The following is a 55,904-nucleotide window of genomic DNA, read 5'->3' on the forward strand; positions in this document are numbered from 1 at the left end:
GACGACGAGTTCGACCTCTCTGAGGAGGCACACGCCTTCACCGCCGGCATCCTCGAGCACGCGCCGGCGATCACGGCTATCGCGAACCCCACCGTCAACAGCTATAAGCGCCTCGTCCCCGGCTACGAGGCCCCCGTCTACGTCGCCTGGTCCGACCGCAACCGCTCGGCACTGATCCGCAAACCCGCCGCTCGCGTCCCCGCGGCGTCGCGTGTCGAACTGCGCTCGCCGGACCCCTCCTGTAACCCGTATCTCGCACTCGCCGTGATGATCCACGCGGGCCTCGAGGGAATCGAGAACGACCTCGAGTGCCCGGACCCGGTCCGCGAGAACATCTACGAGTTCGACGAGCAGAAACGCGAAGAGTACGGCATCGAGACGCTGCCGTCGAACCTCGGCGAGGCCGTCGACGCCCTCGAGGAGGACGACGTCGTCTACGACGCACTCGGCGAGCACATCGGCGAGAAGTTCGTCGAAGCCAAACGCGAGGAGTTCGAGGAGTACCTGATCGACGTCTCCCAGTGGGAACTCGACCGCTACCTCGAGACGTTCTAACCGCCGCTGCCAGTACGACGTCTCCGGTCGCCTCTGGACCGCTTTCCCTCTCGGAGTGCCGCCGTCTCCTCGTGCGGTAGCCGGACTCTCGTTTCCGCTCCGTCGAGAGCACAGACACAACTCGAGTGACAGCGTTTTAGCCGCGTCACGCCAACGTTCCGACCGAATGGACGATTCCGATCGACCAGCGCCGCCGAACGATCTCGATCCGGAGCTTCGTGCGGTTCTCGAGGCTCTCGGCGAAGAGGATGCCGAGACCCTCCAGACCGTCGCGAGCTACGTCGACGATCTCGCGACGTGGGCCGAATCCAGCGCCGATCACGAGTCAGCGTCGTCGGCCGACGACGAGCCGTCGTTCCCCGCCGACGTCCCGGATCGGGCCAGCGTTACGATCACGGAGATCGGCGGCACGGAGTACTACTATTACCAGTGGCGCGACGGTGACGAGATCAGGTCGAAAACCAAGCGGCGGTAATGCGACCGGTCACGGACTTCAGTCGAGGTTCCACTCCTCGTCGTCGATCCGGACGGCCGTCAACTCGTCGCGGTCGCCGAGCAGTCGAACCGTGAAGCCGCCGTCGTCGCGCTGTATCTGCAGATCGACCGTCATGACGTCAGCGGTGATTTCTTCACTCTTCGAGGGTGGCTCCTCCCGTCCGTCCGGAACCTCGAAGTCGAAGTCGTCGTAGGAGACGTGCGTCGATTCCTCGATCAGATCGTCCCCGCCGTAGACATCCGCGTCGATTCCGGATGCGTCCGTTTCCCGTACCTCGAGTCGGTACGTTTCCATCGTCATATTCCGGTGTTTTCTCGGCTGGTGAATGGTGATTCGGCTTTCGTGCGCTGGCCTCCTCGGAACGGTCACTCCGGCGGCGCGAGCCGCTCGTAGGTCTCCGGATCATCGTCCGGCGCGAGCGTTTTCGCTTCGATGTGTGCGACGCCCTTTACGGTCCGCGGACCTGTCGCTCCGGTCGCGACGAACCGCGTCTCGTAGTCGCCGATCGTCGAAAGCGGGTCGTCGTCGCGGGCGACCGCGAGAAGCCCCTCGAGCGCCGTTTCGACATCGATACAGACCCGGTGTCCGTCGCGGGAGTCGACGAGGAGGTGCGTCGTCTCCGGCGAAGGGTCCATCAGGTCGAGCAGTTCCGGTATCGGAATCCCTTGCCAGCGCTCGGTGTACCGGTCGCCGGTAGCGCAAACGATCTCGATCTCGCGGCTCCGCAGCGGAAGTTCGACGAGATCGGCTTCGGTGACGGTCACCTGCCGGTCCCCGACGAGATGGATCGGTCTGTCGAGCGAGGGGAGCAACGGATCACGCATAGCTACGTAGTGGATGCTCCGAGAACGAGCGTCCTAACGGTTCGGCTGGTTCCCAATCCGTGGGGACGACGGCGCTCAAGCGGATCAGATAGACCGGTAGGGGCCGAGCCGAGTCCCGTCGAGCAGGTATGCTTCGCCGTCCGCGAGCCCCTCGGGCAGGAACGGCGAGAGAAACGACTGACCCGGAACGTTCACCCACGTCCCGCCGACGAGTCCGTTGAACGCCGGCACCACGACCAGCCGCGGCGGCGTCTCGTCGCTCTCGAGCCACGAGACGTCCGCGTACTCGGGACGCTCGCGAAACGGTCCGGGATCGAGCCGCCCCCGAAGCCAGACCCGCTCGACCCGGCTGCCGCCGACCTCGTCTTCGAGACGGACGCAGGGGTGTTCGTGGCCGAGACAGAGCACCTCGCTCTCGAGCGCCGCGGGCGACGGCCAGGTGTGGCCGTGACAGACGCCTATGGAGCCGAGCGCGGTGCCGGCGCCGGGGAGAAACGTCGCATCCTCGAGCCAGTCTTCGATGCCGCCGTCGTGATTTCCCTTGACGACGGTGAGGTCGAGCGTCGGTGGCGCCGACTCGAACAGCACCTCGAGTTCGCCGCGTTCGGCGCCGCCAGGGTCGCCGATCGAGTGCATGAGGTCGCCGAGGACGACCAGCCGATCGGGGTCGGTGCGCTCGAGCAGCGCGAGCAGTCGGTCGCGGCGGTCGGGTGCGTGGCTGGGGACGTCGACGCCGCGTTCGTACCGCAGTCCGGCCTCGTAGCCAGCGTGGTAGTCCGCGATCAACAGCGCGCGCTCGTCCCCGGTGGTCGCGACCGCGGCCGGTTCGCCGGGGACGGGTTCGACGGCCAGCGAACGATGCGCGTCGGATCCCATTCTCGTCCGTTCAGATCGCCTTCAGCGTCTCGTCGTCCGGTTCGTAACACTGGCCGCCCATCAGCGCCTCTTCGATGGCGGCTTCGACGTCCGCCTCCGCGACGCCGGTGTCGGCAGCGACGGTCTCGACGAGCGTCGATCGGTCGGCACCGTCGCCGTCGTCGAGTTCCTCCATCGTCTCGACGGCGTACGCCTGCAGGTCGACGTCGTCTGCGGGCTCGTCCTCATCGGTATCGTCGGCCTCGTCGGCCGTCTCCTCGGCCTCGGATTCTGCCGGAGCGGATTCCGACGGTGCGTCTTCGCCCTCCGACTCGGGTTCGGATTCGACCTCGGTCGTCGTTTCGTCGTCGCGCTCCTCGGCCGAGTCCGCGTCGACGGTCGACGTCGGCGGCTCGCCGAGGTCGTCCTCGACGGCGTCGGTTTCTGGTTCGGATTCGGTTTCGAGATCGTCTTCGGGCTCTCCGCTCGGCACGTCGATGTCGCTCTCGCCGGGGTCGTCGACCTCGGTTCCCGTGGCGAACTCGGCGCCGAACTCCTCCTCGAGCTGTTCGCGCTCGTCGTCGTCCATCTCGTACATACCGCCGCCGTCGAAGTCACCGAGGTCGTCGTCCGTCTCGTCCGACGCGCCCGACGCGTCGGGCTGGTCGTCCTCGTCGAACTCGACGGTCTCCGCGGCTGCATCCGCCGCAGCATCGTCCGTCGTCTCGTCGGCGTCGGTCGTCGTCCCTTCAGCGTCGACGTCGATCGTCGTGTCGCTCGTGTCGGCCTCCTCGGTCTCCGTCTCCGCGTCGGTCTCGTCGCCGGCCTCGAACGAGGGATCGTCGCCGGCGGTATCGGTCGGGACGTCGTCCGCCGCGGAAAACTCGTCCGCCGTGGCCGCGGACATCGATTCCGGCTCGCTCCCGCCGGCCGTCGCCGCGACGGGGTCGGGCTGTGCGTCGGTCTCAGCGGGACCCGAATCGACGTCGACGCCGGCGAGCGAGGCCAGCGAGCCGAACGTCGTCTCGTACTCCGGACTCGATCCGCCGGGCTGGATCGTGAGGCCGCTCACCTGATCGCGATCGCCCGCGACGACTTCGACGGCCTCGAGGGCGCAGTCGCGCAGGGCGGCGAGATACGCCGGCGTCGTTCCGTAGTGGTCCTGGGCGAGCGGGATCCCGTCCGCGAGGCCGGACTCGACGCCGTCTTCGCGTAGCGCATCCGCGAGAGCCTCACCGTCGGCTTCCAGGTCGGCAGCCACAGCGTAGGTGCCGATCCGGTCGAGCGTCTGCTCGGCCGCGCTGACCACCCAGCGGTCGCGCGTATCGGCGTCGACGGTCGCGATCGACTCCGGCCGGATCGACGTGTAGACCCGGTCGGAATCATCCGGCTGGAAGGTGCGCGCCTTGCCGGTGACGGCGACGAACGCGGGCGGTTCGAGTTGCTCGAGCGTCGCCAGTTCGTCCGGCTGGTACTGGCCGGCGTAGACGACGAACGCGCCCGTCGGGTCGACGACGCGGGCGCGGACCATCTCGTCGTTGACCGACGTCACCTCCGTGAGCGTACCGACGGCGAACAGTCGGTTGAGTCGTGCGCCGGTCGGCGTGATCACGTAGTTGGGCGCTCGCTCCTCGTCGCTCTCGGCGTACGAGAGCGAGGCGTCGTCGTACTCGGCGGCGAAGACGCGGTAGGCGATCTCGCGGCCCGGAATCTCCTCCTCGCCGTCGTCGTTGCCGTTGGTGCTCATGCGTCCACCTCCTCGAGGAAGGCCGATGCACGGGCGACCGGATCGTCGTCGCTCTCCTCGAAGGTTTCGGCGTCGAGGTTAGCGCCGTACTCGTCGACCGAAAGGTGACCGCGAACGCGGTACTCGCGGCCGACGATATGCTCGCGGATCGTGTCCGCGACGACCTCCTGGTCCATCGCCTCGCGGGCCTGGTCCAGGGCGTCATCTAAGGTGCCGCCGTAGACGTCCTCGGTCAGTTCGTCGTCGAGGACGACGGTGACCGTCCCGGTGCCGTCGTCGAGGATCGCCTTCACGCGAAGGTCGTCGATCCCGTCGACGTCGCCGTGAGTCCGGCACTGCCCCTTCTGGACGACCCGGTAACACTCGGGGCAGCGCTGGATCAGCCCGGAGCCGTCCCGGACCGCGATCACGTTGCCGACGAGTTCGACGTCGTAGACGCCGCCCGTTCGGACGGCTTCGCCGACGTCCATCGTCGTCGCGTCAGCGCCGACGTCGATCTCGCGCTCGAGGCGGCTGACCGTCGAAAATTCGGAGACGTTCACCTCGGGGACACCCCGGAACTCCTGGACGTAGGCGTTCTCGATGCGAACCGAGCCGCCCTCCTCGATCTCCGGGGCCGGATCCCAGTTCGTAAAGGGGAGGCGCCCGCTCTCGTCGCCGAAGACGCCGCTCAGGATCTCGGTCTCGCCGTCGCGGCCGTCGATCGTCCGGCGCTCGCAGTCGACGACCGTGACCTCGATGGTGACCGCGCGGTCGCCCGTCTGGAGGTCGGCGAGCTGTGCCTCGCCGCCGATCTCGTACGGTATCTCGGGCGTCTCGTCCTGGAAGGAGAGCGCGGTGCTCTCGCCGAGGTTGAGTTCGGGTTCGCCGTCCCACTCCCGGACGCCCGCATTGCCCGCGGTGATCGTGTCGCCCGGCGAGAGGCCGAAGTCTTCCCAGGCCGTGTAATCGATCGCGCCGGTTTCGTCCGCCAGGCGCCCCTCCACGATGACGTGTTCGGAGCCCTGGTAGCGGATCGATCGTTTCCCCGCCGTGAGGACGACGCCGGTCACCGTGACGTTGCCGTCGTCGGGCGTAATGTCGGCGACGTTCTTCGCCGACGGCGTACCGCCGCCGCCGCTGCTCCCGTCGCCGTACTTCCGGCGGAGGCTCTGTTTGGCCTCGTCGACCGGGACGCTGTACTCCACCAGGTTCTGCAGGTCGGATTTGACCTCCTCTTTGTCGACACCGAGGTCGGAGGCGAGATCCTCGGCATGATCGTCGAGTTCCATCATCGGCTTTTCGAGTGGCGGGTTCAAAAGCGTTCCCGCAACGCAGTGAAAGTGAAAACGCGCGGAGATGGCCTCGAGCCGCCGACGAGGCAGTACGTTCATCCCGTTACCGATCGAACGGCGAATATGGAACGCGTTGGGGCGGCGCTTGGTGGACTGGCGTTCGTCGTGTTGATCTTCGGTGGACTCGTGGCTGTTCGGATCCTCACGCGGGCGCTGTACGCCGCGATCTGGTTCGCCGAAACCGTCGCGACGTTCGGCTTCGCGCTTCTGGTCGGCTACATCGTCTATCGGATCCTGCTCGGCTCGAGCGACGATCCGCGCCGGAGCCGGTGACGAACAATTATCAGACCGAGCACCGAACGTGAGCGCATGCACGTCGTCGTCAATGCCGCCATGAGTGCGGACGGGAAGCTCTCTTCGAGACGCCGCGAACAGATCGCGATCAGCGGCGACGAGGACTTCGCCCGCGTCGATCAGCTTCGGGCCGACAGCGATGCCATCGTCGTCGGCGTCGGAACCGTCCTCGCGGACGATCCGCACCTGACCGTCAAGGACGAGTCGCTGATCGCGGAACGCCGCGAGGCCGGCGAGGCCGACCACCCTGCGCGCGTCGTCGTCGACTCGAAGGCACGCACGCCGATCGACGCGGCGATCCTCGACGATGCGGCGACGACCTACGTCTGCGTGAGCGAGGTTGCCCCGATCGATAACCGGATGGATCTCGCTGGACGAGCCGAGTTGGTCACGGCCGGTGACGACCGCGTCGATCTCCTGCGGGCGTTCGCGACGCTCCAGCAACAGGGTCTCGAGCGGATCATGGTCGAGGGCGGGGGCGAACTCATCTTCTCCCTGTTCGAGGCTGGTCTCGTCGACGAACTGCGAGTGTTCGTCGGCCCCAAGGTGATCGGCGGCCGGGACGCGCCGACGCTGGCCGACGGCGAGGGGTTCGCTGCCGAGTTCCCGACGCTGGAACTCACCAACCTCGAACGACTCGGTGACGGCGCGCTGCTGACGTGGCGAACGGCTGGAGGATAGCGCGGACTACGCCAGTAGACCCCGCCGTCTCGCCTTCTGGACGAGGCCCGCACCGAGTACGAACCCGAGCAACAGGAACGCCCCGAGAACGAGGTGGACCGGGCTGTCGAACGGACCGGCGGTCGCCTCGAGCGACACGCCCGGTCGCAGCCGCTTCCCACTGTCTCCACTCTCCAGCGGCGTTACTCGCCGTCCCGTCACACCTTTCATCGCGTAGCACCTACGAGCGGACATGGAACGAGCGACGTTTGGCGGTGGTTGTTTCTGGTGTGTCGAGGCAGCCTTCGAGGCGCTCGAGGGCGTCGAATCGGTGACCTCCGGCTACGCGGGCGGCCACACCGAGAATCCGACCTACGAGGCGGTCTGTGCCGGCAAGACCGGCCACGCCGAGGTCGTTCAGCTCGAGTACGATCCCGAGGCCGTGAGCTACGAGGACTTACTCGAGGTCTTCTTTACGATTCACGACCCGACCCAGCGCAACCGGCAGGGGCCGGACGTCGGCACACAGTACCGATCGGCGATCTACGCCCACGACGACGACCAGCTCGAGACGGCCGAGGCGTTCGCCGAGGAACTCGAGAACGAGGGGCTCTACGAGGGGATCGTCACCGAGATCGAGCCACTCGACACGTTCTACGAGGCAGAGGAGTACCACCAGAACTACTTCGAAAAGAACCCCAACGACGCCTACTGCACGATGCACGCGGCGCCCAAAGTCGAGAAGGTCAGGGAGAAATTCGCGCCGGAGGCCAGCGGCGACGACTGAAGTCGCCGCCCGATCACTGCAGACGGATGCCCGTTTTAGTTCGACGTTCGGTGCGGACAGTTCTTCGTTCGGTGCGGAGGCGATCGTCGCGAAAACCGGTGTTCCCACGCTGAATAGCGGACCTCGAATCGGTCGCCCTCCGAGTTCGCGCTCGCCCGAGCGAGAGTCGGTGTTCGGCGGCAAAACGGCGCGTTTTCATCATGGGAGTCGACGCAAAATCGGATAGCTGATTTCCAGTAGCTAACGGCGGGCCGACGCCGCTGTCTCGCTCTGCTCGACCCGTTACTCGGAGATCGTCAGCACGCCGTTTTTGACCGTGACGTCACTCGCCCCGGCGGGGAGGTCGAACTCGAACTGGCGATCGCTCGTGACGACGATCACCGTATCGTCGATGATGTCGATCGACATGTCGGCGGCGTCGGGACCGAAGTCGACCGTGATGGCGCTGGCACCATCGTCTTCGATCTGGCGAACGACAGCGTCGTCAGTGTGGCCATCGCGGAGTTGTTTTGGGACTCTCATACATACGGTAGGTCGCCACCACGTGTAAGCACCACGCACGCAGCATCCGGCCGGCCGCCCGATCTGGTAGTTCCAGGGTGAGAGACGGTCCAGGCGGGGAGATATCGGCGGTCGACGTCCCCTCTTTCCGAACTGCGCTCAATAGAAAGCCCCACGTTAACCAACGATCCAGCACTTTGGTGAAACGACTATGCCTGTAGGTAATCTCGGACCGGAAGAAGTCGTAACGGCACAGCGAGACGACGACCTCGAGACCGTGACCGAGTTATTCGCCGAGGAGAACGTCGGTGCAGTCGTCGTCACCGAAGACGAGGAACCGGTCGGCATCATCACCGACCGCGACGCGGCGCTCGCGATCCACGGGAACGACGACGATGTCGGATCGGTCCCGGTCGAGGACGCGATGACCGCGGATCCCGCGACGATCCAGGCGGACGAGGAGGCGATCGAGATCTCGCGTGCGATCGAAGAGTACAACGTCCGTCGCTTCCCGGTCGTCGACGACGACGGCACGCTGACGGGGATCGTCACGCTCGACGACCTCGTCGCGACGATCGGCGAGCAACTCGACAACGTCGCCGACACGGTCGAGGCCCAGTCGCCGGACTACAGTCCGTAACGCTCCGCCGATTCGTTTCGCCGTAGTAGCACTGGCTTCGACAACGGCCGTTCGTCACCGGCCGTAGGCGGTTTCTGCGAATCGTTGCACCGATGAGAATCATCGGTACGAGAACGTTTCGGCCCGGCGGCTCGCCGTCTTTTCCGGCTCGAGCTGTCGATTTCACCGCCTGGGCCGCGACTTTCGCCAACCGAGAACTGTCTCGATAGGACAACTGTCCGTCGGTGAATCACGTCCGTTTGCGGCTGATCGATCCGTCAGTAGCCCGACGGTAAATCGTTTCCTGACGGAAATAAGCGTCTCTGAAACAATGAGTGGTGGAGACGTTCGTCGGTGTGAGACACTCCAGTGACGATACTCAACCGGGCAGTTCGGAAGACGGTTTCGTCAGCATCAGAGGCACCCGGCGAGCGCGCGTCGACGACCGTTCGGCTCACCGATGTGACCCACGAGTACGGAACCGGCGGTGGGTTTCGGTCTCGGCGCGAGCGGACGGTGACCGCACTGCGCGACGTCTCGATCGAGGTCGACCCGGGCGAGATCGTCGGTCTCGAGGGGCCGAGCGGTAGCGGCAAGTCGACCATCCTGCACGCGGTCACCGGGCTCCTGGTACCGACGGCGGGAACGGTCGAACTCCACGGGACCGACCTGACGACGCTCTCCGACCGGGAACGGACGCGGATCCGTCGTCGCCACGTCGGCATCGTCTTTCAGCGCTTTCACCTCCTCTCGTCGCTGTCGGCGCGGGCGAACGTCGCGCTCCCGCTCGTTCAGGCCGGGGTCCCGAAGTCGGCACGCCGGGAACGGGCGACGGCACTCCTCGAGGAGGTCGGACTCGGCGACCGGATCACTCACCTGCCGAGCGAGTTGAGCGGCGGTGAACAGCAGCGCGTCGCGATCGCGCGGGCGCTCGCGACCGACCCGGACGTGATCGTCGCCGACGAACCGACGGGTGAACTGGACACGGCGACCGGGGAGACGGTCCTGGATCTCCTGACCGATCTCGGTCGAGACCGGGCGATCCTGGTCGCCTCGCACGACGATACCACACTCTCCGTCGCCGATCGACTGATCACGCTTCGTGACGGGACGGTGGTCTCGGATGGCGGATGACCGCGAGCGCCGACACACGCGCTGGCTGGGGATCGCCGGCCTCTCGGCGACGCGGCTCTGGAAGCGAACGGTACGAACGAGGTCTGGACGACTCGTGGCGACGATCTTCGCCGTCGCGCTGACCATCGCACTCCTCTTGCTCGTCACCGGAATCGCGCTGGGACTCGCCGAGGGTGGGATCGCGACCCAGGACGACGCCGACGTGCGCATCACGCCCGAAGACGAGCGGACGCTGTCGGCCGTCGACGGCGTCGAGGAGCCGAACCTCGGCGCGACGAACGAACGGGCCGAGACGATCAGCTTCCAGGACGGCGTCGAACACGCCTCGCCCGTGCTCGCCGAACCGGTTCGCCTCGAGACGGCCGACGGCGAATCCGAGACCGTACTGCTCGTGGGGATCGTTCCCGACGACGAGCCGCGGACCGTCGCGGGTCTCTCCACGGCGGCTCTCGAGCCCGGGGATCCCCACTACGCCGACGGCTCGTACGACGGGCCGCGAGAGGGTGAGGTCGTCCTCTCCCGGACGGCTGCCGAGCGACTCGACGCGACGGCCGACGACGATCTGACGCTCTCGAGCGCGCGAACCGACGGGGAGTCGCCGACGGTCTCCGTGGCGGCCGTCGACGAACCCGCGGGTGGCGACGCCGAGACGCCGGTCGCGCTCGTCCACCTGAGCGAACTCCAGTCGACGTCCGGCGCGGCCGACGGCGAACTCGCCGATCGAATCCTGGTGTGGGGCGACTCGGAGTCGGCGACCGCGGCCGCCACCGACGCGTATCCGGACGCCGGGATCGAATCGACGGGCGACACTAACCCCTCCTCGCTGTTCGACGACGGACTGGCGTTCGCGACGAGCGTCCTCGCGCTGATCGTGGGGATGGCGATCTGTGCGTCGTTCGTCGCGACGACGATGGGGATGACGGTCAACGAGGATCGCGCAACGCTCGCGATCCTCGCGGCGGTCGGGTTCCCGACGCACACCCGGCTCGGCATCGTGGCGTTCTCGACGGCGCTGACGACGATCTGTGGCGCGCTCCTGGGGATTGCACTCGGCGTCGTGGGAATTCACGTCGTCAATGCCGTCGCCGGAGCGACCGTCGCTTCGGGGGCCGTCGCGGCGATGCATCCCCTGTTCGTCCCGTACGCGATCGGGGTCGCACTCGTCTCGGGGCTGATCGCCGTCCCCTATCCGCTCGCGGTCGCCGCCCGGACGACGATCCTCGCGGAGGTGGAACGATGAGCGGTCGCGAAGTGTTCGGCAGAATCCGCGCCGTCTTCGGACTCGCACTCGCACAGTTGCGACGGTCTCCCGGACGCGCGACGCTGACCGTGATCGCGGTGGCGCTCGCGGTGCTGTCGGTGACACTGCTCGCGAGTCTCGGCGTCGGCGTCGTCGACAAGGGCGAGGAGGGACTCGAGTCGGCCGATCGCGACATCTGGATCTCGAGCGATCCGGTCGATCCGACCGCTAGCGGGACGCAGAATCCGATCGTCGGCGCGCACGGAATCGCAGCCGAGATCCACGAGCGAGACGACGTTCGGAGCGCCACGCCGATCGCGGTCAACGACGTGTATATCGGCTCGGAGCCCGACGAACTGCAGCGCCACTCGGCGGTCGGCGTGGAATCGACTCACAGCGGTTACGACTTCGTGGAGGGCGAGGGGTTCTCGATGGACGACGACCCGCACGAGCGACCGCCCGCCGACGAGCCCCAGACGGCCGAGATCGTGCTCGATCCACGGATCGCCGACGAACTCGACATCGAACCCGGCGAGACGGTCTACGTCGGGACCAGCAGGGAGACGGCGGCGGCTACCGAGTTCACCGTCGTCGGGACCTCCAGACACCACTCCCAGTACCTGGGCAGCCCGGCAGCGACGGTGCCGTTCGCGGACCTGCAGGCGATCGCGGGAACTTCGGGAACCGACCGGGCGACGTTCCTCACGGTCGACGTCGCCGACGACGCCGACCGCGAGGCCGTCGCGGACGATCTCGCCGCGGAGTACCCCGCCTACGACGTCAGGACGAGCGATCAGCAGGTCCAGGCGATGCTCGAGGAGCGCCCGCTCGTGCTCGCCAGCGGCGCGACGCTGGTCGGACTCGCCGTCCTCGGCGGGGTCGTCCTGACGGTCAACCTCTTCGCGCTCGTCGCCTACCAGCAGCGGGAGGAACTCGCCGCGCTCCGGGCGATCGGACTCTCGCGGTGGGTTCTCGCGGGAACGATCGGCGCACAGGGGCTCGTTATCGGTTTGCTTGGCGGTCTGCTCGGCGTCGCCGCCACGCCACTGGTCACGCGCGGACTGAACTACCTCGCCGCCGACGTCATCGGCTTCGAACGGCTTCTCCGAACACCGCTCGAGGTGTACGTCGTGGGCCTCGTTCTCGCGGTCTGCGTGGGGACGGTCGTCGCGATCGCAACCGGCTGGCGAACCGGCCGATACGCGACGCTCGAGCATCTCGACGGCTAACGGAAGGCGCGGTTTCGAAGTATCGAAGACGAGTCGGCAGAACGGTCAAAGATCCGTCTTCCAGAGCGCCAGCGAGTCGTCGTTCGAGCGGTCCACGTCGACGCAGAGATTCCGAGCGTCGTCGAGGTCGATCGCGATCCGATCGAAGTCGGTGACGTAGCGGGACTTCTGTTCGCGACCCGGACGGGCGCCAGTCTTTTTGACGAGTCCGGAGTCGGTCAGCCGATCGAGTTTGCGGTAGGTCGTCGAGAGCGGGCGCTCGATCTCGTCGGCGACCTCGGGGACGGTCAGCGGCTCCTCGAGGACCGCGATGATCTCCCGACAGGCGTCGTCGGTCAGCACGCCGAGGACGTGCTCCCGCGCTGGGGCGTCGTCCGACGAGGAGAACTCGAGTGGCATACGAGTACCACCGGATTGGGAACGAAGCCTAAAGACACGTTTGGTCGGACCGCCGGAAGGCGATGTGGCATCTACATGTAGGAGGCGAGCGAGGCTCACCGTATGAGCGACGACCAGTCGTCCGACTCCGTCGTCGAGAGCACGCCGGGGCAGGGACGAACGCCCGAACCCGAACGCATCGAACCCGCCGCACCCCAGGAGTTCGGCCTCGTGCAGGTCTGGTGGGGCGACGGCAAGGGGAAGACGACCGCCACGCTCGGAATGGGCATGCGAGCGGCGGGACACGGCTACCGCGTCCACATGCTCCAGTTCATGAAGGGCGGTGCCTCGAGCGTCGACGCCGTCCGCGGCGAGTACAACGCCATCGCCGCCCTGCCGGGATTCAGCTACGAGAACCTCGGTCACTACGGCTGGCACGGGATGGCCGACGGCAGCGAGGAGGCGGACCACGAGGCCGAAGCTCAGGCGGGTCTCGAGCGCGCCCACGAACTGCTCGAGGCGGCCGCGGACACCGATCTCTCGGCACCGATCGACCTCGACGCCGAGCCCGAAGACGGGGTGCACATGCTCGTCCTCGACGAGGTGCTGTACGCGGCGGACCGGGGCCTGATCGGCGAGGGCGACGTCCACGACCTGATCGACGCCAAACCCGACGACCTCGAACTGGTGCTCTCCGGGAGCCACGAGGAGCCGACCTACCTCGAGGATCGCGCGGACCTGATCACCAACGTCCGGAAGGTGAAACACCCGATCGAGGACGGCCAGCGCGCGCGACGCGGTACCGAGTTCTGAGCGGCCACGATCCCGTCACGCCGGACGCGTTCGAAGCACGTTGATTCTACGGCTGTCGGCACAGTTATTATCGGCTATCGTGAAAGTCTCTCCATCAGATGGGTGTCATCCAGGTAGACGGACTCGAAAAGTCCTACGACGCCGTCCGCGCGGTCGACGGCATGGAATTTCGCGTCGAGCGCGGCGAACTGTTCGGCTTTCTCGGCCCGAACGGGGCCGGGAAGACGACGACGATCCGGGCGCTGACCGGGCAGATCGAACCCGACGAGGGAACCGTCCGCGTGCTCGAGACCGACCCGGTCGAAGAGCCGATCGAGACGCGACGCCGGGTCGGGATCCTGCCCGAACAGGAGTCGCCGCCGAGCTTTCTCACGCCCCGCGAGTTCCTCGCGTTCGTCGGCCGGGTTCGCGACCTCGAGCCCGCGACCGTCGAGGAACGGACCGCGATCTGGGCGGAGCGACTCGGCTTCGAGAGCAAACTCGAGACGCTCCACACCGATCTCTCCCGGGGGCAACAGCAGAAGGTGATGTTCGCCCAGGCGTTCCTCCACGACCCCGACGTCGTCTTCATCGACGAGCCGCTGGCGAACCTCGATCCGCTCGTCCAGGAGCAGGTCAAGCGGTTTCTCGTCGACTACGCCGCGGACGACAATGCGGTGTTCGTCTCGACGCACAACATCGAGGTCGCCGAGGAAATCTGTACTCGGGTCGGGATCGTCGCCGACGGCCGGATCGTGACCGAGCGCTCGGTCGGGACGACCGACGAGCCGTTGCTCGAGGTCTTTCTCGAGCACGTCGAGGGTGAGGCCGTTCGCGACACGCCGGCGGTGGCGCAGGCCCAACGATGACGACGGGTCGCAATCGCGTCGGCTGGACGATCTTCTTCGCGCTCGCTCGCGAGGAGTGGCGACTCCACACCCGACTGTTCGGCGGCTGGCGGTTCGTCTGCTTCCCGTTCCTGATCGCGGCCCTCTCGCTGGGCGCGTCGGTTGCGCTCGTCGAGACTGGCACCGCGGCGCGGACGATCGTCGACGGCCTCCACCTCCTCGTCTTCGGCTTCGGGCTCTACTGCGGCACGGCCGGCTTCGCAGGGTCGGACATGCTCGAGAACGTCTTCGGCCGGCTCTCGCTCGTGCTCTCGACGGCGACCGCGCTGCCGCTGTCGCGCCGGCGGATGCTCGGCGTCTTCCTCCTGAAGGACGGGCTGTTCTACGGCCTCGTCTTCGTGCTGCCGATGGCGGTCGCCGTCGTCCCGCTGGTCGGCCTCTCGGCCGACCTCCCCGTCGCCGTCGGGGCGCTCTGGCTCTCCCTCTCGCTGACCTTTGCCGCCGGGATGGTCCTGACCGTCGCGATGATCGCCGCCCGGACCCGCGGCGTTCCGACGTGGGGGATCGCCCTGGCTGCGCTGACCGTGATCGTCGGCGTGGGGGTGACCGGTCACACCGCGAGCGCTCGAGACGCGCTCGTTCCGCTCCACGGGTCGTGGCCCGCCGTTGCTGGCCTCGCGCTCACCACCGTCTTTGTCGGTATCGTCTCGCTCGTCGCGTACGATCCTGCCTACAGCCGTCCCTCGCGAACCGCGAGCGATCGCTTCGCGCGGATCAGCGACGCCCTGCCGGTCGGCCAGGACGCCCTCGTCGCGAAGGCGCTGCTCGACCTCGCGCGCTCCTCCGGCGGCGTCTGGAAGCCGTTCGTCTCGGTGAGCATCCTGTTCGCCCTCGTGGCTGCGATGGTCGGCCTCGTCCGCGAGATTACGGGCATCGAGCCCGCGCCGGGGATCTTCTTCGGTGGCGTGCTCGGTCTCTCGGCGTTTACGACGTACAACTGGCTCACCCAGTTCGACTCGCTCGAGGCCTACCTCGCCTACCCCGTCTCGATCGCCGCGGTCTTCCGGGCGAAGCGAACCGCGTTTGTCGCCGTCGGCGCGCCGACCGCAGCGCTACCGTACCTCGTCGCCGTCGTCTGGTTCGAGGCGACGCTCTTCGACGCCGTCGCCGGCGCGGCGATCCTCGCGGGCTACGCGCTGTACTACTACGGGCTCACCGTCTACGTCGCCGGCTTCGACCCTAACGAGTTCCTCTTCGACGCCGTCCGCTTCGCGCTGTTCACCGTCGGCGTCGCCGTCGCGCTCGTCCCGACGCTGGTCGCGGGCTTCGTCGTCGTCCCGCCCTCGACGGAACTCGCCGCGGCGCTCGTCTGCACCGGAGTCGGGTTCGGCGTCGTCGGCTACGTCCTCTCGAGTCGCGCGGGGCCGCGCTGGGAGGAGCGCTATCGGGCCGGAACGCAGTAACGATCCACGCCGTACGGTTTCGTTGTCAGCAGAACGATCAGAGAACGGAACGAACGTTTTTCCACTGTATCGTTGAGGTGACAGTATGCGCCTCGTGGAGATCCTCATCCCGAAGGAGAAACGCGACGCCGTCGAGGGGGTGCTCGAGGACGAGGAGATCGACTACACCCTCGTCGAGGAGGAGAGCCGAAGCGAGCCCTCGGTCGTCATCACGTTCCCGCTGCCGGCGCCCGCGGTCGAATCCGTCCTCGACGAGATCCGAGAGACGGGGATCGACGAGGATTCCTACACCGTGATCGTCGAGGCTGAGACCGTCATCTCCGACCAGTTCGACGACCTCGAGCAGCGCTACGCCCAGAACACGCCGCGCATCTCTCGCGAAGAGATGCAGGCTCGAGCGAAGGATCTCACCCCGCGGTTCAGCACGTATCTCGTCATGACGATCATGAGCGTGGTCGTCGCGACCGCCGGCCTGCTGCTCGACTCGCCGGCGGTCGTCGTCGGCTCGATGGTGATCGCGCCGTTGATCGGCCCTGCGCTCGGTGCGAGCGTCGGGACGGTCATCAACGATCAAGCGCTGTTCCGCCGCGGGATCAAACTGCAGGCGATCGGACTCGGCGTCGGCGTGATCACCGCCGCCATCTTCGCGGTCGTCGTCCGGACGACCGGGCTCGTCCCGCCGATGATCGATCTCTTCGCGATCTCGGAGATCGAGGGCCGGGTCCGTCCCGACCTGCTCTCGCTCGTGATCGCGGTCGGGGCGGGCGTCGCGGGTGCGTGGACGCTCACGGCGGGCACGTCGGCCGCGCTCGTCGGCGTCATGATCGCCGCCGCACTCGTGCCGCCCCTCGGCGTCGTCGGCATCGGTATCGCGTGGGCCCGCCCGGAAGTCGCCCTCGCCGCGGGCGTCCTCGTCCTCGTCAACATCCTCGCGATCAACGTCACCAGCCTCGGCGTCCTCTGGTACAAGGGGTATCGCCCGGAGAACTGGTTCGGCGCGGACGAAGCGCGCGTCGCCACGAGACGGCGGGCCGTCGCGCTCGCCGTCTCGATCGTCGTCCTCTCGAGTTTCCTCGGCGTCGTCTCCTACGATACCTACCGAACCGGGACGTACGAGGAGGAGGTCAACGCCGAGGTCGCCGCCGTCCTCGAGTCGCCCGAGTACACCGAACTCGAGGTCATCGACGTAGAGGTCGAGTACACCGACCCGGTTCCGCTCAGACAACCCGACCGCGTCGTCGTCACGGTCGGCCATCCGGTCGGTACCGACCCGCCGTTGGTCGGCGACGAACTCCAGCAGCGAGAGGGTGTCCACGCGGAATCGGCGATCCACCTGCCGACCGGGCCGCTCATCGACTCCCAGCGCGCCGAGGTCGTGGTTCACTACACCGAGATCGAGGAGTAGCGAGCGCAGCGGGTTCGGAATCGCGCGCTCGGGTCGGGAGTGGATCTCCTGGGCCCCCGTCTGGCCGAGACACGTCGGTGATGCTGAAAGTAGCTTTCACCTGCAGGGTCGGTCGAAAACCGCCGAGGCGTGAATAGACAGTCCATGAAGGTCGTCTACAAACCCGGAAACGCTTACGAGGAGATCCACTGCTTCGACTTCCGCGAGTACGAACACGGCGTCGTTCTCCACAACGAGGAGGGGTACAACATCGGCTACGTCCCCCACGAGATTCTGAGTCACATCGAGCCCCATCCCGAGGAGGAGGTCGGCTTCGAGGGCGGGGTGCTCGAGGACGACGCCGACGACGCCGAGGAGTAGCCCGGCGCGGCCCGAACCGACAGGACGATACGCCACCCCGCGGGAGTAGCGCGTGAATGAGCCGGACCCTTCTCGTCGCCGGGACCGCGAGCCACGTCGGCAAGTCGACCGTCGTCGCCGGACTCTGCCGGCACCTGTCGGATCGAGGCGTCTCGGTCGCACCGTTCAAGGGCCAGAACATGAGCAACAACGCCCGCGTCGTCGTCCGCGCGGACGCGAGCAACGAGAGTCGGGATCGAGCGGCCGACGCGGCGATCGAGGCGGGCGACCGGTGGGGCGAAATCGGCGTCTCCCAGTTCGTCCAGGCTCGAGCCGCCCGCGTGACGCCGACGACCGACTGCAACCCGGTGTTGCTGAAACCGCGCGGCGACGGCGAGAGCCAGCTCGTGATCCAGGGGCGGGCCCACGAACACGTCCCCGCCGGCGACTACTACGAGGAGTACTGGCACGAGGCGCGCGAGGCGGCCGAGGAGTCCTTCCAGCGGCTGGCGGCCGACCACGAGGTGATCGTCGCCGAGGGCGCGGGCAGCATCGCCGAGATCAACCTCCACGACCGCGACCTCGCGAACCTCGAGACGGCGCGCTTCGCCGACGCCGATATCCTCCTGCTGGTCGATATCGAACGCGGCGGGGCGTTCGCGAGCCTCTACGGGACGATCGAGCTGCTTCCAGACGACATTCGGCAGCGGATCGTCGGCGCGGTCATCACCAAGTTCCGCGGCGATCCGTCGCTGCTCGAGCCCGGTATCGACGAGATCGAGTCCCGGACCGGCGTTCCGGTCCTCGGCGTCCTGCCGTACGACGACCCCGGACTCCCCGAGGAGGACAGCGTCGGCCTCCCGGGGCCCGAAGAGCGCGGCGTGATCGGCGACGACGACGGTGTTCCCGACAAGCACCGTCTGACGATCGCCGTGCCGCGGCTGCCGCGCATCTCCAACGCGACGGACCTCGAGGCGCTCGCGGCCGAACCGGGCGTCGCGGTCGAGTATGTCCCGCTCGAGGGGAGCGACCGCGACGACCCGCTCGCGAACGCGGACGCGGTCGTCATCCCGGGGACGAAGAACACTGTCGACGACCTGCGCGCGCTCCGCGAGGCACCGATCGGGACGGCTCTCGAGACGTTCTCGGGCCCGGTGGTCGGCGTCTGCGGCGGTTACCAGCTGCTCGGCGAGCGGATCACCAACGCCTCGCTCGAGGGAACTGGCGAGGACGACGTCGTCGAGGGACTCGGCCTCCTCCCGGTCGAGACGCGCTTCGAACCGGACAAGCGCCTCGAGCGAGTCGCCGTCCCGGTCGACGGAACGGCGTCGCCCCTGCTCGCGGCGGCCGACGGTGCCACCGCCAGCGGCTACGAGATCCACGCCGGGCGGACGCGGGCGCTCGAGTCCCTCGATCGGCCGCTCGGCGACGCGAGCGCGGCCCGCGGGCAGGTCCTCGGCACCTATCTTCACGGGCTGTTCGACAACGAGGCCGTCCGGACGGCGTTTCTCGAGCGCGTCGCGGCGTCGGCAGGGCTCGACCGCGTTGCGTCCGCCAGCGCGACCGACTCCGATGGGGACACAGATTCGAAACCAGCCGCAGAACCGCCGTCGGACCGCGCCGCGCGGCTGGTTCGCGAACACGTCTCGCTCGAGGCGCTCGGCGACCCGTTCCGGTGAGTCGGCCAGCCGTTTCGATACCGCGCAGCGAGAATCGTCGACAGAGAGCGGCGGTGCTACGCGGAGCCTTCTCGGTAGGTACCCAGCAGTTCCTCGAGGATGATACACTCCTGATCCGTCGGATCGTAGTGGGTGTCGATGAACCGTTCGGCCGCCTCGTAGTTGCCTCGAAGCCCCTGTTTTCGGACGGTGATCACGGCGTCGAGGAAAAACGTTCCACCGTCAGTACCCAGCGCCTGCGCATGGGTTTCCTCGGGGATGTCGAGTTCGGACTTGATCTCGTCGAAGTTGAAGGTCTTCACGTCGTGATCCGAGTCGACCAGCGTGAGGACGTACTCCGCAGAGAACCTGTAGAATTCGGACTTACTCTCGAACATACCGTCGTCGACGAGTGCATCGATCTTTTCGACGACCTCGTCAGGGTACCTGACGGTATCTTTCGCCATACTCGAACCCTTCATACTGCTGAATCATTACTGTTTCGGGACTACGAGCGTGGACGGTCACGCGCAACGAGTGTCGCGGCCTAACTACGAAGATGCGCTCGCGGTCGGCGTCGCAACTACCTACAAATTTATTATTTATTATCCACAAACGGAAGACGCAATGGCAGACGAAACCGAACTCCGCAACCAGATGGTCGAAGCGTTCGAGGGCGCCGATTATCCGATCTCGAGTCCGATGGATCTCGTTCCGGCACTGCCGAACGGTCCCGGAACGAAGTTCGAGTCGGGCGATTTCTCCATGACCGCCATGGAACTCAACACCAAAACGTCTGGTGGGGACTTCCCCTACGATGACCCCGAGACGTTCGTCGACGACATCATCGAGGACCTGAAAGAACAGGGCGAAATCTAACGTTTTACAGGGGGTAACCGGCCGAATACCCCCGTGAGGGAGTCGTCGCCGAGCTCCCGGTCTCTCGATCCGAGGCCGACGCCGGGGTACGGCTAGAAGCGAACGACTGTGAACCAGTGGGAGTCACGTCTCAACGATTCCCGGACGACAGCCCCGGACCGCCGGCCGGCGTCCAGTATTTTATTCCGTTGTCTGTGCCAGGTGCAAATAGCAAGTCCTTAACCATTTCCCCGTGATGTGCGAGTAACAGCCCTACGGTGCGAACAGGTGGGCCCACCGGCCCCGGTGACGCTATGGAACATGTGAACCGAAAGAGGACTGTCGTCCTGGTCACAGAGCACGAAGAAAGCAAACTAACGAACGTAATCGAAGGGGAGCCGTCGTTGGACGTTCGGCCAATACCGCCGGACTGCGCGGTCGACACCCTCTCTGGCACCGCTGTGGAGCGTCCGAACTCGGACGCGGCGGTCGACGCCGCGACGGTCGAGGAGCCGTGCGGTGTCGTCCTCGAACTCGACCGGCCGTCGAAGATCCGATCGGTCGTGGCGTGCGTCGAGGCGAATCTCCCCGACGTCCCGACGATCGTCGTTCCGCGGGAGGGAAGCGAGCAAGCCGCGGCGGCAGCGCTGCGGGCGGGAGCGACCGAGTACGTGCCGGCCAGTGGGTCGGAGCGGGCCGCGGATCGAGTCGTCGAAACGATCACGTCCACGTCCTCCGGTTTGGCGGCCGACGCGACGACGAAGTATCGCCGCATTCTTGCGAACGAACTCCCCGACGAGGCGTTCGTCATCAGCGAGGATGGAACCTATCTCGAGGCGAAGATGCGGCCCAACTCGGCCTCCCTCTATACGGTCTCCGCCGACGAACTCGTCGGCAGCCGGATTCGTGATGCCTTCCCCGAGGACGTCGCCGCGAAACTTCAGTCGTGTCTCGAACGCGCGGTCGAGACCGGCGACGTCCAGTCTGTCGAATACGGGGCAGATACGACGAAAGGCGAGCGCCGGTTCGAGGCGCGCGTCGTTCCGATCGACGACCGGATCGACGACCAGCGCGCCGTCGTCTGGCTGGCAAGAGACATCACCGAACGCGCGAAACGCGAGCGTCGACTTCAGTCACGACAGGATCAACTCGAGACGCTCAACCGGATCAACCGGGTCGTCCGGCAGGTGATCGAGACGCTCGTCGAGGCGCCGACCCAGGACGCCATCGAGCGAAAGGTCTGCGAACAGCTCGTCGAGTCGGAGCTGTACTGCGGATCGTGGATCGCCGAACGAACCGGCGAGGGACAGCTCTCGTACCGAACCGGCGCCGGCGAGGCCGAGACGTACCTCGAGACCGTCGAAAACCACACGTTCGAGGATCAGCGGCCGACCCAGCACGTCGTCAGGGAGGGCGAAATCTGGACGAGGAACGATCTCCTCGAAGACGAATCGGTGCCGGACGTGATACGAGAAGCCGCCCGGGAGGACGACGTCAACGCCGGAATCTCTGTCCCGATCAGGTACGACGACACCATCTATGGCGTGCTTTGCGTGCTGGCAAACCGTAACGATGCCTTTAGCGAGAGCGAACAGAGCAGCTTTCGACTGCTCGGCGAGACGATCGGGTTCACGATCAACGCCGTAAAGAATCGGCAACTGCTCTTTTCCGACAGCGTTCTCGAACTCGAGTTCCGCATCGAAGACGGAGAGACGTTCTCGTTCGATCTTTCGAAGAAGTACGACTGTACGTGTTCGCTCGAGTGGGCGGGAGCGACCGCTGACGGCCGCATCTTCCAGTACGTGACCGTCGAGGGGGTCGACGGCGAGACGGTGCTCGAGGAAGCCGCGGCCCACGACTCCGTCGAAGAGTGTCGCCTCATTCACGACGGCGCCGAACAGTGTACGGTCGAGATCCGATTCACCGAGTCGGGCGTCCGCACGCTCGCCAACCACGGCGCGACGATCAGGGACGTGACGGTCGAAGACGGCGTCGGCCACCTGCTGGTCGAGGTGCCGCGAGACGCGGACGTTCGCGAGATCGCCGAGGCCCTGACAGTCGTCTACGAGAATACGAAACTCGAGGCCCGACGGGAGGTGGACCATCCCGTCAAGACGGCAGTCGACCGGCGCCAACGCGTCCTCGATCAGCTGACGGACCGACAGCTCACGACCCTGCGCCTCGCCTACTACGGCGGCTTTTTCGACTGGCCCAGGGAGAGTACGGGTGAGGACGTCGCGGAGGCGATGGACGTCTCCCCGCCGACGATGCACCAGCACCTCCGGAAGGGGCTCAAGACGATCCTCAGCGAGTTTTTCGAGGAAAACAGCGGAACGATGTGATCGCACGGGGTTCGTCGCCGACGAAAGTACCGGTCGACGAGGGAACGGTAGGTGGTGGCGTTTCGAACGATCCCCCCGCCCCGGCGCCTTCAGAACGAAGGCAAATGCTGGTACGTTCTCACCCCTGATAACCTTACCCGAACCGATCGCCGACTGCCGTACTCGTCCTCTAGCGTGATCGATACACAGAGGGCCGCTACTCCACCGTATCGGGAGCGTCCGACCGGTCGACGGCGCGCTCGAGCGTCTCGTCGACCAGTCCGCGCGCGAGGAGGGCAGCGACCTGGTCGACGTCGGTGTGGACCGGTCGGTCGGCCTCGAGCGACGGAACGACCTCTCGGACCAGGTCGTAGACGGCCGACGTACCGACGCCGAGCGACAGTGGGTCGTCGGTCTCGAAGGCGTCGTCCGCGTAGTCGGCGGCCTGGGCCCCGCAGACGAGTTCGGCGGCGACGACCTGCGTAGCGTTCTCGACGGCCGTGCGGGCGTGGAGCGCCGACTGGGCGCTCATGCTGACGTGATCCTCCTGCCCGCCGCTGACCGGCGTGTTGTCCGCCGACGCGGCCCCGAGCGACCGCAACTCGTTGACCAGCGACGCGGCCGTGTACTGGGCGATCATGTAGCCCGACTCGACGCCGCTGTCGGCGGCGAGAAACGGCGGCAGGTGGTCCTCCTGCAGATTCGGGTTCAACAGCCGATCGATCCGGCGCTCCGAGATCGCCGCGAGATCGGTCAGCGCGAGGCGAACGTACTCGAGTCGCAGCGCCAGCGGCGCCCCGTGGAAGTTACCCCCCGAGAGGATCGCGGCGTCTTCGGTGCCCGAGGCGCGCTCGTCGACGCGGTCGCCGGCGAAGACGAGCGGATTGTCGGTCGCGCTGTTGAGTTCGATCTCGACCGCGTCGCGAAGGTGGGCCAGCGCATCACGGACGGCGCCGTGGACCTGCGGGAGACACCGCAGCGAGTAGGCGTCCTGCACGCGGTCGCAGTTGCGGTGAGCCTCGACGATCTCGCTCCCCGCGGTGAGTTCGCGGATCGCCTCCGCGCTTTCGAGTTGGCCCGAGTGCGGCCGCACCTCGTGGATCGCCCGGTCGGCCGTCGCCGTCGTCCCGAGCGTCGTCTCGATGGTCAGCGCGCCCGCCGCGTCGGCGCCGCGGACGGCTCGTTCGCCGTCGACGACGGCGAGCGCCGCGAGCCCGACCGTCAGCTGGGTGCCGTTGATGAGTGCGAGCCCCTCCTTGGGTTGCAACGAGAGGGGCTCAAGGCCGATCTCGGCGAGCGCGTCGGCGCCGGACAGCCGCTCTGTAGTCGGGGACTCGCCGTCGGCCTCCACACTGTGCCGGTCGACCACTGCCTCGCCCTCGCCGACGAGAACCAGTGACATGTGCGCGAGCGGTGCGAGGTCCCCGCTCGCGCCGAGACTGCCGTGGGATCTAACGACCGGGTGGACGCCCTCGTTGCACAGCTCGACGAGGTGGTCGACGACGGTCTCGCGGATCCCCGAGTAGCCCTTGACGAGCGCGTTGATCCGAGCGACCAGCATGGCGCGAACCTCCTCGCGCGTGAGTTCCCGTCCCGCGCCGGCTGCGTGACTGCGAAGCAGGTTGAGCTGTAACTGTTCGATCTCCTCGGACGGAATGCGTTCGTCGACCAGTTCACCGAAGCCGGTGTTGAGCCCGTAGACGGGTTCGCCGCTGTCGATAACGTCCTCGACTCGAGCGCGCGACTCCCTGATCCGCTCTCGACTGTCTTCGGAAATCTCGATTCTGGCGCCCTCTCGCGCGACGGCGGCGACGTCCTCCGGGGTGAGTGACTCACCATCGACGACGACCGTCATCGACCGTCACCTCGGTTCGCGAAGACACGAGACCCCAGAGACGGTTGGGTCCACCGTGCACACGAGCGCACAACAGGGATACGGCGCGTGTCCAAAGCAGGGGACACATGCCAGACGCAGCAATTGTCGTTCTCGCAGGCACCGAATCTCCGTCCGACCTCGGCCGCGTCGTCAACGGACTCCAGACCGCGAAGGAGTTCGACGACGCCGGCGACGACGTCGAGATCATCTTCGACGGCGCCGGCACCCAGTGGGTCGGCGAACTCGAGGACGAGGACCACGACTACCACGCGCTGTACGCCAACGTTGTCGACCACGTCCAGGTCTGCGACTACTGCGCCGGCGCCTACGACGTCGAGGACGAGGTCGAGGAGAGTGAGGCCGATCCGATCGACGAGTACGAGGGACACCCGAGCATCCACTCGCTCGTCGACGACGGCTACGAGATCATTACGTACTAACGCTCCTTCTTTCGGTTTCGACCCAATTGACGGTTCGGCTCGAGCGGTCGGCGACGCTCCGTCCGCGACCGCCGTCGCAATCGTCATCCGTGCACCACCTCCCCAGCCTTGAGCACGCCATCGACGGCCGGCGTGTCGAACCGGTAAGCGACGTGGACGTACGACGGCGCCTCGAGCACGACGGCGTCGGCCGGCGCCCCCTCGCGGAGCGTCCCCGTACCGTCGTCGAGATCGAGCGCCAGCGCGGCGTTGTGCGTCGACGCGAGCAGCGCTTCCGCGGGCGTCATCCCCATCTCGACCGCGCCGAGCGTCTGGGCGAACCCCATGCTTCGCGAGTGGCAGTTGGGGTTGAAATCGGTCGCGAGGGCGACCGGCGCGCCCGCCTCGAGGAACGCCCGCGCGTCAGCGTACGCCTCGCCGAGGCCGAACGCGGTGCCCGGCAGCAGGACGGGGACGACGCCGCTATCGACCAGCGCGTCGATATCGTCCTCGGCGGCGTGGAGCAGGTGGTCGGCGCTCGCTGCCTCGAGATCCGCCGCGAGTTGGGCCCCGCCGAGGCGCGTGAACTCCTCTGCGTGGACCTTCGGCGTCAGCCCGTGCTCCGCACCGGCCTCGAGGACGCGTCTCGACTGCTCGACGTCGAAGACGCCCTCCTCGCAGAAGACGTCGCAGAATCGGGCGATCCCCTGATCGGCGACCGCCGGAAGCTGTTCCTCGACGACGGCGTCGACGTACTCTTCGGTGTCCTGCTCTTCGGGAACCGCGTGAGCGCCCATGAACGTCGGGACGAGATCGATCGGCTGTGCGTCGTCCGCACGGTCGATCGCCTCGAGCAGTCGCAGTTCCGTCTCGGTGTCCAGACCGTAGCCCGATTTGACCTCGACCGTGGTCGTCCCGTGGGCGAGCATCGTCTCGAGGTGCCCTGTGAGGTTCGCGAGCAGGTCGTCGTCGCTCGCCTCGCGGGTCGCCCGGACGGTTCGAAGGATGCCGCCGCCCTCCTCGAGAATCTCCTGGTACTCCGCGCCCCGCAGCTTGGCCTCGAACTCGTCGGACCGATCCCCGGCGAAGACGGCGTGGGTGTGGGGATCGACGAAGCCGGGGACGACCGCCCGTCCCTCGGCGTCGATCGCCGTCTCGGCGTTCTCCGGCGGATACTCGCGGGTCACGTCCTCGCTCGAGCCGACGGCGACGACCTCGCCGTCGACCGCGGCGACCGCGGCGTTCTCGCGGATCTCGAGGGGCGTCTCGCTTGAATCGTCCGTCGAGGGACCGACCACGAGTTCACCGATGTCGAAGACGACGCAGGCGGCTTCCGTCGTGGATGCAGCGCGCTCGCTCATCGTCGTCCCTCCGTGTATCCGGCCAGGAAGTGAGCGATCGCACGCGCCGCCGCGTCCGCCGTCTGACCCTCGCGATCGAGCGGCGGGGCGCACTCGACGACCTCGAAGCCGGCGATCCGGTCGTCGCTCGCGAGCAGCCGCAGCAGCCGGAACAGTTCGCGGGTCGTCAGCCCGCCGGGCGTCGGCGCGCTCACGCCGGGCGCGGCGCTGGCGTCGAGCACGTCGCAGTCGACGCTGATGTAGAGCCGGTCGACGTCCCCCATCGAATCCAGTGCGCGATCCGCGGCCTCGACGACGTCGTCGCCGACCTCTTCGGCGGTGACGACCGCTCCGCCGTTCTCTCGGAGGAATTCGTCGTACGCCGTCGACGTCTCGAAGTGGCGCGCGCCGACGCAGGCGTAGGCGTCGAGCCCCGCCTCGAGAAGCTGCCGGTAGGGCGTGCCGCTCGTCGCGTCACCGTCGACCTCGCGAACGTCGAGGTGGGCGTCGAGGTTGAGTACACCGACGGATCCCGCCTCGAGCAGCGGCGCGACGTTGGGGTAGGTGAGCGAGTTGTCGCCGCCGATGAAAACGGGGAGTGCGTCGGTCTCGTGGACGAGCCGGGTCGTCTCCTCGAGGTCGGCCTGGACGTCCGCGACCGATTCGTCGACCGCGTCGGACTCGAGGCGCTCGACGAGCGAGCGCACGTCCCCGAGATCGGCGACGTCGTCGATCGGCCCGCCGTCGAAGTGGTGCGTCTTGGTTCGCGCGAGCGACCGTCTGATGGTCGGCGGCGCTTCCCGCGCGCCTTTCCGGCCGATGACCGCGCCGTCGTACGGTTCGCCGACGAGAACGGCGGACGGGACCGTGTCGGCGAGGGTCCCGAGATCGATCCGTTCGACGACGTGGCCGAACAGTTCGTCGTTCGGGTCGCCGCCCGCGAGTTCGTGCCAGCCGCCCGTCGTCTCCCAGTCGGGGTGGGTCGCGAACCGGTCCGCGTCGCCGTCGGTGTGCTCTCCGTCGTCGCCGCTCATCGCCGGTCCTCCATTGGAACGGGCACGTTCGAGTCGCGGGCCTCCTCGAGGGCCTCCTCGTAGCCGGCGTCGGCGTGGCGGATCACGCCCATTCCGGGATCCGTCGTGAACACCCGTTTTGCTTTCTCGGCGGCCAGGTCCGAGCCATCGAGGACGACGTGGTTGTTCGCGTGGAGGGCGTTGCCGATGCCGACGCCGCCGCCGTCGTGGACGCTGACGATGTCCGCGCCGGCTGCGCAGTTGAGCAGGGCGTTGAGGATCGGCCAGTCGGCGATCGCGTCCGAGCCATCCTTCATCGCCTCCGTCTCGCGGTTCGGGCTCGCGACGGAGCCGGCGTCCAGGTGATCCCGCGTGACGACGATCGGCGCAGAGATCTCGCCCTCGGCGACGAGGTCGTTGATCCGCAGGGCGAAGCGGGCGCGCTCGGTCAGACCGTCGTTTTCAGCTTGATAACCGAGCCAGCAGACCCTCGAGGGCAGTCCCTGGAACGCGACCTGCTCCTGGGCGAGGTCGATCCAGCGGTGGAGGTGGTCCTTCTCGGGGAACAGTTCCCTCACCGCGTCGTCGGTCCGGTGGATATCGGCCGGATCGCCCGACAGCGCGACCCAGCGGAAGGGCCCCTTTCCGCGACAGAACAGCGGTCGGATGTACGCGGGCACGAAACCGGGGTAGTCGAACGCTGACTCGTGATCGCGGTGGTCGGCGACCTGTCCGCGGATGTTGTTGCCGTACTCGAAGGCGATCGCACCCTCCTCCTGCATCGCGAGGATGCCGTCGACGTGGCGCTCCATCGTCTCGAGGCTCTCCTCGACGTACGTCTCGGGATCCTCCTCGCGCAACTGGTCGGCCTCCTCGACGGTGTATCCCGAGGGGTAGTAGCCCTCGAGTTCGTCGTGGGCGCTGGTCTGGTCGGTGACGACATCCGGGACGAACCCGCGCTCGAGCATCGCCTCGAGCATGTCGGCGGCGTTCGTGTGGACGCCGACGCTGTAGGGCTCGCCGTTCTCGGCGGCAGCTTGCGCGTTCTCGATCGCCTCGTCTAAGTCGTCGGTCTTTTCCTGGCAGTAGCCCGTCTCGAGGCGGCGGTCGATCCGTTCTTCGTCGACTTCGGCGGCGATGCAGACGCCGCCGTTCATCGTCACGGCGAGCGGCTGTGCGCCGCCCATCCCGCCGAGTCCGCCAGTGACGACGATCTTCCCCTCGAGTGCCTCGGTCTCGGGGTAGTGCTGGGTCGAGAGTTCGGCCAGCGTCTCGTAGGTGCCCTGGATGATCCCCTGGGTGCCGATGTAGGCCCACGACCCCGCGGTCATCTGGCCGTACATGATCAGGCCCTTCGCCTCGAGTTCGTGGAAGTGCTCCCAGTCGTCCCAGTTGCCCACGAGGTTCGAGTTGGCGATCAGCACCCGCGGGGCGCGCTCGTGGGTCTCGAACCGGCCGACGGGCTTGCCGCTCTGGACGAGCAGCGTCTCTTCGTCGCCCAGGTCGCGGAGTTCGTCGCAGATCGCGTCGTAGGCGTCCCACGACCGGGCTGCACGACCGGTCCCCCCGTAGACGACCAGCTCTTCGGGTCGTTCGGCGACCTCGGGATCGAGGTTGTTGTTCAGCATCCGGAGGGCGGCTTCCTGTCGCCATCCCTCGCATTCGATAGCCGTTCCCGTCGGCGCACCCTGGTACTCCTGCCACTGTTCGCTCGGAGACCCCTTCCCGACAGACGATCGGTGCTCGTTGCTCATACTCGAATGAAACGATCCGCAGAACCAACACCTATGATGTTCCGTTCGGAAGTGGATTTATAATTGGCCGGGTGTGTACTGGGAGCACATGTACGAGTCGACGTTCGCCATCTCCGACTCGAGCGCCTACACCGAGCCGACCGACGGAGCCGACTGTCGAATCGAACTCTGGTGTAACGACCACGCGGATCTCCTCTACGTCGCCGGATCGGCGATCGAGTCGGTCCTCTCGCAGGTCCGTTCCGACATCGGGATCGACGAGTGCGTGCGGGGAGACGGAGAGGCCGTCGTCATCACGAGTTCGTGTCTGAAACGACACGAGACCACGTACATCGAACAGTACCTCGAGCGCCACAGCTGTCTCTTTCTCCCGCCGCTGCGGTACGAGGACGGGAAGAAGCACTGCCGGATCCTCGCGCTCGACTCGGAGAGTCTCACCGCGCTCTACACCGATCTCGTCGAGGATCAGTTCGAGATCGACGTCCTGAGCAAACGCGAAATTGACATCCCGTCTCGATCGTCCCCGCTGTTGTCCCTCGACGAGGTACTCCCGGAACTGACGGATCGACAGCAGGAGGTTCTGTCACGCGCGATCGAGTCGGGATACTACGAACTGCCCCGGGAGACGACGACCGAACGGCTCGCCGACGAACTGGGAGTCAACCGGCGGACGGTGGAGGATCACCTTCGACGGGCCGAGAGAAAGCTCGTTACGTCGCTGCGTCCGCATCTGTACTGATCCCTCGTAGCGCCCCCGGAGCACGCATCGCTCGGTCTCATCACGTCGCGCGAGATCTCGTGCTGAGTGAGGCTCCGTGCCGGGTGAGGACCCGCCCGTACTGGACCGATCGTGTCGTGCTTTTGTACTCTCGGCAGAACGACTGTCCGTCGACGGCGTCAGTTCCGTGGTACGGACACTCAACCGATTATAACGGTCACAGATGTTAACCCGATTGGCAATAGGGCTGGCCCGATACGAATCGAGCGATGAGCGACCAGGAAACCCGGCGGCGACGGCCGTCTCGAGCACTGGCCGGGGAGCAGTCGTGATCGACGAGGCCCCAATCGACGCCGTGTTCGAGGGATCGAACGGCGAGTACTACACCGACTGGGAGGTCGACCGACGGCTCCGGACGGGCGCGTGGCGGCCCTGTCTTCGACAGACCGATCCCGATCGACGACTGGTCGAAGTCGAAGCAGGCGTCCTGCTGTTGCTCGCGCCCATCGACCCCGAGGAGTTGCCGGCCTCGATGGTGCTCCGCGTCGAGGACGACAGCGCTCGAGTCGTCGACACGAGGCCCCCGTTGCCGACCGGCTGCTCGGCGCGGGCTCTCGAGTAGCCGTATCGAACCGGGCGCTCCGTGCTCGGATCGCCGCTGACTCTGGTTCGGATTTGCGAGTGTATGGCCGTCCTGACCATCTGTAGTCCGAATGTAACCGTTTTACGCGCAGCCGTTATAGCTTGTAGGGACGCCCAACCTCGCCCGACACTCGTGAGTGGAACGGACACCGATCACAGAGACATGAGCAGAGAGACGCAGGCGGACTCGAGCACGGGGTCCGTCAGACGCCGCCTCTTCCTGGGCGGGCTCGTATCGACACTCTCGATCGGCAGCCTGGGAACGCTCGGCTACGCCACGCGGTCGCCAGCCGAGACGCTCGAGGTCCGGGTCTGGCTCTCGGAGGAGGCAGCCCGATACGACGGCGTCGACGACCGGCTACTCGAGTATCTCGACGCGCTCCTCGGCTACGAGTACTGGCAGCTCGAACTCTCCTACGGCGGCGTCGTCTCGGCCTCGACCGAGGACGGCGCCCGCGTCACGATCAACGGCGAGTGGCCCAGGATTCTCGCGGCGGGCGCCCTGGGTACGCGCGATCTCGATCCGGCGGCGGACGTGAACCTGCTCGTCACTGACGGTCAGATGACGACCGCGCCGACCGGGTTCGCGCTCCCGCACGTCGCGTCCGTCGGCGGTGCCCGATACCTCGCCACGCTGCCGCCGTTCGACGACCTGGAGACGGTTCTCGACGACGGGTCGATTCACCGGGTCGTCGAAAACGAGCGACCGACGCGGACGATCCAGATCCTGCTGCACGAACTCGGCCACGCGCTCGGACTCGAGCACGACCACGGCGTCGCGTTCCGGAACGGCGACGCGGTCGTCGCGACGCCGATGCTCAGCAGCTACGCCTGGGATCCATCGTACGACGGCGATCGGTCGCGGTGTGGCACTGTCTATCCGAGCACGGACGATCGCGAGCGGACGCTCAGCCTCATCTTCTCCGGGTGTGCACAGCGCGAACTCGAGGAGTACAACGGCGGATTCTCGCTGTAGTACCGCCGCTGTGGGCGATATTTTCTCACCGCTCGATCGGCGCGGTGAAACAGAACAGCGACGCTCCGGGACGCAGTCGGCCGGCAGTTAGCCCGGAGACTCGGTCGTTACTCGTCGTCGTCTTCGCTCTCGCCGCGGGCGAAACTGGCCTGACTGTTGCCGTGTTCGTTGTCGGCCTCGGCGCTTGGCCCCTCGATGAGTGCCTCGAAGTCGTCGGCCTCGTCGTACTGGTCGCGGTAGACCAGCGCGGCCTTCCCCAGGGAAGTGATCTCGTACAGCCCGGATCGTTCTGCCGGGCCGATCTTGCGGACGAGACCGTAGTCTTCGAGCACCGGCAGTCTGGTGTTGATGTTCTTTCGGCTCTTTCCGGTGTGGGCTGCGAGGTTGGTCGCGACGTTGCGTCCCTTATCCTCGAGTTCCTCGAGAATCAGGAAGTCAGTAGGTTGTCGTAATTTCACTCTCGGTCACGCTCGTACCCACACTATATTTCCAGTGGTGACTAATACTTTCGACTCCGAACGGTCACGTTCCCATCGATATCCGCTGCGGTAATAGCTCGTGAGAGGGGCTGAAGCTGGTTTTGAGGGCGTTTCAGCTACGGGGAGCGGATCGTTTGCATCCTCGAGCGGGGTACCTGACCGCGAACGTGTTCGAGACCCGCCGTTCCGAACCACTCGAGCAGTGAGGCGACCTGCTCTGGCGAGCGTACGCGACCGGACGCCGCGGTCGGCTTGTTGTCGCCGACTCGCACGCCGATGCCGCCGGGTTCGACCGCCCGGAACGCTGACTCGTCGGTGACGTCGTCGCCGATGTAGACCGGGACGGCCTCGTCGGGGAGGTCGGCCATGATCAGTTCGACTGCGTTCCCCTTGCCCCACGGGATGTCCGGACCGATCTCGAGGATCTGCTTGCCGGTCGACACCTCGAGGTCGTCGCCGCCGAACCGGTCGACCGCGTCGTCGGTGAGTCGTTCGACCTGCGGTTGCGCACCCGAGGGGACCGACCGGACGTGAACCGTCGCGGTCAGCCGCTTGTTCTCGATCCGTGCGTTCGGGACGGGGTCGAGGGCGACCTCGAGCGCCTCGCAGACCGCGTCGATGCGTTCGGCGCGTTTGCGCGCGACCGGGTGAACGGCGACGTCGCCGCCGCGAGCGAGTTCGAGCCCGTGGTTCCCGGCGTAGATCCGGGGGCCCTCGACCCGCTGGCGCACGTCCGCGAGCCCTCGACCGCTGACGACCGCGGTCGTCACGTCCGGTTCGGTCGTGACGGTCTCGAGTGCGTCCTCGACGGCGTGTGTCGGCTTCGCCTCGTCGGGGTCCTCGACGATCGGCGCGAGCGTCCCGTCGAAGTCGAGACACAGGAGCAACTCCGCGGCGTCGGACAGCTCCGTCCGGAGTCGCGGCACCAGCTCGTCGATCGGCTTCGGGCGTGTCTTGCCTACTGACATCGCTACACTGGCGGCGTCTGTGCGTCCGTGTCTCGATCCGAGTTCGATCCCTCGTCGTCGTCCGGGCCGGAGTCGGTGTGAACGCGCCTGATCTCGTCGAACTGGCTCCCCATCCAAGACTCGAGGTCGCCGTCGAACACTCGATTGCGGAGCGTGTTCATCCGCCGGCGGCGTTCCGTGGCCGGCATCGACAGCGCGGTCTCGAGCTGTGAGGCGAACGCGTCGGTGTCGGTCGGGTCGATCGTCAGCGTGGCGGACCCGAGTCGCTCGTGGGCGCCCGTGCGGTCGCTCAACAGCAGGACGCCGTCGCCGTCGACGTTCGAGGCGACGTACTCCTGTGCGACGAGGTTCATCCCGTCGAGCAGGGGACTGATGACCATCATCTCCGCTCGCCGGTACAGCGCGCAGAGATTCTCGTGATCGACGTACTCTTCGGTGTAGACGATCGGCTGCCAGTCGTCGGTCCCGAACCGACTGTTGATGCGTTCGACCTCGCTCCGGACCAGTTCGCCGAGCCGTTGGTAGGCGGGGATACCCGTCCGCGACGGGGTCGCCTTCTGGAAGAACGTGAACTCGCCGTGCCAGTCGGGATTGCGCTCGAGGACGCGCTCGATCGCCGACAGTCGCTCGGGAATGCCCTTCGAGTAGTCGAGGCGATCGACGCCGAGTGCGAGGGTCGTGTCGGCGGGGACGTCGTACTGCTCGAGCAGCGACGTCGCCTGCTCTTTGTCGACCGATCTGGCGTCCTGATCGTACGATTCGGCGTCGATTCCCATCGCGTCGGTGATGAGCCGCGTCGTTCCCCCGTCGTAGCGGACGAGTTGCTCGTCGCGGTCGACGACGGCGTCGGCGAGGAACTCCTCGACACAGTCGAGGAAGAGGGCGGCGTACCGGTCGACGTGGAACCCGAGCAGATCGTTCCCGAGCAGCCCCTCGAGGATTTGCTCGCCCTCCGGACACTGTGCGAACGTCTGTGGCGTCGGCCAGGGAATGTGCCAGAAGTGCGCGATCGTCGCGCCGTCCGGAACGCGCTGGCGGATCATCCGCGGCGCGAGCGCGAAGTGGTAGTCCTGGATCCAGACGACCGAGTCGTCGGTCGCGTGCTCCGAGACGGCCTCGGCGAAGCGCTCGTTGACGGTGCGGTACCAGGCGAAGTCGTTCGACCAGTCACCGTCTCCCTTCTCGATCAGGTCGGGAAACTCGTGACACAGCGGCCAGAGTGCCTGGTTGCTGAAGCCGTAGTAGTAGGAGTCGACCGCCTCTTCCGAGAGGTCGATTCGGTGAAGGGTGTAGGCGTCCTCGTTCGGCGGCACGGTGACGCAGTTGCCCTCGTCCGTGACGTCGAAGTCGGCCTCGCCGTCGCCCCAGGCGATCCAGGTCCCGTTCGCTTGCTGGACGACCGGATCGAGACCGGCGGTCAGCCCGCCGGCCGGTTCGTCGACGGCGATCGATCGCTCGTCGGGGCTCTCGTCGGCCGAACCGCTGTCCGTTCCCTCGGCGTCGGCCGCGGTCTCGGTCCCCGATCCGTCGTCCGCGTATTCGTGGCGATACGGCTGTCGGTTCGAAACGACGATCAACGATCCGGGGCAGGACGGGCCGTCGTCGTCGGATTCGTCGGTGGTCCGCGTCCCGCCATCGGTTCGTCGCTCGTCCGCGAGTCTCTTCGACAGTCGCTGCTCCGTGAGTCGCATTCGCTGAAGCAAAACAGTTCGCCGACGTGTTGATGCGCGGCCTGCAACCGCATGGGACTCTAATAGTACCCAGTATCGTTCAGACCTTTGGACCGATCAAACAACCGTTTCCGACGGTCCGCCGATCCGGTCGGAGAGACCCGAACGTTCTTTTCCCGATCGTTCGAAGCGCCGCCATGCAGCCACCGTTCGACGCACGCATCGACGCCTGCCAGCGCCGCCTCGAGGACGCCGGCGCGGACCTGGTCGTCTGTTTTCCGAGTCCGAACCTCACCTACCTCACCGGCTTCGCGGAGTCGCCGTCCGAGCGCCACCTGTTGTTGTTCGTGCCGCGAGACGGTTCGCCCGCGCTCGTCGCGCCGACGATGTACGACGAACAGCTCGCGGCCCTCGGCGTCCCCTCCCTCGAGCTCTGGGACGACGACGACGATCCCCTCGCGGCCGTCGAGCGGGTGCTCGAGGGCTACGAACTCGAGACCGACGGCGACGCCGCCCCGACCGTCCTTCTCGACGACCGGATGTGGACGACGTTCAACCACGACCTGCGCGCGCTGCTCCCCGAGGCCGAGTTCGGTCTGGCGAGTACCGTCCTCGAGCCGCTGCGCATCCGCAAAGATGAGGTCGAACTCGACGCGCTCCGGCAGGCAGGGGCGATCGCCGATCGCGTCTCGCTCGAGATCCGCTCGCGCGGCGAGGAGTTGCTCGGGACGACCGAGGCCGACCTCGCCGCGGAGATCGAGTCGTTGCTCGCGGCCGAAGGCGGCGGGGAACCGGCGTTCGAGACGATCGTCGCATCCGGGCCGAACGGCGCCCGGCCGCACCACCACAGCGGCGACCGCGAGATTCGGCGCGGCGATCCGATCGTGCTCGACTTCGGCGCGTTCGTCGACGCCGACCTCGAGGCTGGCACGGCTCGCTATCCCGGCGACCAGACTCGAACGATCGTCGTCGGCGAGCCCCCGGCCGAGTACGAACGGGTCCACGAGGTCGTCGCTGAGGCGCAGGAGGCCGCCGTCGAGGCCGTCGAGCCCGGCGTGCCGGCCGGCGAAATCGACCGGATCGCTCGCTCCGTGATCGACGAGACCGGCTACGGCGACGCGTTCGTCCACCGGACCGGCCACGGCGTCGGCCTCGAGGTCCACGAGCCGCCCTATATCGTCGACGGCAACGACCGCGTACTCGAGCCCGGGATGGTCTTTTCCGTCGAGCCGGGGATCTACCTCGAGGGGCGGTTCGGCGTCCGGATCGAGGACCTCGTGGTCGTCACCGAGGACGGCTGCGAGCGGTTGAACGGTTCGCCTCGAGGGTGGGCAGTTGGAGATCGGGTGGGTCAGTAGTCGGACGAGCTTTTCGATACTACTCCTCGAGGAACTCCCGTAGCTCCTCGCGGTAGGCCTCCGGGCGATCCTCGGGCACCCAGTGGTTCGCCTCCTCGAGCCCGACGAGGTCGGCGTCGTCGATGTCCGCCTCGAGTTGCTTGGCGTACTCGATCGGCTGGAACTCGTCCTCGGCACCCCAGAGCATGAGCGTCCGGGCCTCGACCGCGCCGTGGTCGATCTCGGTCGTGTGGCTCGTGTTCGTCCCGATGGCGTTGCGGGAGAGCGAAACCATCCCCTCCTCGGAGGCCCACTGCGAGACCATCCCCTCGACGAAGTCGTCGTCGGCGTCGTCGCCGTACAGTGTCGCGTGGTAGACCGACTCGAGCAGCCCCGTCAAGTCGTCGACGTCCATCCCCTCGATCGTCGCCGGCAGCCCGAGGTCGACGATGCGTTCGATCGGCCAGGAGTCGTAACAGACCGCGTTCGAGAGGACGAGGTCGTCGACCGCGTCGGGTTCGTGGACCGCGTAGCGCAAGCCGACGCCGCCGCCGAGGTCGTGACCGACGAACGAGACCGAGTCCAGCCCCAACTGGTCGAACAGATCGGCGACGGCAAGCTCCTGCGCGCGGATCGAGCGGTCGAAGCCGTCGTGCATCGCGGACTCGCCGTAGCCGACCATGTCGGGGACGATCACCCGGTAGTCGTCGGTAAACGCCGGCGCGATTTCGCGCCAGAGGAACGACGAGGTCGGGATCCCGTGGAGGAAGACGAGCGGGTCGCCGGAGCCCTCGTCGTAGTACGCCATCTCGAGGTCGTGTTCGTCGACGGTCACCGTCCTCGATTCGAGTTGCTCGGTCCACTCGTCGTGTTCCATGATCGGCGCTCCACTGTGTACAGCAATAGTGGTTCGCCCTGATCGATCCTCCGGCGCATCGCCGTCACAACGCGGCCGTCTCGAGTCGACCTGGAAACGCTTAGGAGCATCGCGGCCACAGGGTTTGCTGTGAGCGAGAATCGCGTCGTTCAGGGGCGAATGGTCACGGCCGAAAAACTCGCGGAGCTAATCGAGGACGACTCCGTCATGGAAGTCGACTCGATCGAAGAGTCCGACAGGGAGTGTCCCGAGTGTGGCGGCAACGTCCTCGAGGTCGGCTACATGCCCTCCGTCACCGAGTTCGTCAACGGCTGGAAGTGCCAGGACTGCGACTGGAGCGAAACCGACAGAGACTGAGGCCCTTCCGACTGGTTCTCTCCGCCGCTGCTCGTCCGTCGGAGTACGGACCGGTATCGTCGTCCGTCGGAGTACAGACTGGTATCGTCGTGTCGGGACGACCTACAGCGAGTTGGCCGCGTAGGACGTCTCGATCCCGTGTTCCCGAAGGAGGTATCCGGCCAGCGCGTTCGCCCACTCGGTCTGGGTCTCGAGGCTCGTCTCGTACCGCGTGACCTCCGTGAGATAGCCGGCCTCCTCGAGGTCGGCGGCGACCTTGTGGATGAGCCGCGGGTGTTCGCCCGACAGGGTGTTTCCGAGCGTGTACTCGTAGTCTTCGGGATACGAGTCGTCGATAACGTTCCGGTTCATGCAGTCGGCGACGCGCTCCGCGGTCGCCCTCGAGTTACCCGCCGCGGAGGGGAAGATCGCCTGACCGTAGCCGTCGGGACCGAGGTCCGAGCCCCAGATTCCCATAGAGCTGTGCATGTCGATAACGACGTCCGCGTCGTACTCCGTGATGAGGTCCCAGATCTCCCGTGCGATCGGCGTCGTGGGGTCTTCGCCGGACGGGAACTGCTGGTTGAGGTCGCCGTCCGGGCCACTGTAGGTCTGCTCTTCGACTGCGGGTGCGTTCGCTTCGGGCAGCACGACGAGCGTTCCGCGGTCGAACTCCCACTCCCTGGCGTTGTGGGCGGCCTCGACGCCAGCCAGTTCGTTGCCGTGTATGCCACCGACGACGACCGCCGTCGGACCCGATTCTCCGGATTCGCCGATGTACGCCGTGGTCTCGTACTCGGTTCCTGCCTGCAGCGTGCGCGTAGTTCGACTAACCGAACCGAACCCGTCGTCCGCGCTTGCGCTTCCGACACCGATGAGTGCAGCGGTCGCCACCGTCGTCCCGCTCGCGATAAAGGAGCGCCGAGATGGCGTCGTCGATTCAATGCGTTGCTCTGGTTGCCCGTCCACCGAATGGTCGTTCATTGGATTCAACCAGATGCACCAAACTGGAACGTGTATGAAAGTATACTGTCTTTTCCGAACGACAAAGCGATCATATCGGCACCGCCTCGAGCCGCCCCGCCTCGAATGTCCTCGAGCGGGAATGGCACTAAAGGGCCTGTCCGGTCCGTATTCGGTATCTGAGGGGATAGAATCCTCCGGCCGAAGCGTCCGTTCTCGACCGATTTTCTGCCGAAATCGTGCTCGGTCCGGTACTCCAACCGTACTCGACCGCTATTGGTTACAGAACTGCAACGATCCTCCCAGGTGGCCGCTACCGATCGTTTCAGCGGATGAATTGAAGGGGCGGCGCCGTCGAGAGCGTCTCGCTCGAGAATACTATCAGTACCGAAAACAATATCGGCGTCTGATTCCTGTCGATCACTATGAACGAGTGTTCGGCGATCGTTCTTGCGGCGGGGGAAGGGAAGCGGCTCGGGCCGCTCACGAAACACCGGCCCAAGCCGATGCTCCCCGCGGCGACGAAGCCGATTCTCGAGCACGTCCTCGACGCGCTGATCGACGCGGGCGTCACCGATATCACGGTCGTCGTCGGCTACAAGCGCAACCGCGTCCAGTCACACTTCGGGCCGACGTACCGGAACGTGCCGCTGCAGTACGTCACGCAGCGAAAACAGCTCGGCAGCGGGCACGCGCTGCTGGCCGCGGAGTCGGCAGTCGACGGTCCGTTGCTCGTCGTCAACGGAGATCAACTGATCGACGAGCAGCTCGTCGAGGACGTGCTCGCAGCACACGACACGGCTGCGGCAACACTCGGACTGATCCGGCGACCAGACGTCACGAGATACGGCGGCGTCCTCCTCGAGGACGAGCGCGTGACGGAGATCGTCGAGAACCCTCGCGACGATCGAAGCTACCGCCTCAACGCGGGCGTCTACGCGTTCGAACAGACGATCTTCGACGCCATCCGCGCGAGCGAGCCCCGGGCGGGCGAACACTCGCTGACCGACGCCATCGCGACGCTCCTCGAGGACGACGAGGACGTCCGCGGCATCGTCTCAGAGGGCACGTGGGTCGACGCCACCTACCCCTGGGACCTGCTCCGGATCGCCGACGATCTACTCGCGGACGGCTCGGCTATCGAGAGCCAGGTGTCGCCGGCCGCGTCGATCCACGAGGCGGCGACGATCCTCGAACCGGTCGTCGTCGGACCGGATTGCGTCGTCGGCCCCGGCGCCGTCGTCGGACCGAACGTCTGTCTCGGCGAAAACGTGACGGTCGGCTCGAACGCGACGGTCGAGCGCTCCGTGCTCGACGCGGACACGCGGATCGAGAACGGGACGACCGTGTCCGACTGCGTAACTGGTCGCGGCGTGCAGATCGGTCCGAACTCGACGGTCGTTGGCGGACCGGGTGACGTCGAGGTCGGGGACGAGATCCACCGCGAGGAAGCGCTCGGGGCAGTGCTGGCCGATCACGTTCGCGACGGTGGTGGCGTGACCTACGAGGCGGGAACGATCGTCGGTTCCGGAACGGTCTGTCGTAGCGGTGCGACCGTTGGCGGGACGATCCCGGACGACACGGAGACCTGACCGACGGCGTCCGCGAAGAGTTCGAAACCGTCGAGGAACTGGAGTCGGGCTGGATCAGGTGTACGCGCCCTCGCACACGTCCGGAACCGGACCTGCCCGGCGACGAGACGACGAAGTACTATCCGCTCGAGAAGGTCGACGCCGTCGAGACCGTTTCGGAGTGAAAATCGGTCGTGACGCGATCGTTCGAAGCGAGATCGCTCCGTATCCGTCCGCATCGATCACACGTTCCTCAGGTATCCCCTCGCAACTGGACGAGGAGTGGCCCCCTGGCCACCACCAGCACCACCACGCTGTCGGTACCCGTTCCCCACACATCGCAGTCACGCCGCGAGAACATAATCCTATCGGCCAGCTAACCAGTGGCTCGGGAGCGTAGAAGTTTCGATCGCGCGCCGACGCGCGGCGAGTCTCGTCCCGACCTTACGCCGACTCTTTTGTCGACGAACGAGTCAGGACGCGGACGAGGACAGCACGGATCGGCTCGAGTCCCGGATAGCCGTCGCGACGCCAGTAGACGAGCGCGATCGCCGCGAGAACGAACTCGAGGAGGAAGTACGGATCACCGAGCGATTCCTGGAAGAGGCCGATCACCGACGGCGCACCGGACTCGTAGGCCTCGACCGGCAGCGCGGGCCAGAGGAGGAAACTCGGATCGGTTCCGCCCCACAGTACTGGCAGGGCGTCGACCAGAGCGTGCGAGAGTGCACCGAGTACGAACGCGATCCCGTACTCGGGGCGGTCGTACCGCCGGGCGAGAAAATAAACGCCGATCGAGAGCGGCACCAGGAACAACAGCGAGTGTGCGAGCGTGCGTCCGGTCGGGAGCGCGCCCAGATACCACGCCAGCGGTTTGTCGACCAGATCCGGAAACTGCGTGCCGATCAGGAGGAAGAGGACGGCGAACTCGCCAGGCGGACGATCGAACCGCATCCGTGTCGCGATCGTGTAACAGAGATAACCGACTGCTGCGTGTCCGAGCGGCCACATGTAGTCCGGTCGATGCGATCGACCCCTATAACGGGTGTGATTTCGGCTACGACTCGAGCGAAGCGAGACTCACCGACCGGCTCGCGTGCCAGCCGGAGACGACCGCGACGGTCGTGCCGACGACGAGGGCGACGGCCAGTCCGAGGACGTACACCTCGAGGCTAGTCCGGACGAGCCGTTCGAATCCGATGATTGACGTCGAGAGATGATTCAGACCGTACGCGAGGGCGGGTGTCGCCGCGAGCGCAATCGCGCCGCCGAGGAGGCCGATGAGCGAGCCCTGGATGCCGATGATTCCGGCCAGCAGCCACCGGGAAAGCCCGAGTGCGCGCAGTGCCGCGAGCGCCTCGCGTTGCTGGTAGGCGACCAGCATGAACAGGTTCGCGGTCAGCGCGACGCCGCCGACGATCGAGAGGCCGACCAGCGCCATTCCGCTGGCGACCACGAGGATTTGATCGGTGAGCATCGACCCGAACTGGTCGTCGCTGGTGCGGACGTCGTACTCCGGATACTCGGCTTGAAGATCGTCTGCAACGGCCTCGCGATCGGCACCGTCCTCGAGATTGACCGTGACGAACGACGCGCGGTCCGATCCCGCGGTCCCGGTCGTCGTCTGCAAGTCGTCGATCGGGACCGCCACCGTCTCCGTTCCCAGGTACTGCGAGTAGTACGAACCGACGCCGACGACGGTGTAGGGCTCGGTGTGCTGGGGGCTCGAGCCAATGTAGACGGCGTCGCCGACGCCAACGTCGTGCTGGTCGGCGACGGCGGGATCGAGGACGACGACGTTCGAGGGAACCTCGTCCGCGTCGAGTTCATCGTCGGCCGTTAGCGCACCGTCGAACCCGTCCCCTTCCTCGAACTCGAAGTGTGTGTGGGTGCCTTCGATACCGACGGCAGTGATGGGCTCGACCGCCTCGGGCTCCGACCCGACGTACACGTCGTGCATCGCGATCGTCGACACGTCACCGACGTCGTCGTGCTCGCGAACGTCGGCGGCGACGGTCTGTGCGTCGACGACTTCGTTTTCGCCGCTTCCGGCGGGACCGCCGGTGATCCAGACGTCGCGGCCGGCGTCGTCGAACTGTTCCTGGCCCGTTTCGATCACGCCGAGTCCGAGGCTCGCGAGCAGTGTCACGGAGAGGACGGCCAGCACGACGCCGGCCACGGCGAGTGCGGTTCGGCCGGGGGAGTGTCGAAGCTGTGCGAGTCCGAGGCCGACGACCGCGCGGCCTCGGCTAAGCACCTCGCGTCGGCTCATCGGTCCACCTCCGCGAGGAGGTCCGTACGGGCGGCGAGCGCGAGCGGGTACGGAAGCGCCACCAGCGTCGACAGTACGGCGACACCGATCGCGTACGGAACGAACAGCGGATGAACGACGGCGACCGCCTCGGGAGCGACGGTCGCCGTGGCGATGGCGTTCGTCGCCGCGATCCCGCCGACGCCGAGGACGAGTCCCAGCAGCGCACCGGCGCCCGCCGTCGCTAGCGTCGTCGTTGCGACGACGAGTAGCCGGCTTCCGGTCGGGAAACCGACCGCCCCGAGCGTCGCGAGGGTCCGGCGGTCCGACTCGACCCGCAGACCCGCGGTGGTCGCGACGAGGAGCGAACAGACGGCGAACGCGACGATCAGCGCGAGGACGCTCGTCGCGAGCGCGAGTTCGTCGCCGAACAGCGTGCGGATATCAGTGGGGCCGCCGGTCTCGAGTTCGGCCTCCGGATACGCGTCGGCCGCAGCCGTCTGTGCGGCGTCGGCCTCGCCCCAGACGAGCACCTGATCGGCGAGTCCAGCCGTGTCGGCGCCGGTCATCGACTGTAACTCGCTCAGGTGGACGAGCGCGACCGGTATCTCGGTGTCCCCGTCTGCAGGCTCGTCGACGTCGACGACGGTGTACGATCTCCCGGGATCTTCTACCTCGCTCCCTGGTTCGAGCGAATCACCGGCGTCTGCCTCGAGCGTCTCAGCCGCTTCGGTCGAGAGCACTATCTCTCCGGCGGGATCGCCGTCGTCGGTGCCGTCGGCGTACTGGGAATCGCCGGACTCCATGGTGTCGGTCGAGAGGCCGGCGATCGTCGTCGGCTCCGGTCCGGGGACGACACCGACGAGCAGCAGGTACTGATCGTGACCGGTTTCGGGATGTTCGATTCTGACCGGTTCGGTGAGCACCGGCGTCGCGTGGGTGACGCCGTCGTGCTCGGCAATCGTCGCGGCTCGATCGTGACTCTCGCCGAGACGGGGCCCCTCGACGCCAGTAGCCGTGCCGTGGACACCGCTATCGTCGGGGACGACCCGCAGTTCCGCGTCGTGTGCGACAGGCTCGTCGTCGGCGAGCGCGAGCGCGACGCCCGTCACGAGCAGGAGGTTCGCGACGGTCAGCGCGACGATACAGACCGTGGCGATCGTCCGTCCTCTCGCAGTTACGGTCTGCGCGCGGACGACGGCGAGTGCGACCTCGAGGAGGCCACGCAACCGTGCCGCGCGGCTCCGTGGCGTCTCCTCGTCGATACCGGGTTCGCGTTCTCTCATACTCGACCTCGGATTCCGATCGCGAAGCCGTCGTCTGGAGCGCTGCGACACCGGTTCGCGGTCGGAGCGGAGATGGCGATCACGTCCTCCTAACGGTTACCAGCGAATTCGATACCCAGAACGGGCTCGATACACTCGGCGTACCGATCCGGTAACCCGGAATCGAGTCTGGAGGGGCTTCCGTCTGTGATCGAAGACCAGTCGTCATACGAGTATTCGTAACGCAGCGAACACCCGTTCGGCCCATTGTTTCTGTCCGGCTACCCTCGTTTGGTCCCGCATACAGGATCCCTTCCGACGGTTGCGCTCTGCAATACTCGTTTTCGGATCCTATCGATAGCCGGATCTGTCGGACGAATTTACAATCTTGCTGAACCGTCCCGAGAAGAATCGACTTCGGCAACTGTATCGACACTGATACTCGCGGCGAGGAGGCAGTTCATCCGATCGGATACGAAATCGGCGTTCACGGCACCGTTCTGAGTGTCGCTCGCGACGATCGGACAGTTGGACGTTCTTGTCAGTAGCTTATTGCTAGTATCCGATTTACCCAACCGTTGTGGCAAGAGAAGTCACAGTCACCCTCTCATGAACGACTCAGAGCGAACTCCCGATCACCAGTACGTAACGCGTCGCACACTTCTCCAGGCGACGGCCGCGGGCACGGCCGGGCTCTCGCTGTCCGGTGTCGCGTCGGCCGACGACGATCCGATCGACGATCCCCTGCCGGTCGAGGATCCGCCGGTAGACTTCGTCTGTGACCCCGACAACACCGAGCACTACACCGAGGTATCCGCCGAACCGACGCACGAGTTCGGCGAGGAGGAGACGATCGAACTCGAGAGCGAACAGGACGGAAAGAAGATCCAACTCGGGGTTCTGAAACCCGACCTCGAGGACGAGGAGACGGCGCCCGTCATCCTGCGGGCGACCCCCTACGTCGACGACCTCCGAGAGAAGTCTCTGCGGGACTGCGTGCGCACCGAACGGCTCACGGAGAACTATGTCGAACGGGGGTACGCCGTCGCCGCCGTCGCCGTCCGCGGAACCGGCGGCTCGGGTGGCTGTATGGAGCTGTTCGGTCCCAACGAGCAGGCCGACGTGGACCAGGCGGTGACCTCCCTCGGCGAGGCCGACTGGTCGAACGGAAACGTCGGCATCATCGGCCGCTCCTACGACGGCTCGACGCCGTGGATGGCCGCCCGGATGGGGAACCCGTACCTGTCGACCGTCGTCCCGTTCTCCGGCGTTCCCGACATGCACGACCTGCTGTACCGACGCGGCGCGCCCGAACCCCGCGGGTACGCGATTCTGCCGGGGCTGTACTACGCCATCTCGCTCGGCGTCCACTCGCCGGCGACCGGGGTCGGACTGGCGACGTACCTCGAGCGCCTCTCCTGTCCGGACAACTACACCGACGGGTCGGTCTGGTCGCTGTACGCGGGTGCGACCGGTGAGCGCGATCCGAGCGGTTACTGGACCGAACGGGTCCTGAAGCGTGGCGTCGCCCGCAACTACGATGGCAGCGTCCTGATGGTTCACGGACTGCAGGACTGGAACGTCAACCCCTCGCAGGTCTACCCGTGGACGGACGAACTCCGCGAGGCCGGCATCGAGACTCACATCTACTTCAAGCAGTTCGGCCACCACTACCCCGACGACGGACGGATCCAGGAGACCGACGCTTACAACGAGAACTGGGCGGACTTCCTGCTCGCCTGGTTCGAGAGCGAACTGAAGGGACGCGACGAGAACGTCGTCGAGGACGAGATCGACACGGTGGACGTCTTCGACGCCTCCGTCCACGCCCAGCACTCCGGCGGCGAGTGGTACACCGCCGACGAGTGGCCGCCCGCGGAGGCGTCGGAGACCGAACTCTTTCTCGGGACCGACGGGAACCTGCGCGCGACGCCGGACCCCGAAACGAACGAGGAGATCGTCTACGTCGACGAGACGCGAGAGTACGATCCGACGCAGCCCTCCGATCCGGAGCCGGGCTGTCGGGCGTGTGCGACGTTCGTCTCGGCGCCGTTCGACGACGAGTTCCGGTTCGCGGGCGGGCCCGAACTCACGCTTACGGTGACGCCGACCACGTCCGGAGGGCACCTCACGGCCTACCTGTGGGCCGTCGACGAAGACGACGAGGCCGAGCGCCTCGGCTGGGGACAGATCGACCTGCGGTACGCCGACGACTCCCCCGCCGCGGAGTACCCCACTCCCGGCGAGGAACTGGACGTCCACCTGCCGATCGAACCCCTCGACGCGATCGTCCCCGAGGGTCACCGTCTCGCCGTCGTCCTCCACCAGGGGACGACCGGCGACCGAACGTACTCGCCGACCCCGGCACCCGTCGTCGTCGAGACCGGCGGCGAGACCGCAATGGCGCTGCAGGCCTGGAACGCCGCGGCGCCTCGAGCGAGCCTCGACGTCGTCGGGGAGCGCGAGGACAGTGGCTCGGTGTTCAGCGGCGGCCAGACGAATCGGACCGATCTCTCGGTCGCCGTCGAGCAGCCGGACGACGAGACGGTTCTCGTTCGCGAGACGATCCCCGAAGCGTGGACGGTCGACGAAGAACACGGGGACGTCGCGGCGACGACGCCGGCGACCGACGGGACACACGTCTACTTCGGACTCGACGACCGCCGGAGCGAGTACGACGCGCTCACGCACTTCGCGACGGCACCCGACGACCTCGAGGAGTCGGGCGAGTACACGTTCGGTCCGCTCGCGGTGACGACCGAGACGGCCGATCCGGAGGGGGACGACGCCCGACCGCTTTCGGACCGCGAGTGGACGAGGCTCGAGGGGACGGAGCGGGACGTGATCGTCACCGCAGTGGATATCTAACGACGGTCGGAGCAGGCAGGACCGAGGACAGACGATCCGCACACTCGAGCTATCCGTCACGATCACGGCCGGCGAGAGCGGCGATCGCCGTTCGATCGGATTTCCACCACTGCTTCCGGTATCTTTATTCTGTGAGTCGTTGTCATAGGCTCACCCCCTATGGTTGGCAAACTTATCGCCCTGTTCACCCTGCTCCTGCTGGTGCTCTTTATCGCAGGAGCGCCGGCAGTCGCCGAGTTTACGACGGCACAGCTATGCGAGCCGCTCGAGTCGCTCGAGTGCTAATCGTCTTCGGCCGCTCGAGCGGTCCCGGGAGGATCGACGCTGGCTGAAGAGAACCGACGCGGCCGGCGGCCTCTTCCGGCCGCGCCCTCATCTGACGGCGACCAGGTCGTCGGTCCCGTGCAGTTCGCGTTCGAAAAAGGCGCGGTTCTCGCGGATCGTCTCCTCGTCCCAGTCCCACCACTCGAGTTCCAGGAGGCGCTCTCTCACGTCCTCCGGGAACCGCCAGCCGATCCGTTCGGCGGGGACCCCCGCGGCGACGGCGTACGGTTCGACGTCGTCGGTGACGACGGATCCGGCGCCGATGATGGCACCGTCACCGATCGTAACCCCGGAGAGAATCGTCGTCCGGGTACCGATCCAGACGTCGTTGCCGACCGTGATCGGTCCGTCCGCCGTCGGCGGCAACTCGCTATCGAGGACCTCGTCGTAGAACCGAATCTGCATCGACGGCTTCGACGTCTTGTGGTTTGTTTGCTGGAATTTCGTCTCTCGGGCGATCGCACAGTACTTTCCGATATCGACCTCCCCGACCAGATCACAGTTCGGCTCGAGATTCGTCCGCTTGCGGATGGTGACGTCTCCATCGAGCACGCAGCCGCGACTCAGTCTCGTGTGGGGACCGAGTTCGACCTGTCGTCGGAGTAGACAGCCGATCGAGATCCGCGCCGATGGAGCGATGTTCAGATCCATCGACTCGAAGCGCCGGTTGAGCACCCCGTGTGTCGCGGCGGGATAGCCGAGCATCGACAGCGACCGTTCGACGAGAGTCGGGAGGACCATGTACGTTATATTAGCGCACTATTTTACCTTAGATAAGTAATCTCGGCCTATGAGAGAGACGAGGAGAGACGGTGTGTCAGGCGACCCCTACTCGATGGTAGCCGCCGTAAAACCTCGAGCAGACCACTGTTGCACACACCGCAATCAGGGCGCACAGCAGCAGCGAGAGCTCCCCGGTAGCCTGCTGTGTCGTCCCCACCAGCCACCGTCTCGACGGCGGGTGAACGGGCTGAGCGTGTGCCGACACGTCGTGATTCGCGGCCGTCGGCCGGACGAGAAGCCATCGACCCTGGCGTTAGACGCTCGTAACCGGTACTCTCGACGGTAGCCGAACGGACATCGTCGGCGGTCGAGTTGGTTCAGACGACGAGACGGGCGTGTCGGCCGCGTTCGATCCTGGAAACGGAATACCGGTGCTGCGAGAATGGGTCCGCTGAAGGTATACGGCGCATAACAATCCGTCGAACCGGGTTGGCCTCGAATGGACAATGGATCGACGAACGTATCTTGCAACAGGAGCGGTGATCGCCCTCGCCGGCTGTACCGAACTCGGCGGACCGGGCGAAACCGACGACGAGGAGACCGAGGACGATCACGACGATGACGAGCGGAACGGGGACGACACGAACGGCGAGGACGAGTCGGCCGGCGACCCCGAGCTGGCCGGCACCTTCGACGACTTCGAGGATCTCGAGCCCTGGGAGGCGTTCCAGGACATCGGCACGATCGAAGCGGACACCGAGCGCGCGTACGACGGCTCGCAGTCCGCACGTCTGGTTCCGGACTCGGACGGCCAAGTTCGAGTGCGGCGCTACCTGGACGACCCGATCGACATCACCGAGGTGACGCCCGGACTCGCCATGACCGCCGAGGACAGCGGGATGGTCCTCATCCAGCTTCAGGACGAGGACGGAGACTACGTCGAGTACAGCCAGCAGGTGCTCGGAGACATGCCCCTCGCCCGCAAGAACTTCGGGCTCACTCGCGTGCGTGGCGAACCCGACCTGGAGAACATCGTCATTCTCCAGATCATCCGCTGGTTCGGTAACGGCGAGGAGGTGGAAGAGGACGATGAGGACGACGAGGAACTCGAGGAGAGCGACGGTGCCGACGACGACACCGACGACCAGATGTGGGTCGACGACTTCCACTTCGTGCCCAACACCAACCCGGGCAAGGTGATGATTCAGTTCCACGGCGGGTACGAGACGCACTACACGGAGGCCTACCCGCTCGTCTCGGAGTACGACTATCCGGCGACGACGTTCGTGCCGACCGACCGCCTCCGGTCCGATCCCGCCGTCGAGGGCGACCGACTCACCCACGAGCAGGTCGACGAACTCGCCGATGCGGGCTGGACGATCGGTGCACAGCCGGCGAACGGACTGCAACTTCACACCGTCGACCCGGACCGAGTCGAGGAGGTCGTCACCGAACCGGCCGACTGGCTCGAGGACGAGGGCTACGACGGCGCCCGGTTCTTCTCGTTCCCCGGTTCGCGGTACACCGAGCAGTCGTACGAACTCGTCCAGGACACCTACGACCTCGGGTTCGCAGGCCAGACGCAGTGTCAGGGTTACGCCGGGAATCCGCACCTCTGTTCGATGGTCTCCAACCCCTCTGCCGACCAGGCTGAAGGGTTACTCGAGTGGACCGCAGAACACGGCGGGATCACCTCGATCGCGTTCTATCAACTCGAGGAGAGTGACGCGCTCGGGGGACTCGAGGCGACTCTCGCCGGACTCGACGAGTACGTCGACTCGGGCGATCTCGAAGTGATCACACCCGAGGAGATGGCCGACGAGTACGTCTACGAGGACGACTAGCCTCGCCCTGCTGATCTGGAGGAGCGGCAACCTTGCGGACGGCTCGGAACCGATCGAACGCGGTGCTCCGCGAGGGAGGCTCCGCCGGGGTGTACTGCTGCTTGCGACGTTTTCGACGACCGTCTCGAACCGACGAGCGAAAGCCATCGCCGGCGCGCACAATCCGTCAAGAACTGACGAAGGTCTGCGTTCATTGCTATCAATCAACAGCCGATTCCGGATTCAGATATCGAAAAATCCGACCTATATACGACGGACGTACGAATAAGATGTATTAAGTCGGTATTATTCTGACTGACCTTTCGCCAGGAGCGCGTTTTATTTTATTTCATAAACGCAAGCCTTTATGAGATCGTATCTGTACACATACTACCCGTACCAGAACATGATCTCGCAGGTATTCGCTCCAGCGGTCGACAAACGTTTCCGGAACGGTGGTTCTGATGAGCAATAAGAAAGAGGAGTGGAAGGACGGGTTGTACGGCGACGAGGTTCGCGAAAAGATCCTCGAGTTCGCCGAACGTGGCTGGGAGTCGATCCCCGAGGACGAACGCGACGAGTGGTTCACCCGGTTCAAGTTCTGGGGGCTCTTCCACCACCGGTCGGGCCAGGAGTCGTACTTCATGATGCGGCTGACCAACTGCGGCGGCGTGCTCGAGCCCGGCCAGCTACGGGCGATCGGCGAGGTCGCCCGCGACTACGCCGTCGGTCCCGTCGAGAACCCCGAGTTCGGCGACGCCTGGATCGACCTCACGACCCGTCAGTCGGTCCAGCTTCACTGGCTCAAACTCGAGGACGTCCCCGAGATCTGGGAGCAACTCGAGGCGGCCGGCGTCTCCTCGCGCTCGGCCGGCGGCGACACGATGCGCAACATCTCGGGCTGTCCCGTTGCGGGCAAGGGCGAGGAGTACGTCGAGAGTCGCGATATCTTGGACGAGATCCAGGCGGAAATCCGCGACGACGACGAACTCTGCAACATGCCCCGGAAGTTCAACATCTCCGTCTCTGGCTGTCGACAGGGCTGCGCGCAGGACGCGATCAACGATATCGGTCTCGAGCCCGCCCACAAGCTCATCGAGGGTGAAGAAACCAAGGGCTTCAACGTCCGCGTCGGCGGCGGCCTCGGCGGCCGGAAGCCGCGTCGCGCCCGGTCGCTCGATCTGTTCGTTTGCCCTGAGCAGGCGGTCGAAACGGTGCGGTCGTTCGTCGAACTCTATCACGAGGAGGGGAACCGCCAGAACCGTTCGAAGAACCGTGCCCGGTTCTTCGTCGACGAACTGGGAACCGACGAGATCCGCAGCATGCTCGAGGACCGACTCGCGTTCGAACTCGAGTCCGCGGGCACGAACTTCCGCGGCGAGTACACGTACAACGCCGGCCGGCCGACCGAACGCGGCGCCCACGACCACGTCGGCGTCTACGACCAGGCGGACGGAACGAACTACGTCGGGCTCTCGGTGCCCGTCGGTCGGCTCCCGGCGGACGAGGTGATCGAACTCGCCGACCTCGCGGACGAGTACGGTTCCGGCGAGGTGCGACTCACCCGCCGCCAGAACCCGCTCGTGATGGACGTTCCCGACGACGCGCTCGACGAACTGCTCGCGGAGTCGCTGCTCGAGAAACACAAGCCCGAGCCGAACCCCTTCGTCCAGGGGACGATGGCCTGCACCGGAACGGAGTTCTGCTCGCTCGCGCTCACCGAGACGAAGGCCCGGACGGCCCGCGTGCTGCGGTGGCTCGGCGAGAACGTCTCCCTCCCCGACGACGTCGAGCGGATCAAGATCCACTACTCGGGCTGTACCGCCGACTGCGGCCAGGCGATGACCGCAGATATCGGGCTGCAGGGGATGCGCGCCCGCAAGGACGGAGAGATGGTCGAAGCGCTGGACGTCGGCGTCGGCGGCGGGATGGGGACGGACCCATCGTTCGTCGAGTGGGTCCGCCAGCGGGTTCCGGCCGACGAACTGCCGGGATTGCTCCGGAACCTCCTCGAGTCGTACGCCGCGCTCCGTGAGGAGGGCCAGCCCTTCCGCGAGTGGGTCGAGGCCACCGGCCACGAGACGCTGGTCGAACTCGCCGAACCCGAGGAGGTCTCGGGGTACACGGATCCGTGTCTGGCCGACGGCAAGCAGTCGTGGTACCCCTTCGACGACGGACCGAGCCCGGCGCCGACGGCTCCCGACGGAACGCCGCTGGAGGCCGACGATTGATCATGCGTCGCCAGCTCGACGTGACCGCCTACACCACGTTCGACCACGTCGACGCCCGTGCGACGGGCGACGGCTGGACCGACGAGGCGGTCGCCGTCCTCGACGTCGAATCCCCGCGGGACGAGCGAACGGTCACGCTCGGACTCGAACTCGATCCCGTCGAACTCGAGCATCTCGAACCGCACGCAGATACCGTCCCGCTGACGCCCGGCCAGGCGCGAGTCCTCGCCGCAGAACTGGAGTCCGCCGCCGACGCGGCCGAGAGCGGCGAGGCGATGACCAGCGGGAGACGATGAACACTCGATGAGATGATGGTCGAAGATATCCACTGCTCGAGGAGCCACGAACGACCCTGCGCCGAACGCGCGCGTGATCTGCCGTGAGCGACTGGGTCTCGACGACGTGCATGCGCTGTGCCGTCGGCTGCGGACACGTGCACCGCGGCGCCGACGTCGGCTACGGGATCGACACCGTCCGCGGCGACGCGGCTCACCCCGTCAACCAGGGGCTGGCGTGTGCGCGCGGCATCAGCGAAAGCAAAGATCCCGACGGCGACTGGCTCACCCAACCGCTCGTCCGCCGCGGCGGAGAGCTTCGACGGACGACCTGGGACGTCGCGCTCGCACACGCCCTCGAGGGACTCCAGCGAGCCCACGAGCGAGATCCGGACGCCGTCGCGGTTCTCGGCAGCGGCCAGCAGACCAACGAGGCGGCGTACGCGCTCGGAAAGCTCGCCCGCGGCGGGTTCGGTACCCGCCACTACGACGCCAACACGACGCTCTGTATGGCCAGCGCGGTGACGGCGTACTACCAGGCGTTCGGCAGCGACGCCCCGCCCTGCACGTACGCCGACATCGACGAGGCCGATCGACACGTCATCTGGGGGGCCAACCCCGCGGTCGCTCACCCCGTCCTGTTCCGCTGGCTCAAGCGGGCAGCCGTCGACGACGTCGAAATCATCGTCGTCGACCCGGTGCGCTCCGAGACGGCGGAGAACGCCGATCAGCACGTCGCACCCGAACCGGGGATGGATCTCGCGCTGGCCCGGGCAGTCCTCGCTCGACTCGTCGATACCGACCGTCTCGACGAAGCGTTCCTCGAGGAGGCGACCGACGGCTTCGGCGAACTCCGCAACGTGCTTCCCGACGCCGAGTCCGCGGCCGATGCGGCCGGCGTCGAGATGGCCGACGTCGACCTCCTGGCGGACGCGCTCGACCACCGGGCGCTCGTCTACTGGGGGATGGGCGTCAACCAGCACGTCCAGGGAACCGAGACGGCGCGGGCGTTGATCGACCTGACGCTGGCAACCGGCAACCTTCGGCCCGGCGGCGGCCCGTTCTCGCTCACCGGCCAGGCGAACTCCATGGGGACCCGCGTCTGCTCCTCGAAGGGGACCTGGCCCGGCCAGCGGCCGTTCACCGATCCCGAGCACCGGCAGACCGTCGCCGACCGCTGGGACGTGCCGGTCGAGCGCCTGCCGGACGACGCCGGACCGGGACCGGTCGGCATCCTCGAGGCCGAAGACGTCGACGCGGTCTGGACCGTCGCGACCAACCCGGTCGCCGGGATGCCCGACGCCGACACCGCCCGCGAAACGCTCGAGGACGCCTTCGTCGTCGCACAGGACGCCTTCCACACGGAGACGACGGCAGTCGCCGACGTGGTACTCCCTGCGGCGACGTGGGGCGAATCCGAGGGGACGACGACGAACATGGAACGAACGATTTCGCGCGTCCGTGCGGCGACCGACGTGCCGGGCGGCGTGCGCTCGGACCTCGAGATCATCGCGACGATCGGGTCACGGCTCTTCCCGGAGCTGTTCGAGACCGGATCGCCCGAACCTGCAACGGTTTTCGACGAGTTCACCGCGCTGACGGCTGGAACCGCCGCCGACTGCTCGGGAATCACGTACGAACGACTCGAGGAGGCCCACGCGGTTCGCTGGCCCGCGCCCGACGAGACGAGCGCCGGCGGCTACCGCTACTACGACGACGAATCGTGGTCGTTTCCGACCGAGACCGGCAACGCCCAGTTCTCGATCGGTCGACAGGCATCGCTTCCCGAACCGGTCGACGACGAGTTCGACCTCGTGCTGACGACGGCTCGCGAGGCCGACGGCTACAACACGGGCGTCCGTTCGCGTGGCGGCTCGAGCGGCGAACTGGTCGCGCGTGTCCACCCGGATACCGTCGACGCCGCCGTCGGTGCCGTAGACGACAATCGCGTCACCATCAGCTCCCGGCGCGGCACCGTTACGGCCCACGTCAACCGGGACGAGGGGATTCCGCGCGGAATGGTTTGGCTCCCGATTCACCACCCGGCGACGAACCGGCTGACCCTCTCCGACCGCGATCCCCAGTCGAAGGAGCCACACTTCAAGCAGTGTGCCGTCCGGCTGGCGACTCCCGAGGCGGCGCTTCCGCCCGCGACGGCCGACTGATCCAACTGTCCTTCGGGAGACCCGGAGATCCTGGCTCGGGAGGTGGGCGCGCGTTTATCGTTCGGTACCGCGACAGGTGCTCATGGATCCACGAATCACCCTCGTCACGCTCGGCGTCACGGACGTCGACGAATCGATCCGATTCTACCGGGACGGTCTCGGATTTCCGATGCGAGACCGCGACGAGGACGACGACGTCGCCTTCTTTACGCTCGAGGGAACGTGGCTTTCGATCTATCCCAGGGAGTCCCTCGCCGAAGACGCAACCGTTCCCGACGACGGATCGGGCTTTTCCGGAGTCACCTTGGCCCACAACGTTTCGACTCGAGACGACGTCAGTTCGGTTCTCGACGAAGCGGTAGCCGCCGGCGGTCGTCTCGTCAAACCCGCACAGGACGTTTTCTGGGGCGGGTACTCGGGGTACTTCGCCGATCCCGATGGCCATCTCTGGGAGGTGGCGTACCCGAAGCTGACCGACGACTGAGAGCTGCGACGACCGCGACCGTCGCGCACCGGTCGGTCGCGCCGAGATCGATCACTCCGGGACGTCCCCGCGAACCCGAAGTCGGATCCCGTTCGGATCGGCAGTCTCGAACCCGTCGCCGTCCACCGCGTCCGTGGTGTCGATTTCCCGCCGCTCGAGCCGTTCCCGCAGCGCTGCGAGCGCGCCCCCTCCGGGGACGACGAGTTCGAACCACTCGAGTCCGCGTCCTCGCGGCGGCGTCGACCGCTGTCTCCAGACGTTCAGCCCGAGGTGATGGTGGTAGTCACCGGCGGCGACGAAGAGCGCCGACTCGCCGAGCCGCTGTTTGATCCCCATTCCGAGGGCGTCGACGTAGAACTCCCGCGCCGCCGGCAGTGACGACACCTCGAGGTGGACGTGGCCGACGGTCGTCGCGTCCGGGCTCGACTCCCGGCCGCGACTCGCGTTCCGAATGTCGTCGAGATCGAGCGGCTTCGTGTCGATCCCGATCGTCCCGTCGTCGGCAACGGGCCACGCCTCCGACGGCAGGTCCCGGTACACCTCGACCCCGTTCCCCTCGGGATCCGAGAGGTACAGCGCCTCGCTCACGACGTGGTCCGCCGAGCCCTCGAGCCGCCAGCGGTCCTCGATCCGCTCTAGGGCGTCGCCGAGCGCCGCCCGCGATGGGACGAGAAACGCCGTGTGGAACAGCCCCGTCTCGTCCTCTCTTCGGGGCGGCGCTTCCGGGTCCTCGACGAGCACGAGGAGTGGGTCTCCACCTGCGGCGAGGATCGTGCGGTCACCGCGGCGCTCCCGTACGTCGAGCCCGATCACCGTCTCGTAGAACCGGCTGACCCGCTCGAGGTCGGCCACTCGGAGCGCGACGCGTCCGATGGTCGTCGCGATCGGGAGGGAGCCGTCAGCAGTCATCACGCTGAGAGTTGCGTGTCCGTAGATTAGGCCTTTTGCACTGCAGGGTGACGGACGGGGGTCCATTCCGCACCCGAGAGCGTGACTGGTGGTTGTAACTGAGACGGTTCTAACCTCTTGCAGTCAGACGTGGATGCAGCGAGAACGCGCCGGCGTCGACGGCGGTAGACGAGACTGAACGCTGCGGCCGGCTATCCAACAGACTCAAGGAGACGTGACCTGATTCTGCGAGATAAGGCATATTCAATGAAGATTTCTGAACGACTCCTCTGCATGTTCTCCGGACGGGTCGAGGAGCGAGACGGGTCGTACGTCGTCGAGGTTCCCGAACAAGAACTCAGGATTGGCGATGTAGACGAAGGGAGTCCGTACCGGGTCGCGGTGTTGTCCACCCCCACAGAACCAACGGAGGAGACAGAACGAGAATCAACACGAGAGCACGAACCAGCCCAAGAGCACGGCTCTCTGGAGCCTCCCGTGGACGAAGGTGAAACGCGCGTGGTGGAAATCGAGGACGTCGGGGATCAGGGGGATGGGATCACGCGTGTCGAGCGCGGATACGTCGTCATCGTACCGGATGCAGAAAAAAGAGAACGAGTGCGGATAGAAATCACCCAGGTACAGGACAACGTCGCGTTCGCTGACGTGGTCGAACGGCTGGATTACTACGAGTAGCGTTCGAAAGGGCGTCGAAGGATTCGCCCGGGATCGTTCCAGACAGCGGTAGACAAACAGTCGATAGTAGCGCGATTTCTTTATCAAGCCTGAAACTGAATTGGTCGATTCGTTACCTACAGATGCTTATTGATCAGCGAGCGTTCTATCAGGCTCGAGTGACGTTCGTAGCGTCGTGCTGAATACAGGGCACAAATCGGTCAATGACGGGTCTGGAGGAGGGGTTACGCGCGGTGGGTGATGTACCGGTTACACACTGGCCGAATTCGACGACTGTCTGGTTTACTACGAATATTGCTTTATGCCTTCATAAGTCCAGTTATAATTCGTGATGAGTTCACAGGTTACGTCCTCAGAGAAGTATGACGTTACACTTGGAAAGCTCGGTGCGCGACTCGACATCTCTCGGACGGAGAACGAGGCGAACGTAGCCATCGTCGAGCACACGCTCCCGCCGCACACGCTGGCAGCACCGCTCCACCGCCACAGCCGTGAGGACGAGGTCTCCTACGTGCTGGAGGGCGAGATGACCGTACTGGCCGACGATGAACTGACAACCGTTCCAGCCGAAGAGTCGGTCGTGAAAGGCCGGGGGATCTGGCACACGTTCTGGAACGCGGGCGACGAACCGCTTC

General features: G+C 66.3%; 55 protein-coding genes and 1 pseudogene (1 of these 56 running past the window's edge). 33 read left to right on the top strand and 23 right to left on the bottom strand.

Features of this window, described 5'->3' with window-relative positions; translation table 11 throughout:
* Both CV102_RS20465 and CV102_RS20470 read left to right on the top strand, forming a co-directional pair.
* Positions 1-555, top strand: a pseudogene (locus CV102_RS20465) (glutamine synthetase); the annotation flags it as partial.
* A 166-nt stretch (positions 556-721) separates the two neighbouring features.
* The gene (locus CV102_RS20470; protein ID WP_148859885.1) at positions 722-1,030 is read left to right on the top strand and encodes a hypothetical protein; all 309 of its coding nucleotides are present in this window, start codon (positions 722-724) and stop codon (positions 1,028-1,030) included.
* Positions 1,031-1,048: 18 nt separating this feature from the next.
* Here CV102_RS20470 and CV102_RS20475 read toward each other — a convergent pair whose 3' ends face one another.
* The 5 genes from CV102_RS20475 to CV102_RS20495 form a co-directional block, all read right to left on the bottom strand.
* Positions 1,049-1,351, bottom strand: a complete 303-nt coding sequence (locus tag CV102_RS20475) for a hypothetical protein (RefSeq protein ID WP_148859886.1) — start codon at positions 1,349-1,351, stop codon at positions 1,049-1,051.
* Between the two features lie 65 nt (positions 1,352-1,416).
* Entirely contained in the window at positions 1,417-1,875 is a 459-nt protein-coding gene (locus CV102_RS20480; RefSeq protein ID WP_148859887.1) for a molybdopterin-dependent oxidoreductase, read from the bottom strand.
* An 84-nt stretch (positions 1,876-1,959) separates the two neighbouring features.
* Positions 1,960-2,751, bottom strand: a complete 792-nt coding sequence (locus CV102_RS20485; protein ID WP_148859888.1) for a metallophosphoesterase — start codon at positions 2,749-2,751, stop codon at positions 1,960-1,962.
* Between the two features lie 10 nt (positions 2,752-2,761).
* Complete coding sequence (locus CV102_RS20490) at positions 2,762-4,477, bottom strand: hypothetical protein (RefSeq protein WP_148859889.1); 1,716 nt, start codon at positions 4,475-4,477, stop codon at positions 2,762-2,764.
* Complete coding sequence (locus tag CV102_RS20495; RefSeq protein ID WP_148859890.1) at positions 4,474-5,748, bottom strand: Single-stranded DNA binding protein; 1,275 nt, start codon at positions 5,746-5,748, stop codon at positions 4,474-4,476. The genes CV102_RS20490 and CV102_RS20495 overlap by 4 nt, the downstream gene beginning before the upstream one ends.
* 126 nt (positions 5,749-5,874) lie before the next feature.
* Here CV102_RS20495 and CV102_RS20500 point away from each other — a divergent pair, with 126 nt between their 5' ends.
* Both CV102_RS20500 and CV102_RS20505 read left to right on the top strand, forming a co-directional pair.
* Positions 5,875-6,084: a hypothetical protein gene (locus CV102_RS20500; protein ID WP_148859891.1), complete on the top strand. Its 210-nt coding sequence runs from the start codon at positions 5,875-5,877 to the stop codon at positions 6,082-6,084.
* 36 nt (positions 6,085-6,120) lie between these two features.
* Positions 6,121-6,786, top strand: coding sequence for a 2,5-diamino-6-(ribosylamino)-4(3H)-pyrimidinone 5'-phosphate reductase (locus tag CV102_RS20505; RefSeq protein WP_148859892.1), 666 nt, complete (start codon positions 6,121-6,123; stop codon positions 6,784-6,786).
* 6 nt (positions 6,787-6,792) lie between these two features.
* Here the strand turns inward: CV102_RS20505 and CV102_RS26180 are convergent, their stop codons facing one another.
* Entirely contained in the window at positions 6,793-7,020 is a 228-nt protein-coding gene (locus tag CV102_RS26180; protein ID WP_187433058.1) for a hypothetical protein, read from the bottom strand.
* Here CV102_RS26180 and msrA point away from each other — a divergent pair.
* Positions 7,019-7,552: a peptide-methionine (S)-S-oxide reductase MsrA gene (gene msrA / locus CV102_RS20515; protein WP_148859893.1), complete on the top strand. Its 534-nt coding sequence runs from the start codon at positions 7,019-7,021 to the stop codon at positions 7,550-7,552. The genes CV102_RS26180 and msrA overlap by 2 nt on opposite strands.
* 282 nt (positions 7,553-7,834) lie before the next feature.
* On the opposite strand, the gene CV102_RS20520 is transcribed toward msrA, so the two are convergent.
* Complete coding sequence (locus CV102_RS20520; protein ID WP_148859894.1) at positions 7,835-8,074, bottom strand: DUF7127 family protein; 240 nt, start codon at positions 8,072-8,074, stop codon at positions 7,835-7,837.
* 190 nt (positions 8,075-8,264) lie between these two features.
* Here CV102_RS20520 and CV102_RS20525 point away from each other — a divergent pair, with 190 nt between their 5' ends.
* The 4 genes from CV102_RS20525 (at position 8,265) to CV102_RS20540 (ending at position 12,275) form a co-directional block, all read left to right on the top strand.
* Positions 8,265-8,693: a CBS domain-containing protein gene (locus CV102_RS20525; protein WP_148859895.1), complete on the top strand. Its 429-nt coding sequence runs from the start codon at positions 8,265-8,267 to the stop codon at positions 8,691-8,693.
* Between the two features lie 348 nt (positions 8,694-9,041).
* Complete coding sequence (locus CV102_RS20530; protein ID WP_394349510.1) at positions 9,042-9,806, top strand: ABC transporter ATP-binding protein; 765 nt, start codon at positions 9,042-9,044, stop codon at positions 9,804-9,806.
* Positions 9,796-11,046 carry an ABC transporter permease gene (locus tag CV102_RS20535; RefSeq protein ID WP_148859896.1) on the top strand — a complete coding sequence of 417 codons (1,251 nt, stop codon included), beginning with the start codon at positions 9,796-9,798 and terminating at the stop codon, positions 11,044-11,046. The genes CV102_RS20530 and CV102_RS20535 overlap by 11 nt, the downstream gene beginning before the upstream one ends.
* Positions 11,043-12,275, top strand: coding sequence for an ABC transporter permease (locus CV102_RS20540; protein ID WP_148859897.1), 1,233 nt, complete (start codon positions 11,043-11,045; stop codon positions 12,273-12,275). The genes CV102_RS20535 and CV102_RS20540 overlap by 4 nt, the downstream gene beginning before the upstream one ends.
* A gap of 45 nt (positions 12,276-12,320) precedes the next feature.
* On the opposite strand, the gene CV102_RS20545 is transcribed toward CV102_RS20540, so the two are convergent.
* The gene (locus CV102_RS20545; protein ID WP_148859898.1) at positions 12,321-12,674 is read right to left on the bottom strand and encodes a winged helix-turn-helix domain-containing protein; all 354 of its coding nucleotides are present in this window, start codon (positions 12,672-12,674) and stop codon (positions 12,321-12,323) included.
* A 102-nt stretch (positions 12,675-12,776) separates the two neighbouring features.
* On the opposite strand from CV102_RS20545, the gene CV102_RS20550 reads away from it, so the two are divergent.
* From CV102_RS20550 to CV102_RS20575, 6 genes are all read left to right on the top strand, one after another.
* Positions 12,777-13,466, top strand: a complete 690-nt coding sequence (locus CV102_RS20550) for a cob(I)yrinic acid a,c-diamide adenosyltransferase (protein ID WP_148859899.1) — start codon at positions 12,777-12,779, stop codon at positions 13,464-13,466.
* A 98-nt stretch (positions 13,467-13,564) separates the two neighbouring features.
* Positions 13,565-14,314, top strand: a complete 750-nt coding sequence (locus CV102_RS20555) for an ABC transporter ATP-binding protein (protein WP_148859900.1) — start codon at positions 13,565-13,567, stop codon at positions 14,312-14,314.
* On the top strand, positions 14,311-15,756 hold the full coding sequence (locus CV102_RS20560; RefSeq protein ID WP_148859901.1) for a hypothetical protein: 1,446 nt from the start codon (positions 14,311-14,313) through the stop codon (positions 15,754-15,756). The genes CV102_RS20555 and CV102_RS20560 overlap by 4 nt, the downstream gene beginning before the upstream one ends.
* An 85-nt stretch (positions 15,757-15,841) precedes the next feature.
* A complete protein-coding gene (locus CV102_RS20565) occupies positions 15,842-17,161 on the top strand; it encodes a TIGR00341 family protein (protein ID WP_148859902.1) in 1,320 nt (439 codons plus the stop codon).
* Positions 17,162-17,305: 144 nt separating this feature from the next.
* On the top strand, positions 17,306-17,521 hold the full coding sequence (locus CV102_RS20570) for a hypothetical protein (RefSeq protein ID WP_148859980.1): 216 nt from the start codon (positions 17,306-17,308) through the stop codon (positions 17,519-17,521).
* Between the two features lie 56 nt (positions 17,522-17,577).
* Positions 17,578-19,179 (top strand): cobyric acid synthase, encoded by a 1,602-nt coding sequence (locus tag CV102_RS20575; protein WP_148859903.1) that lies wholly within the window; start codon positions 17,578-17,580, stop codon positions 19,177-19,179.
* Between the two features lie 56 nt (positions 19,180-19,235).
* Here CV102_RS20575 and CV102_RS20580 read toward each other — a convergent pair whose 3' ends face one another.
* Positions 19,236-19,625 (bottom strand): CopG family transcriptional regulator, encoded by a 390-nt coding sequence (locus tag CV102_RS20580; RefSeq protein ID WP_148859904.1) that lies wholly within the window; start codon positions 19,623-19,625, stop codon positions 19,236-19,238.
* Between the two features lie 160 nt (positions 19,626-19,785).
* Here CV102_RS20580 and CV102_RS20585 point away from each other — a divergent pair, with 160 nt between their 5' ends.
* Complete coding sequence (locus CV102_RS20585; protein ID WP_148859905.1) at positions 19,786-20,037, top strand: MTH865 family protein; 252 nt, start codon at positions 19,786-19,788, stop codon at positions 20,035-20,037.
* A 293-nt stretch (positions 20,038-20,330) separates the two neighbouring features.
* Complete coding sequence (locus CV102_RS20590; protein ID WP_148859906.1) at positions 20,331-22,358, top strand: bacterio-opsin activator domain-containing protein; 2,028 nt, start codon at positions 20,331-20,333, stop codon at positions 22,356-22,358.
* 196 nt (positions 22,359-22,554) lie between these two features.
* Here the strand turns inward: CV102_RS20590 and hutH are convergent, their stop codons facing one another.
* Positions 22,555-24,192: a histidine ammonia-lyase gene (gene hutH, locus CV102_RS20595; RefSeq protein WP_148859907.1), complete on the bottom strand. Its 1,638-nt coding sequence runs from the start codon at positions 24,190-24,192 to the stop codon at positions 22,555-22,557.
* A gap of 107 nt (positions 24,193-24,299) precedes the next feature.
* On the opposite strand from hutH, the gene CV102_RS20600 reads away from it, so the two are divergent.
* A complete protein-coding gene (locus tag CV102_RS20600; RefSeq protein WP_148859908.1) occupies positions 24,300-24,653 on the top strand; it encodes a DsrE family protein in 354 nt (117 codons plus the stop codon).
* An 83-nt stretch (positions 24,654-24,736) separates the two neighbouring features.
* Here the strand turns inward: CV102_RS20600 and hutI are convergent, their stop codons facing one another.
* From hutI to hutU, 3 genes are read right to left on the bottom strand one after another with little or no spacing between them, the layout of a single operon-like run.
* Positions 24,737-25,993, bottom strand: coding sequence for an imidazolonepropionase (gene hutI, locus CV102_RS20605; protein ID WP_148859909.1), 1,257 nt, complete (start codon positions 25,991-25,993; stop codon positions 24,737-24,739).
* Entirely contained in the window at positions 25,990-27,006 is a 1,017-nt protein-coding gene (gene hutG, locus CV102_RS20610) for a formimidoylglutamase (protein WP_148859910.1), read from the bottom strand. The genes hutI and hutG overlap by 4 nt, the downstream gene beginning before the upstream one ends.
* Positions 27,003-28,739: a urocanate hydratase gene (hutU, locus tag CV102_RS20615; protein WP_148859911.1), complete on the bottom strand. Its 1,737-nt coding sequence runs from the start codon at positions 28,737-28,739 to the stop codon at positions 27,003-27,005. The genes hutG and hutU overlap by 4 nt, the downstream gene beginning before the upstream one ends.
* Positions 28,740-28,827: 88 nt before the next feature.
* Here hutU and CV102_RS20620 point away from each other — a divergent pair, with 88 nt between their 5' ends.
* The 3 genes from CV102_RS20620 (at position 28,828) to CV102_RS20630 (ending at position 31,075) form a co-directional block, all read left to right on the top strand.
* Positions 28,828-29,478, top strand: coding sequence for a helix-turn-helix domain-containing protein (locus CV102_RS20620; RefSeq protein ID WP_148859912.1), 651 nt, complete (start codon positions 28,828-28,830; stop codon positions 29,476-29,478).
* Positions 29,479-29,692: 214 nt separating this feature from the next.
* Complete coding sequence (locus tag CV102_RS20625) at positions 29,693-30,079, top strand: hypothetical protein (protein WP_233710761.1); 387 nt, start codon at positions 29,693-29,695, stop codon at positions 30,077-30,079.
* Between the two features lie 183 nt (positions 30,080-30,262).
* Positions 30,263-31,075, top strand: coding sequence for a hypothetical protein (locus CV102_RS20630; RefSeq protein WP_148859913.1), 813 nt, complete (start codon positions 30,263-30,265; stop codon positions 31,073-31,075).
* Between the two features lie 107 nt (positions 31,076-31,182).
* Here the strand turns inward: CV102_RS20630 and CV102_RS20635 are convergent, their stop codons facing one another.
* The 3 genes from CV102_RS20635 to CV102_RS20645 all read right to left on the bottom strand — a co-directional run bounded on the left by CV102_RS20635 (position 31,183) and on the right by CV102_RS20645 (position 34,213).
* Positions 31,183-31,533, bottom strand: coding sequence for a winged helix-turn-helix domain-containing protein (locus CV102_RS20635; RefSeq protein WP_148859914.1), 351 nt, complete (start codon positions 31,531-31,533; stop codon positions 31,183-31,185).
* A gap of 137 nt (positions 31,534-31,670) precedes the next feature.
* The gene (otsB, locus tag CV102_RS20640) at positions 31,671-32,522 is read right to left on the bottom strand and encodes a trehalose-phosphatase (RefSeq protein WP_148859915.1); all 852 of its coding nucleotides are present in this window, start codon (positions 32,520-32,522) and stop codon (positions 31,671-31,673) included.
* A gap of 2 nt (positions 32,523-32,524) precedes the next feature.
* The gene (locus tag CV102_RS20645) at positions 32,525-34,213 is read right to left on the bottom strand and encodes an alpha,alpha-trehalose-phosphate synthase (UDP-forming) (RefSeq protein WP_148859916.1); all 1,689 of its coding nucleotides are present in this window, start codon (positions 34,211-34,213) and stop codon (positions 32,525-32,527) included.
* Positions 34,214-34,389: 176 nt separating this feature from the next.
* Here CV102_RS20645 and CV102_RS20650 point away from each other — a divergent pair, with 176 nt between their 5' ends.
* Positions 34,390-35,550 (top strand): M24 family metallopeptidase, encoded by a 1,161-nt coding sequence (locus tag CV102_RS20650; protein WP_148859917.1) that lies wholly within the window; start codon positions 34,390-34,392, stop codon positions 35,548-35,550.
* A gap of 19 nt (positions 35,551-35,569) precedes the next feature.
* Here CV102_RS20650 and CV102_RS20655 read toward each other — a convergent pair whose 3' ends face one another.
* Positions 35,570-36,406 (bottom strand): alpha/beta fold hydrolase, encoded by an 837-nt coding sequence (locus tag CV102_RS20655; protein WP_148859918.1) that lies wholly within the window; start codon positions 36,404-36,406, stop codon positions 35,570-35,572.
* Between the two features lie 129 nt (positions 36,407-36,535).
* On the opposite strand from CV102_RS20655, the gene CV102_RS20660 reads away from it, so the two are divergent.
* Positions 36,536-36,763 (top strand): DUF5795 family protein, encoded by a 228-nt coding sequence (locus CV102_RS20660; RefSeq protein ID WP_148859919.1) that lies wholly within the window; start codon positions 36,536-36,538, stop codon positions 36,761-36,763.
* Between the two features lie 102 nt (positions 36,764-36,865).
* On the opposite strand, the gene CV102_RS20665 is transcribed toward CV102_RS20660, so the two are convergent.
* On the bottom strand, positions 36,866-37,726 hold the full coding sequence (locus CV102_RS20665) for a M99 family carboxypeptidase catalytic domain-containing protein (protein WP_148859920.1): 861 nt from the start codon (positions 37,724-37,726) through the stop codon (positions 36,866-36,868).
* A 404-nt stretch (positions 37,727-38,130) separates the two neighbouring features.
* Between CV102_RS20665 and CV102_RS20670 the strand changes: the two genes are divergently transcribed.
* A complete protein-coding gene (locus tag CV102_RS20670; protein WP_148859921.1) occupies positions 38,131-39,297 on the top strand; it encodes a sugar phosphate nucleotidyltransferase in 1,167 nt (388 codons plus the stop codon).
* 423 nt (positions 39,298-39,720) lie between these two features.
* Here CV102_RS20670 and CV102_RS20675 read toward each other — a convergent pair whose 3' ends face one another.
* From CV102_RS20675 to CV102_RS20685, 3 genes are read right to left on the bottom strand one after another with little or no spacing between them, the layout of a single operon-like run.
* Complete coding sequence (locus tag CV102_RS20675; protein ID WP_148859922.1) at positions 39,721-40,287, bottom strand: metal-dependent hydrolase; 567 nt, start codon at positions 40,285-40,287, stop codon at positions 39,721-39,723.
* Between the two features lie 46 nt (positions 40,288-40,333).
* Positions 40,334-41,548 (bottom strand): ABC transporter permease, encoded by a 1,215-nt coding sequence (locus CV102_RS20680; RefSeq protein ID WP_148859923.1) that lies wholly within the window; start codon positions 41,546-41,548, stop codon positions 40,334-40,336.
* Positions 41,545-42,813 (bottom strand): FtsX-like permease family protein, encoded by a 1,269-nt coding sequence (locus tag CV102_RS20685; RefSeq protein WP_148859924.1) that lies wholly within the window; start codon positions 42,811-42,813, stop codon positions 41,545-41,547. Before CV102_RS20685 ends, CV102_RS20680 begins: the two co-directional genes overlap by 4 nt.
* Before the next feature lie 588 nt (positions 42,814-43,401).
* Between CV102_RS20685 and CV102_RS20690 the strand changes: the two genes are divergently transcribed.
* Together CV102_RS20690 and CV102_RS27075 are read left to right on the top strand one after the other, a co-directional pair.
* Positions 43,402-45,660, top strand: a complete 2,259-nt coding sequence (locus CV102_RS20690; protein ID WP_148859925.1) for a CocE/NonD family hydrolase — start codon at positions 43,402-43,404, stop codon at positions 45,658-45,660.
* A 159-nt stretch (positions 45,661-45,819) separates the two neighbouring features.
* The gene (locus tag CV102_RS27075) at positions 45,820-45,945 is read left to right on the top strand and encodes a hypothetical protein (protein ID WP_267903136.1); all 126 of its coding nucleotides are present in this window, start codon (positions 45,820-45,822) and stop codon (positions 45,943-45,945) included.
* Positions 45,946-46,032: 87 nt separating this feature from the next.
* Here the strand turns inward: CV102_RS27075 and CV102_RS20695 are convergent, their stop codons facing one another.
* Positions 46,033-46,725, bottom strand: a complete 693-nt coding sequence (locus CV102_RS20695) for a xenobiotic acyltransferase family protein (protein ID WP_148859926.1) — start codon at positions 46,723-46,725, stop codon at positions 46,033-46,035.
* Between the two features lie 488 nt (positions 46,726-47,213).
* Here CV102_RS20695 and CV102_RS20700 point away from each other — a divergent pair, with 488 nt between their 5' ends.
* The 5 genes from CV102_RS20700 to CV102_RS20720 all read left to right on the top strand — a co-directional run bounded on the left by CV102_RS20700 (position 47,214) and on the right by CV102_RS20720 (position 53,685).
* Positions 47,214-48,551, top strand: coding sequence for a polysaccharide deacetylase family protein (locus tag CV102_RS20700; protein ID WP_148859927.1), 1,338 nt, complete (start codon positions 47,214-47,216; stop codon positions 48,549-48,551).
* Between the two features lie 443 nt (positions 48,552-48,994).
* Positions 48,995-50,761, top strand: coding sequence for a nitrite/sulfite reductase (locus CV102_RS20705; RefSeq protein WP_148859928.1), 1,767 nt, complete (start codon positions 48,995-48,997; stop codon positions 50,759-50,761).
* Between the two features lie 2 nt (positions 50,762-50,763).
* Positions 50,764-51,057 (top strand): DUF6360 family protein, encoded by a 294-nt coding sequence (locus tag CV102_RS20710; protein WP_233710762.1) that lies wholly within the window; start codon positions 50,764-50,766, stop codon positions 51,055-51,057.
* Positions 51,058-51,140: 83 nt separating this feature from the next.
* Positions 51,141-53,201, top strand: a complete 2,061-nt coding sequence (gene nasA / locus CV102_RS20715) for an assimilatory nitrate reductase NasA (protein ID WP_148859929.1) — start codon at positions 51,141-51,143, stop codon at positions 53,199-53,201.
* 82 nt (positions 53,202-53,283) lie between these two features.
* Complete coding sequence (locus tag CV102_RS20720) at positions 53,284-53,685, top strand: VOC family protein (RefSeq protein ID WP_148859930.1); 402 nt, start codon at positions 53,284-53,286, stop codon at positions 53,683-53,685.
* A 51-nt stretch (positions 53,686-53,736) separates the two neighbouring features.
* On the opposite strand, the gene CV102_RS20725 is transcribed toward CV102_RS20720, so the two are convergent.
* Positions 53,737-54,594 (bottom strand): VOC family protein, encoded by an 858-nt coding sequence (locus CV102_RS20725; protein ID WP_148859931.1) that lies wholly within the window; start codon positions 54,592-54,594, stop codon positions 53,737-53,739.
* A gap of 246 nt (positions 54,595-54,840) precedes the next feature.
* Between CV102_RS20725 and CV102_RS20730 the strand changes: the two genes are divergently transcribed.
* Positions 54,841-55,269, top strand: a complete 429-nt coding sequence (locus tag CV102_RS20730) for a TRAM domain-containing protein (protein WP_148859932.1) — start codon at positions 54,841-54,843, stop codon at positions 55,267-55,269.
* Positions 55,270-55,600: 331 nt separating this feature from the next.
* Positions 55,601-55,904: the 5' portion of a cupin domain-containing protein gene (locus CV102_RS20735; protein WP_148859933.1), read on the top strand. It continues 188 nt past the right edge of the window; the window shows 304 of its 492 coding nt (coding positions 1-304); the start codon lies at positions 55,601-55,603; the stop codon falls past the right edge of the window.

Source organism: Natronococcus pandeyae (genome assembly GCF_008122205.1).
Taxonomy (GTDB): domain Archaea; phylum Halobacteriota; class Halobacteria; order Halobacteriales; family Natrialbaceae; genus Natronococcus; species Natronococcus pandeyae.

What these genes read in the sequence shown, in the direction of transcription:
- CV102_RS27075 (WP_267903136.1), top strand. Translation starts at nt 45,820, where the DNA reads ATGGTTGGCAAACTTATCGCCCTGTTCACCCTGCTCCTGCTGGTGCTC.
- CV102_RS20710 (WP_233710762.1), top strand. Translation starts at nt 50,764, where the DNA reads ATGCGTCGCCAGCTCGACGTGACCGCCTACACCACGTTCGACCACGTC.
- CV102_RS20560 (WP_148859901.1), top strand. Translation starts at nt 14,311, where the DNA reads ATGACGACGGGTCGCAATCGCGTCGGCTGGACGATCTTCTTCGCGCTC.
- CV102_RS20545 (WP_148859898.1), bottom strand. Translation starts at nt 12,674, where the DNA reads ATGCCACTCGAGTTCTCCTCGTCGGACGACGCCCCAGCGCGGGAGCAC.
- CV102_RS20730 (WP_148859932.1), top strand. Translation starts at nt 54,841, where the DNA reads ATGAAGATTTCTGAACGACTCCTCTGCATGTTCTCCGGACGGGTCGAG.
- CV102_RS20555 (WP_148859900.1), top strand. Translation starts at nt 13,565, where the DNA reads ATGGGTGTCATCCAGGTAGACGGACTCGAAAAGTCCTACGACGCCGTC.
- CV102_RS20650 (WP_148859917.1), top strand. Translation starts at nt 34,390, where the DNA reads ATGCAGCCACCGTTCGACGCACGCATCGACGCCTGCCAGCGCCGCCTC.
- CV102_RS20600 (WP_148859908.1), top strand. Translation starts at nt 24,300, where the DNA reads ATGCCAGACGCAGCAATTGTCGTTCTCGCAGGCACCGAATCTCCGTCC.
- CV102_RS20565 (WP_148859902.1), top strand. Translation starts at nt 15,842, where the DNA reads ATGCGCCTCGTGGAGATCCTCATCCCGAAGGAGAAACGCGACGCCGTC.
- otsB (WP_148859915.1), bottom strand. Translation starts at nt 32,522, where the DNA reads ATGTCAGTAGGCAAGACACGCCCGAAGCCGATCGACGAGCTGGTGCCG.
- hutH (WP_148859907.1), bottom strand. Translation starts at nt 24,192, where the DNA reads ATGACGGTCGTCGTCGATGGTGAGTCACTCACCCCGGAGGACGTCGCC.
- msrA (WP_148859893.1), top strand. Translation starts at nt 7,019, where the DNA reads ATGGAACGAGCGACGTTTGGCGGTGGTTGTTTCTGGTGTGTCGAGGCA.
- CV102_RS20500 (WP_148859891.1), top strand. Translation starts at nt 5,875, where the DNA reads ATGGAACGCGTTGGGGCGGCGCTTGGTGGACTGGCGTTCGTCGTGTTG.
- CV102_RS20535 (WP_148859896.1), top strand. Translation starts at nt 9,796, where the DNA reads ATGGCGGATGACCGCGAGCGCCGACACACGCGCTGGCTGGGGATCGCC.
- CV102_RS20620 (WP_148859912.1), top strand. Translation starts at nt 28,828, where the DNA reads ATGTACGAGTCGACGTTCGCCATCTCCGACTCGAGCGCCTACACCGAG.
- CV102_RS20680 (WP_148859923.1), bottom strand. Translation starts at nt 41,548, where the DNA reads ATGAGCCGACGCGAGGTGCTTAGCCGAGGCCGCGCGGTCGTCGGCCTC.
- CV102_RS20520 (WP_148859894.1), bottom strand. Translation starts at nt 8,074, where the DNA reads ATGAGAGTCCCAAAACAACTCCGCGATGGCCACACTGACGACGCTGTC.
- CV102_RS20695 (WP_148859926.1), bottom strand. Translation starts at nt 46,725, where the DNA reads ATGGTCCTCCCGACTCTCGTCGAACGGTCGCTGTCGATGCTCGGCTAT.
- CV102_RS20585 (WP_148859905.1), top strand. Translation starts at nt 19,786, where the DNA reads ATGGCAGACGAAACCGAACTCCGCAACCAGATGGTCGAAGCGTTCGAG.
- CV102_RS20570 (WP_148859980.1), top strand. Translation starts at nt 17,306, where the DNA reads ATGAAGGTCGTCTACAAACCCGGAAACGCTTACGAGGAGATCCACTGC.
- CV102_RS20685 (WP_148859924.1), bottom strand. Translation starts at nt 42,813, where the DNA reads ATGAGAGAACGCGAACCCGGTATCGACGAGGAGACGCCACGGAGCCGC.
- hutI (WP_148859909.1), bottom strand. Translation starts at nt 25,993, where the DNA reads ATGAGCGAGCGCGCTGCATCCACGACGGAAGCCGCCTGCGTCGTCTTC.
- CV102_RS20505 (WP_148859892.1), top strand. Translation starts at nt 6,121, where the DNA reads ATGCACGTCGTCGTCAATGCCGCCATGAGTGCGGACGGGAAGCTCTCT.
- CV102_RS20655 (WP_148859918.1), bottom strand. Translation starts at nt 36,406, where the DNA reads ATGGAACACGACGAGTGGACCGAGCAACTCGAATCGAGGACGGTGACC.
- CV102_RS20590 (WP_148859906.1), top strand. Translation starts at nt 20,331, where the DNA reads ATGGAACATGTGAACCGAAAGAGGACTGTCGTCCTGGTCACAGAGCAC.
- CV102_RS20475 (WP_148859886.1), bottom strand. Translation starts at nt 1,351, where the DNA reads ATGACGATGGAAACGTACCGACTCGAGGTACGGGAAACGGACGCATCC.
- CV102_RS20470 (WP_148859885.1), top strand. Translation starts at nt 722, where the DNA reads ATGGACGATTCCGATCGACCAGCGCCGCCGAACGATCTCGATCCGGAG.
- CV102_RS20665 (WP_148859920.1), bottom strand. Translation starts at nt 37,726, where the DNA reads ATGAACGACCATTCGGTGGACGGGCAACCAGAGCAACGCATTGAATCG.
- CV102_RS20675 (WP_148859922.1), bottom strand. Translation starts at nt 40,287, where the DNA reads ATGTGGCCGCTCGGACACGCAGCAGTCGGTTATCTCTGTTACACGATC.
- CV102_RS20480 (WP_148859887.1), bottom strand. Translation starts at nt 1,875, where the DNA reads ATGCGTGATCCGTTGCTCCCCTCGCTCGACAGACCGATCCATCTCGTC.
- CV102_RS20495 (WP_148859890.1), bottom strand. Translation starts at nt 5,748, where the DNA reads ATGGAACTCGACGATCATGCCGAGGATCTCGCCTCCGACCTCGGTGTC.
- CV102_RS20550 (WP_148859899.1), top strand. Translation starts at nt 12,777, where the DNA reads ATGAGCGACGACCAGTCGTCCGACTCCGTCGTCGAGAGCACGCCGGGG.
- CV102_RS20700 (WP_148859927.1), top strand. Translation starts at nt 47,214, where the DNA reads ATGGATCGACGAACGTATCTTGCAACAGGAGCGGTGATCGCCCTCGCC.
- CV102_RS20485 (WP_148859888.1), bottom strand. Translation starts at nt 2,751, where the DNA reads ATGGGATCCGACGCGCATCGTTCGCTGGCCGTCGAACCCGTCCCCGGC.
- CV102_RS20575 (WP_148859903.1), top strand. Translation starts at nt 17,578, where the DNA reads ATGAGCCGGACCCTTCTCGTCGCCGGGACCGCGAGCCACGTCGGCAAG.
- CV102_RS26180 (WP_187433058.1), bottom strand. Translation starts at nt 7,020, where the DNA reads ATGTCCGCTCGTAGGTGCTACGCGATGAAAGGTGTGACGGGACGGCGA.
- CV102_RS20490 (WP_148859889.1), bottom strand. Translation starts at nt 4,477, where the DNA reads ATGAGCACCAACGGCAACGACGACGGCGAGGAGGAGATTCCGGGCCGC.
- CV102_RS20705 (WP_148859928.1), top strand. Translation starts at nt 48,995, where the DNA reads ATGAGCAATAAGAAAGAGGAGTGGAAGGACGGGTTGTACGGCGACGAG.
- CV102_RS20540 (WP_148859897.1), top strand. Translation starts at nt 11,043, where the DNA reads ATGAGCGGTCGCGAAGTGTTCGGCAGAATCCGCGCCGTCTTCGGACTC.
- hutU (WP_148859911.1), bottom strand. Translation starts at nt 28,739, where the DNA reads ATGAGCAACGAGCACCGATCGTCTGTCGGGAAGGGGTCTCCGAGCGAA.
- CV102_RS20630 (WP_148859913.1), top strand. Translation starts at nt 30,263, where the DNA reads ATGAGCAGAGAGACGCAGGCGGACTCGAGCACGGGGTCCGTCAGACGC.
- CV102_RS20645 (WP_148859916.1), bottom strand. Translation starts at nt 34,213, where the DNA reads ATGCGACTCACGGAGCAGCGACTGTCGAAGAGACTCGCGGACGAGCGA.
- CV102_RS20525 (WP_148859895.1), top strand. Translation starts at nt 8,265, where the DNA reads ATGCCTGTAGGTAATCTCGGACCGGAAGAAGTCGTAACGGCACAGCGA.
- CV102_RS20725 (WP_148859931.1), bottom strand. Translation starts at nt 54,594, where the DNA reads ATGACTGCTGACGGCTCCCTCCCGATCGCGACGACCATCGGACGCGTC.
- CV102_RS20670 (WP_148859921.1), top strand. Translation starts at nt 38,131, where the DNA reads ATGAACGAGTGTTCGGCGATCGTTCTTGCGGCGGGGGAAGGGAAGCGG.
- hutG (WP_148859910.1), bottom strand. Translation starts at nt 27,006, where the DNA reads ATGAGCGGCGACGACGGAGAGCACACCGACGGCGACGCGGACCGGTTC.
- CV102_RS20580 (WP_148859904.1), bottom strand. Translation starts at nt 19,625, where the DNA reads ATGGCGAAAGATACCGTCAGGTACCCTGACGAGGTCGTCGAAAAGATC.
- CV102_RS20690 (WP_148859925.1), top strand. Translation starts at nt 43,402, where the DNA reads ATGAACGACTCAGAGCGAACTCCCGATCACCAGTACGTAACGCGTCGC.
- CV102_RS20720 (WP_148859930.1), top strand. Translation starts at nt 53,284, where the DNA reads ATGGATCCACGAATCACCCTCGTCACGCTCGGCGTCACGGACGTCGAC.